The organism is Amycolatopsis sp. NPDC047767 (assembly GCF_040704195.1).
GTDB lineage: Bacteria > Actinomycetota > Actinomycetes > Mycobacteriales > Pseudonocardiaceae > Amycolatopsis.
In genome coordinates this window covers 1-55588 of record NZ_JBEYSJ010000022.1, presented here as the reverse complement: position 1 = coordinate 55588, position 55588 = coordinate 1, and the positions used below count along the sequence as shown (strand labels likewise).

The following is a 55588-nucleotide window of genomic DNA, read 5'->3' as shown; positions in this document are numbered from 1 at the left end:
CATGGCGCTGAAGCGGCGCTGGACGAAGCTCGGCCGCACCGGGAAGCCGAACCTGGTGATGGGCGTGAACGTGCAGGTGTGCTGGGACAAGTTCTGCGAGTACTGGGAGGTCGAGCCGCGCCTGGTGCCCATGGACGGCGACCGGTTGCACCTTTCCGCCGAGGAGGCGGTGAAGCACTGCGACGAGAACACCATCGGGGTTGTCGCGATCCTCGGGTCCACTTTCGACGGCAGCTACGAGCCCGTCGCGGAGATCGCCGCCGCGCTGGATGACCTGCAGGCCCGGACCGGCTGGGACATCCCCGTCCACGTCGACGGCGCGTCGGGCGCGATGATCGCGCCGTTCCTCGACGAGGACCTGGCGTGGGACTTCCGCCTGCCGCGTGTCGCGTCGATCAACACCTCGGGCCACAAGTACGGCCTCGTGTACCCCGGCGTCGGCTGGGTCGTCTGGCGCAACCGCGAGGCGCTGCCCTCGGAGCTGGTCTTCAACGTCAACTACCTCGGCGGCGACATGCCCACGTTCGCGCTGAACTTCTCCCGACCCGGCGCCGAAGTGGCCGCGCAGTACTACACCTTCGTCCGCCTCGGCCGCGAAGGCTTCCGCGCCGTGCAGCAAGCCTCGCGCGACGTGGCCCTCCACCTGTCCGCCGCCATCGCCGACCTGGGCCCGTTCCAGCTCCTGACCCGCGGCGACCAGCTCCCGGTCTTCGCCTTCACCACCAAGCCCGAGATCACCGCCTACGACGTCTTCGACGTCTCCCGCCGCCTCCGCGAACGCGGCTGGCTCGTCCCGGCCTACACCTTCCCGGAACACCGCACCGACCTGGCGGTGCTGCGCATCGTCGTCCGCAACGGCTTCACCCACGACCTGGCCGACCTCCTGATGGACGACCTCCGCCGCGCCCTGCCCGAGCTGGAACGCCAAACCAAGCCCCAGCACGACCCGGCGACGTCGACGGCGTTCCACCACTGACGAAAAGCGGAGGCAGGCCGAGGTACTGACGCGCCACACTTCGCGGGGTGATCACGATGCAGCCCGTTGTCGAGGTGCACGCGCGAGACGGTTTCGCGCTCTGGCCTGTCTCCGAGGCCCGAACGGACGGTTACCTCGCGCTGAGCGGCGAGCTCACGCCCCTCGAAGTCGGGACAGCGCTGATGTGCGTGGTCGGCTGCAACGACGTCGACCCCGGCGACGACGGCCGACCGCCGCGCCCCGCCAACGCGCTGGAGTCCTTCCTGCACGGCCTGCTCACGTTCGACAGCCTCTTCGCGGCGGGTGGTCTCAAGGTGACCGACGCCGCCACGGGGGTGGTGTCGTGGCCGGGCTGCTGCAGTGGTCTGGAGGAATGGCGCGACTGGAACCAGGTCTTCGCGTTCGGCGGCTCAGTCTGCCTCGGGCACGGTCCGTTGGCTGAACGCGACGGCGAGATCGTCCGGATCACCGCCGACGCGACGCCGACCGGCAGCCCGGTGATCGAGGTGCCGGCCGGCGAACTCCGGCACCTTCTGGCCGGTGTCGAGCGCGACCTCGCGGCCTTTCTCGCGCTCGCTGCCGACTGGGCCTACCGGCACCTGCCCCGTCACGCCCTCCCGGTCATCGCCGCCCTCATCCGGGTTCTCGACCTCCCGGGGCCTCGCGACATCCACGGCGGACAGCCGGCCAGGCTTCGACTCGAGCGCGGAAGCGCCTCGGCTTCGTGAGGTAGCGCCCAACGTCAGCGCCGCGGCTTCGCCCGCAAATACTGATCCGCCCACCGCACCTCGGCGCCCAGTGCGTGCGCCGCGCGTTGTGGCCAGTGCGGGTCGCGCAGGAGGGCGCGGGCGAGGAACACCGCGTCGGCCGAGCCGGTGGCGACGATTTGTTCCGCTTGTTCCGGTTCGGTGATCATGCCGACGGCGCCCGTGGGCACGGCGGTCTCGCGGCGGATGCGTTCGGCGAACGGCACCTGGTAGCCCGGGCCGATGGGGATGCGAGGGTGGGGCACGTTGCCGCCGGAGGAGACGTCGACGAGGTCGGTGCCGCGGTCGGCGAGCAGCTTCACGAGGTGCACGGAGTCGTCGGGCGACCAGCCGCCGTCGGCCCAGTCGCTGGCGGAGATGCGGGTGAGCAGGGGGACGTCGGGGCCGATCTCCGCACGCACGGCTTCGGTGAGCTCCAGCGCGAGCCGGGTGCGGCCCTCGAAGTCGCCTCCGTAGCGGTCGGTGCGGGAGTTGGACAGCGGCGACAGGAACTGGTGGCCGAGGTAGCCGTGCGCGAGGTGCAGCTCCACCAGGTCGAACCCGGCCTCGAGCGCGCGGCGGGCGCCGGCGGCGAAGTCGGCCGGGAGGTGGGCGACCTCGTCGGTGGTCAGCGGACGGGCGGGGGCGTAGTCGCCGAAGGGCTGGTCGTCCGCGCCGACGCTCTGCCAGCCGCCCTCGGACGCGGGCACGGTGCCGGTGCCCTCCCACGGCCGGCGCGTGGACGCCTTGCGCCCCGCGTGCGCGACCTGCATGCCGATCACCGCGCCCTGCGCGTGCACGAAGTCGGTGACACGGCGCCAGGCGGCGACCTGCTCGTCGTTCCAGATGCCGGTGTCCTGCGGGCTGATCCGGCCTTCCGGGGTGACGGCGCTGGCTTCGGTCAGGACGAGCCCGGCACCGCCGACGGCGAACTGGCCCAGGTGGACGAGGTGCCAGTCGTTGGGCACGCCGTCGGTGGCGGAGTACTGGCACATGGGCGAGACCCACGCTCGGTTCGGCAGCGTCAGGCCTCGCAGGGAGAGGGGTTCGAAGAGTCGGCTCACGATTCGATGAAACACCCAGTGGTGGTCGTCTCGTCCCGGCGCGGGGGTGTACTCGCGAGTAATGTCGTTGACATGGGTCTTGCCGCAGACGAACGCCAGGCGTTGAGCACTCTCTTCGACGAGGTCGGCCCCGACGCCCCGACCTTGTGCGAAGGCTGGGCGACGCGCGATCTCGCGGCCCACCTCATCGTGCGCGAACACCGCCTCGACGCGTCGCCGGGCATCATGGTGCCCGCGCTCGCCGGCTACACGAAGCGCGTGCAGGACGGCTACGCCGCCAAGCCGTGGCCCGCGCTCGTCGACCAGGTCCGCCGCGGCCCGGCGTGGTACTGGCCCATGGCCATCGGCCCCCTCAACGAGCTCACCAACGGCGCCGAGTTCCTCGTCCACCACGAAGACGTCCGCCGCGCTCAGCCCGGCTGGGAACCCCGCCCCGCCGACCCGTCTCGCGACGAAGCCGCGTGGCGCCTCGCCCGCCAGTCCGCGAAACTCAACCTGCGCAAGGCCCCCGTCGGCGTCGTCCTGCGCCACACCGACGGCCGCTCCGCCCAGGTCAAATCCGGCACCCCCGTCGTGACCGTCACGGGCGACCCCGTGGACCTCCTCCTCTTCGTCTTCGGCCGCGACGCCGTCCACGTCACTTTCGACGGCGACCCCACGGCAGTCGACCGCTTGCAGGCGCTGAGCCGCGGCATGTGAGCCGGGTTCGGCCGCTCATCCGTCGAGATGGCGGGTATCGCCGAGGCTGACGAGCTGGTGGTTGCGGAAGTAGTCGTCTTCCCGCAACGTGGTGATGCTTCCGGAGGGCGCCCGGAAGATCACGCGACCCAGCGACTCGACCGGCATCCCGATCCACCACGCGACGACGAACGTCAGCGTCCCGCCGTGCGTCACAATGACCTGGTGCTCACACCGGCTTAACAGGATCTCCTCCATGGCCGCATAAACGCGCCGCGCGAACGTCCTCGTGGTCTCGGCACCCCGCACACCCACGTCGTGCCCCATCCGGTCCCCACTCGCCGGCGGCGGGACGAACCGCCGGTCCAGCCACTCCTGCGGCCGTCCCTCCGCCTCGCCGTACGACCTCTCCCGCAACCGGCGCTCCTCGATGGGCTTCACACCGAACGCCCCCGCCACCTCGTCGGCCGTACGGCGCGCGCGCCGCAGATCCGACGAAACCACCTCGACTTCGGCTTCGTCCGGGACCCGCGCTCGCAACGCCGCCGCGATCGAAACCGCCGCTCGAACGCCGGCCGGTGTCAGCTGCGAGTCGTACCACCCACCCACCACTCTCTCGACGTGATGCGTGGCCTCCGGATGGGTGACGACGTAGATGCTCCGCACCGGCGAGCGCCCTTTCGTTGTTCGAACCTTTGTGCCCCAGCGCCTTTCCACTCCTGGCGCCGTCGCCCCGGTGCCTTACCCCCCGGTGCCTTGCCCCCGGCGCCTTACGGCCCCCAGCGCTTTACACCCCCCAGCGCCTTTCCGCCCCGGCGCCGCCCGGCCCCGTCCCGCCCCGCCCCGCCCCGCGAAGAGCCTTACCGCCCCAGCGTCGTTCCCCAAAGCGCTGTATCGCCCCCAGCGGCTTTCCGCCTCCCAGCGCCTTTGCGCCCCAGCGTCTTGCCCCCAGCGCCTTTGCGTCCGCAGCGTCTTGCTGCCTCCAGTGCCGTTTCGCCCCACAGCAGCCCGATTTCAGCCCCACCGCGCCTTTTCAGGCCACCGCGCCTTTTCATCCCCACGGTGGCTTGACGCCGTGCCCCACCCGCGCAACGGCCGTAAACCCACCCTCCCGGGGGCCGCCCATGATCCATTCTACCGGGGCACCCCGACAAAACCCGCTGCTCAGGCAGGTTGTCCACAGGCCGCCACAGTTGTGGACAACTGGCGCAACCATGCATGCGGAACGCGAGAACCGAACGCGCGCGACACCTCGCCCCGACGTCCATCCGCCCGGCTCAGCGGAGTTCTCCAACCGCCGACCGCAAAGCCGGCCGGCCGAGTCAACCCCCAACACCTACCCAGCCCGAAGCCGCGACGGCCACGCAAACTCCAACGGCTCCGCCTGCCGACTCCACACCTCAACCAGCCCCGCCAGTAACTCCACCGCCCCACGGATATCGGCGTCACCAAAGGGATACGGCTCCGCCCGGATCACGCCCCAGGCCTCCCGCGCGGCGGCAAACGGCGGGCGCCGGCGATGTTCCACCGCGCGATGCAGCACGCCAACCAGACTTTCCGCCACGGCGATGGACCCCGAAGCCGCCTTCAGCACCCGGCGGCTGCGGTCCCGGGCGTCGTGGCGGGGTTTCCCGTGCAGCACAGTCATGTTGTCGAACACTCCGCCCGCCGCGATGCTGCCGAAGATGCCGCCGGACAGGCCCAGCGAGCGTTCCACCGCGGCGTGCGCGAGGTCGTGCGGGACGCGGAACTTGCGCGAGTACGAAGGCAACCCGAGTACCACCCCGTCGCCACGGGTGATGCGCGTGAAGGTCTCGCCGCGGGGGTCGTGCTCGAACACCAGGTCCACAACACGAAGCATCGACCTCGGAAAGCCAGAAACCCAAGCGAATTTCCCCGGCCGGGACCCAAAAGGGACCCCGGCCAGGGAGAAATCACTGCAAAGCGCGCAAAGCGAAGTCCACCTCGATCGACGTCTGCTGGATCGTCTCGGCGATCACCAGGGAGCCGTGGCCGGCGTCGTAGCGGTAGAACTCGTGGGGCGCGTCGCGGGCGCCCAGGCGGTCGAGGTAGTTCTCGATCTGCCGGATGGGGCAGCGCGGGTCGTTGTCGCCCGCCAGGATGAGCACGGGCGCGGCGACGGCGTCCACGTAGGTAATCGGCGAACATTCCTTGTACACCGCGGGCACATCCGAGGGTGCGCCGCCGAACAAAGCGCGGTCGAAAGAGCGCAGCTGCTCCATCTCGTCCTCGTACGCGGCGACGTAGTCGGCCACCGGCACGCCCGCGACGCCCGCCGCCCAGCGCGTGGGCTGGGTGCCGAGCGCGAGCAGCGACAGGTAGCCGCCCCAGGAGGCGCCGTTGACGACGCACTTGTCCTTGTCGGACAGTCCACTTTCGACAGCCCAGTCGTGCACCGCCGCGACGTCTTCGAGTTCTGTCAGGCCCGGCCGGCCCTCGATGGCGTCGCGCCACGCGGAGCCGTAGCCCGTGGAGCCGCGGTAGTTGACCTCGACCACGGCGAAGCCGGCGTCGAGCCACGTGGCGCGGTAGGCGGAGAAGCGGTCCTCGTCGGCGGCGTGCGGGCCGCCGTGCAGGGAGAACACCGTGGGCAACGGGCCGTCGGGCGCATCTGCCGGACGCGATACCAGCGCGTGGATCTGCCCGCCGACGCCCTCCACGAACGCGTCGGTGACCGGCGACGAACCCGGCGCCTGTTCACCCGGCGGCGCCAGCAGCACGGCGTCGGTGCCGTCGGCCGCGCGGCGGCGCACCGCCGTCGGCTCCGCAGCGCTGGACCACGAGTACTCGATGCTGCCGTCCGGACGGACTCCCGCGCCGCCGATCCTGCCGGCCGGGGTGTCCACAGAGGACAGCGACTTGTCGTCGAGGTCGAACCGGTACAGCGAGCTGCGGCCCTGGTGGAAGTGCACCACCAGCAGCGCGCGGGCGTCGGGGTACCAGCCGGCCACGACCTCGCCGGGCAGGTCGATCTCGAGCTCCGTCTCGGTGTCCGCGCGGACGTCCCAGATCAGCAGCTCCTCCCGGCCGCGCCGCTCGTGCAGCACGAGCAGCCGCTGGTCGCCGGGCAGCGGCGAGAACTCCAGCGCCGAAAGGCCCTTGCCCTCGCCGTCGTACTTCTCCGCGACGGTCGTGAAGCCGTCGGTCGCCAGCACGCGCAGCGCGGGATGGCGTGAGTCGCCGTGTTCGGAATGTGAGATAACCACCAAACTCTCGTCACGCGAGAGCGACGAGATGCCGGCGTCGTCCGGGTGGCTGTAGAAGCGCTCGGTCTTGCCGCCGATCTTCGCGAACAGCTCGCTGCCGTCGTCGGTCGAAACGCCGACGGCGATCACCCGCGAGCCGAGCTCGAGGCCGGCCGGGTAGCCGTCGTGGACCTCGGGCAGCGGTTTGGTGGCGGCCGAGCTGTCACCGTCGAACGGCTGGCTCACCCAAGAGCCGAACTCGTCGCCGTCGGTGTCGTCGAACCACCAGACGGCCGAGCCGTCGGGGGCGGGGGTGGCGTGCAGGGTGCCATTGGGCCGGTCGGTGACGCGGCGGTGACTGTCGGTGGCGCGATCCCAGGTGTAGACCTCCCAGACGCCGCTGGCGTTGGAGACGTACACGTTGGCGTCGGGGGCGTCGCGGGCCCATTCGGGCACGGAGATGCGGGCCGCGTGGAAGCGGGCTCGCCAGCGGGACTCGGCGTCGGCGTCGGCGAACAGGCGGTCGGGGACCACCGCGGGCGGATATTTGTTGCCTGACTGCGTGCTCACCCCTCGATCCTGCCACCCTGGTGGCCGTACTGTGTGCCGGGTGCTGGAGGGATACACGCGGGACGCGGCGTCGAGGCGAGCGGCGCGCACGGCGGTGGAGCGGGCGGCCTTCGCCCAGACGCTCTTCACGCCGGGCATGCGGGTGGTCGACCTGGGCTGCGGGCGCGGCACGATCACGCTGGGTTTCGGCAGTGGCCAGTCCACAGTGGACTACATCGTGACCGACCCGCTCGACCTGCCGTTCCCCACGTCGTCGGCCGACGTCGCCTTCTCCCACGCCCTGCTGGAACGCCTGCCTGACCCCGCGGGCGTGCTCGCCGAGCTGCACCGCGTGCTCCGGCCGGGTGGCCGGCTGGCGCTGTCCACTTCGGACTGGGGCCGCGCGCGGCTGCGTCCGAAATCGGCCAACGTCGACGCGGCCCTGCGCGGCTACTACCTGCTGCTGCGGCGTTCCGGCGCCAACCCGTTCGCGGGCCGGACCATTGCCGACCAAGTGTCCGACAGTGGTTTCACCGAGGTCGTCGCGCGGACCCGGCACCGCTCCGACCTGGCCTACCGGGATCTGGCGACGTTCGTCGAGCAGGCACTGGCCACGGCGCTCGCGGATCTGGACCACCCGGACCGCGACCAGCTGACGTCGGCCGCGCGCTCGGCCTACTCCTGGACGCGCACCGCCGGCCCCGGCGACTTCCTCCAGTGCTGGACGGAACTCACCGCCACCCGGTGACCCACCGCCTTCGGGGGTCCAGGGGGCGAAGCCGCCCTGGCGGGGGTCTGGGGGTTCGACCCCCAGAGGACACACAAGAGAGGCCCTATGTCCGCGATTTCTGCGGACATAGGGCCTCCGGACTATCTTGTCGGGGTGGCGGGATTCGAACCCACGACCTCCTCGACCCGAACGAGGCACGCTACCAAGCTGCGCCACACCCCGAGGTACTGCTTAACGGGTCGTGGAGAAGTTTAGCCGACGGTCTTGGCGGGTTTCCTCGGGGTTGCCTTACGGCTTTCGGCGGCCCCAGATCCGCGCGGAACCAGCGTCAACAGGCTGGCCTCCGGCGGGCAGGCGAAGCGCGCGGGCGCGTACGGCGACGTGCCCAAGCCGGCCGAGACGTGCAGCCACATGTGGGCGCCCCAGCGGGAGGCGCCGCGGGCGCGGGTGCGGTCGAGCTCGCAGTTGGTCACGAGGGCGCCGTAGCCGGGCACGCGGAGCTGGCCGCCGTGAGTGTGGCCGGCGAGGACGAGGTCGTAACCGTCCGTGGCGAACGGGTCGAGCACGCGCGGCTCGGGCGAGTGCGTGACGCCGAGGCGCACGACGGCGCCCGCGTCGGCCGGCCCGGCGATCTCGCGGTAACGGTCGCGGTGCAGGTGCGGGTCGTCGAGGCCGGCGGCGAACACGGCCTGGCCCGCGACGTCGAGCGTGTGGCGCGAGTGGGTGAGGTCGGTCCAGCCGTGCTCGAGGAAGGCCGCGCGCAGGTCGCGCCACGGGAGCTTCGTGCCGTGGATGCGCTTCTTCTTGCCCTTCGGCATGAGGTAGCGGGCGGGGTTCTTCGGCTTGGGCGCGTAGTAGTCGTTGCTGCCGAAGACGAACACGCCCGGCCGGTCGAGCAGCGGGCCGAGCGCGCGCAGCACCGACGGCACGGCCGTGCGATGCGAGAGGTTGTCGCCGGTGTTCACGACGAGGTCGGGTTCGAGCCGGTCGAGCGCGGCCACCCACCGTTGCTTCGCGCGGTGCCCGGGAAGCATGTGCAGGTCGGAGACGTGCAGGATCGTGAACGGCTTCGAGCCGGGGGCCAGCACGGGCAGCTCGGCCGTGCGGAGGGTGAACCGCCGCCGTTCGACGCCCACGGCGTAACCGAGTGTCGCGGTCCCGAGCGCGAGGGTCCCCATGGCGAGCTTCTTGGCGGTGCTGGTGTTACTGAGCGTGCTCACAAGGCGAGGATACGTGGTCGGCGTGTTCCTGGGCTTGCGGGCAGCGTGAGGCTCCCGGACGCGGCTAGGTTGAGTCCGATGTCGACCGAAGCGGAGTTGCGCGTGGGCCTGGCGCGGCTCGTCGGGGCCCGCGTCACGGACGTCGGGCGCACCGTGACCATGATCGAGGTCGGGTTCGCGCTCGGAGAAGTCGAGACACGGCTGCACGCGCAGTGCCCGTTCCGTTTCATCGGCGGGGACAACGTGGTGATCGGCAGCGAAGACCTGGCGTACCCGGCCGCGCGCGCCGACGAGGCCGCGTACGCCGAGCGCCGCACGATGTATGACCGCAAGGCACGGTGGCTGACCGCGCGCCTCGCGGCCGGCGAGTATCGGGTGGAGTCGGCCGAGCTCGGCCGTGCGGGTGCTGTGACGCTGGTGGTCACCGGGTCCGCGGTGCTGGAGGTGTTCCCGGCGTGCTCGGGGCCGGTTGAGCAGTGGCGGCTGTTCGAGCGCGGGTCCGATGTGCACCACGTCTTTCCGGACAGCGCTGATCACTGAGCGTGCGTTTGGTATCCGATTGTGTGCTCAACAGTTGGGTGACGTCGGCCGGTTCGGGGGAACGGGCTGGTTAGCATCTGCGTCGGCCCGAGTACGGGTGACAAGCCGGGGGGCTTGGGGAGAACGATGGAACAGTTCGGGCCGTACCGGATCGAGGCGTTGCTGGGCCGCGGCGGGATGGGCGAGGTGCACCGCGCCTACGACACCGCGCACGACCGCGTTGTCGCGCTGAAGCGGCTTTCCGAGGCGTACGTGGCCGACGAGGCGTTCCGCGCGCGCTTCCGCCGCGAGTCGCAGGTGGTGGCGCGGCTGCGCGAGCCGCACGTCATCCCGATCCACGCGTACGGCGAGGTCGACGGCCGGCTCTACCTCGACATGCGCCTGGTCGAGGGGCAGGACCTCAAGGACCTGATCGCCGTGGGACCGTTGACCGCCACCCGCGCGGCCGGCCTGATCACGCAGGTCGCCAGCGCGCTCGACGCCGCCCACGCCGACGGCCTCGTCCACCGCGACGTGAAGCCCTCGAACATCCTCGTCACCGACGGTGATTTCGTGTACTTGGTCGACTTCGGCATCGCGCGCTCGATGTCGGGCGCCGTGACGTCGATCACGGGCACGGGCAACGTGATCGGCACCCTGGACTACATGGCGCCGGAGCGATTCGGCGACAAGCCGCTTGACGGATCTGTCGACGTGTACGCGCTGGCTTGCGTGTTCTACGAGTGCCTGACGGGGCATCGGCCGTTTCCCGTGGACGGTGCCGTGGCCCAGATGGGCGCTCACCTGACCGCTCCGCCGCCGGCTTTGTCCGCCGCGCGACGGGACCTGCCGCGCACCCTCGACGACGTGGTGTCCCGGGGCATGGCCAAGGACCCGGCCGCCCGCTACCCGACGGCGGGCGCCTTCGCGGCGGCGGTGAACGCGGCCCTGGCCGGCACGCCGGGTCCCACGGCGACGAGTGCCGAGACGAGTGCACCGGTGTGGCAGCGGGGGGAGCTCGGCGGGGCGGGGCATGGGTCCGCTGGGGTGCCCGGCTCAGGACCGGACGGCGCGGAATCGGGTCCTGGCTTCGCCGCAGGCCCGGCCGAGCCGGGCTTTGGCGTGGCTGCCGCGGATGGGATGCCCTGGGCGGGTGTTGGGTCAGGCTCGGCGGCGGGGTCCGAATCAGCTGGCGGTCCAGGCGGGCCTGGATCGGGTTCCGGCTCGGCCTCTGGGCAGGATTCAGGGTCGGCGGCTGGATTGGCTGGCGTGGCGCCCAACACGCCGCCGCCGGGTGTGGTCCTGCCGGGCACACTGGCCGGGCCGCCGAGCACTCCGCCGCCCGGGTTTCCGGCCGGGCCGGGCACGTGGGCCGGACCACCATCGGGGGTGTTCACCGGTGGGCACGTCTACCCGAACGGTCCCGCGACGTCCGGCGGCGGCCCGGCGACGTCGTTGAACACGCCGATCCCGCTGGCTTCCGGGGCGCCGTCGTGGCAGGGCACTCCGCCGCCGCAGACGCGGCCGGCTCCGGTGCCGCCGGGTAAGTCGCGCAAAGGGGCGGTGATCACGGCGGTGGTGGCGGTCGTCGTGGTGATCGCGGTCGTCGCGACGGTGCTGATCATCCGCGCCCAGGGCCAAGCCGAGGCAGGCGGCGGCACGTCGACCCCGCCGTCGACGCCGAGCGCTTCGAGCCCGTCCAGCACGGACAACGAGACCACCACCCCGAATAGCCCATCCAGTCCTCCGCCGTCGTCGAGTGGCGCGCCGAAGTCCGCGAGCGCCCCCAGCGGGAATGTGCCGGTGCCGGCCACCTACCAGGGCAGCGGTTGCACGTCGGCTCAGCCGGTGCAGGGCGCCACCGGCGCGGCGTACTGCACGAAGTCGCTCGCCGGCGATTTCCGGTCCGGAAACGTCACGCTCCACCAGCCGACTCAGGCGCACTTCAACCAGTTCCCCGACGAAGCCACGATGGCGGCCTTCTTCGAAGGCATGGTCCAAGCCCGCGACCTCATCCGCGACGACGACCACGGCGGCTGCGACCCCGTGAAACATCCCGGAATCTGGGGCTCCTACAACCGGTCCGGCGCTGGCGTCCCCCACGCCGGCGATTTCATCACCTGCTACGACGACACGTTCGTCTACACGGACGCTCGCACCCACACCCTCGGCGTCCTCGTTTTCGACGGCGTGTCGACGCCCCAGGAGCGCGACCAGATGTACCTCTGGTGGAACGAGGTCATCCTGCAAGACCTGCCGAAGTTCTGACGCCGCGTCAGCCGTTGAGCACGGACTTCATTTCGGCCGCACATTCCCGGGAGAACGCCCGAGCGCGATCAGGAAAAGGCGCACGACGGCGATCAGCGAGCCCGGCCCGAACGTGACGAGCCAGAGCAGCGGCGGCCAGTCGCGGGTCGCCCAGTCGGACAGGAGGAAAAAAGCCACCAGGCCGGCCGAACCGAGTGGGATCGCGATCAGCACCCAGACGTCGACGGGCCGGCAACAAGGAAGCACCGAAAGGAACAACGTCGTGCCGAACAAGAGGAGCAGAAAAGCGAACACGATAGGCATTTCACTCTCCGATCAGCCGCTCCGAGTTGCGAGCGACGGAGGGACCCGCCACCGCGCCGCGTGAAACCGCCGGCCTGCGACGACCATCGACGGCGCGACCAAGAACACGACCAGCCCCAGAACCAACTCCACGGCGGCCCCTTCCCCCGGAGACCTTCATTCTCCGGGGGAAGCGGACGATTCGTCTACGTGATGACGCGGACACCACCTCAGCCGTCGAGCGTGACGACTTCCGCGCACACGGCCCCCACCGGCCTCCGGCGGGCCGGCGCGCCCCTCGAGCCGAAGCGGCGCCACGCGCACGCCATCACTTGCAGCGACGCGGACAAGATGACCGTGCAGGCGAGAATCACCGCCACAACGGCCAGGATGATCGCTGATTTCATTTCGCCTCAGGCGTGATTTGTCTTGGCGTTCCGGCCGAGGCGAAGGTTCTTGGCCCAGCGAACGATGTCGACGATCAGGCGGCTCAGCGCGATGAGCATGCCCCACATCAGGAGCACGAACCACATTTGCCAGGGGCTTTCGAGTGTGGTGATCAGTACCCACGACGCGGCGACGTGGGCGGCCATGCCGGCCGCGCGCAGGAGAGGAGGCCGCAGAGGCAGGCATGCTGTGCCGATGGACACGACGAGTATTCCCAGCAATAGAGGCCAAACTGCTGCCGCTCCACCCACGTGACGATCTTAGTGCCGGAATTGCCGGGCGGGGCAGCGGCCATTCGGGGCAAGAACTGCGTCAGCGCGCGCACAAAAAAGCGTCGGCCGGGAGACCAAAGCTCCCGGCCGACGTCAACGCTCAGCGACCTGTGTACTTCGGATCCTCTGGTGGCAGCTGCGCGATCGGCTGGTCGGCCATGATGTTCTTCATCGCGCCGAACCAGGTCTGGGCGGGGGTCTTGCCGCCGAACATGTTGCCGGTGCCGCAGGTGGTGACGGTGCCGACGGAGCGGAAGCACAGGCCTCCGGTGCCGCCTTCGGGGCGGAAGACCATGGCGGCGCCGGCCATTTGCGGGGTGCCGGCGACGAAGGTCGCGGAGCCGTTGTTCTGGGTGGTGCCCGTCTTGCCGAGGATGGGGCGGTTCCAGCCCACGGCCGCGGCCGCCGCGGCCGAGGTGCCGCCCGGCTGGTCGTCCTTGCTCATGCCGACGACCATGGTGTTCGCGAGGCCCTCGGGGACGGCCTGCGCACAAGCCTCTTCCTTGTAAGGCACCGTTTTCCCGTTGCGGTCGGTGATGCCGGACAGCGGGGTGGGCGGGCACCAGACGCCGCCGCTCAGCAGCGTGGCTGCGACGTTCGCCATTTCGAGGCCGCTGGTCGGGCTGAAGCCCAGGGTGAACGCGCCGACGCCGGGGTAGTTGCCCTTGGGGCCGTAGGCCTTCGCCTGGGATTCGGCCTTGCTGGGGTCGTTCGGATCGACGGTACCGCCGCCGGTGTTGCTCGCCATGGTGTTCTTCATGCCGAGGCGGACCGCCATGTCGATGCCCGGCGCGGTGCTGCCGAGTTTGTCCTCGAGGGCCACGAAGGCGGTGTTCGGCGAGGTCGCCAACGCGCCCTGCAGGGTGTTCGAAGCGCCGTAGTGGCCGGCGTTACCGACGCAATACCAGTGCGTGTTCGGTGCGCCCGTGGGCGCGCACTGCGGCTGGCTGCCGGTGAAGACGTGCGACGTATAGCCGTCACCCACCGGGATATTGCTGTAGATCCCCGCAATCCCGCGGTCCAGCACAGCCGCTGTCGTGAAGATCTTGTAGCTCGACCCCGCCCCGCCCGTGTTGTACACACCGGACGGCAGCGCGAAAGTGGTCTGGCCCTGATCCGCGTCGATGCCGTAATCACGGTTCGCCGCCAGTGCCACCACTTCGTGGCGTGTCTTTCCCGGACGCACCAACGAAAGCGTGTTCGCCACGTTCTTCTGCGTCTTCTTGACCTGTGTCTCCGCCGAGACCTTCGCCTCGTGGTTGGCCTTTTCGTCCAGGGTGGTCTTGATCGTGTAGCCGCCCGTGTACAGGTCGTCCTTCGAGAAGCCGGCCTTCAGCAGGTAGTCCTCGACGTACTGGCAGAAGAAGCCGTTCTCCGGGCCGGCGCCGGTGCAGTTGGAGGCGGGCTTGGCGGGGGCGTCGGGGACCACGCCGAGCGGCGAGGCCTTGAAGCGTTCGGCGTCGGCCTTCGCCAGCTTTCGGTTGTCCACCATGCGGTCGAGCACGAGGTTGCGGCGCGTGGTGGCCTTGTCCGGGTGCTTCCACGGGTCGTTGTTGATCGGGTTGTTCACCAGGCCCGCGAGCAGCGCCGCCTGGGGCACCGTCAGGTTCTCGGGCGTGGTGTTGAAGTACGCGTGCGCGGCGGCGCCGATGCCGAAGATCTGGCGGGAGAACTCGACGATGTTGAGGTACCCGGCCAGGATCTGCTGCTTCGACAGCTTCGTCTCGAGCTGGATGGCAATGCGCGCTTCCTTGAGCTTGCGCGCGAGAGTCTGCTCCTGCGCCTTCTCCTGGCCGACCTTGTCGCCCCGATAGACGACGTTGATCAAGTAGTTCTTCACGTACTGCTGCGTGAGCGTCGAAGCACCCTGCGTGTCACCGCCGGTGCTGTTGGACACGGCCGCGCGCAGCGTGCCCTGCCAGTCGACGCCGTGGTGCTCGTAGAAGCGCTTGTCCTCCACCGACACCAGTGCCCACTGCATGGCCTCGTTGATCTGGTCGGCCGCCACCGGGATGCGGTACTGGTCGTACAGCGTCGCGATGGGCTTGCCGCCCGAGTCGGTGATCGTCGTCACCAGGGGCGGCGGGATGTCGGCGAGATCGGACGAGGTCTTCTCCACCGTCTCGCTCGCCTGGTTGGACGCCACGCCGGCGGCCCCCACCACGGGGAACAGGATTCCGGCGACGAGCACCCCCGCGAGCAGACAGAGGCCGATGAGCTTGAAGAGACCGTCCGTTTTGCGCACGAAGGCCAGGGTACTGAAGGCCTGTTGTGCTCCCGTTACCTCACACCCGTCAGGGGCCGACAGCAGTGACAAAACGGACCCCATGAGGTGACTTCCGGTAACGGAATGCATGCTAGGTCTTGGCGGGGGGAACCGAGGGCCCCTACAGTCCGTCAACGTCTCACGAAAGATTTGCCGACCGACGGCCCAGTGCGAGTGGGAGCTCCTCTGGACCGAACGGCGGCAGCGGCACCGGGGAGGTGCCGTCACCGACGTGAGAGCAGAGGGAGACACGCTCGCGGGGGTGGGAGCGGGAGCTTCACCTTCGCTGGTGTCGAACACCAGGGTAGGGAGCTGGGGGTATGGAGACCAACCAGTCGAGCTGGCGCATGAGTGCGTCGTGCCGGGATGCGGATCCCGACGGGCTCTTCGTGCGCGGCGCCGAGCAGAACCGGGCGAAAGCCGTGTGCATGGGGTGCCCGGTTCGCACGGAATGCCTCGCGGAGGCGCTCGACGGCCGGATCAACTTCGGTGTCTGGGGTGGCATGACCGAACGCGAGCGCCGCGCATTGCTGCGCCGTCGTTCCGACGTCACCAGCTGGACCGAGCTGCTCGAGGCGGCCAAGCGCGACGCGCTGGAAGGCGCGCAAGTCAGCTGACGCCTTCGTGAGTGGCCGGGCCCGAGATCAGGCCTGGCCACTCGCGAGCTTGGTCCCGATGTCGCGCAGACCTTCGAGGTCGTGCACGTCACCGGCCAACGCCGGAACTCGCACCAGCGGCACTTCCGGATGTGCTTTCGTGAACCGCGCCAGCAGCCGGTTCTCGCGCTCGGCCAGCGCCACGCGGTCGGCGTGCAGCCGCAGCACGGCCTCGGCCAGCGGTGCGTTCGTGCCGCCCTTCTGCAGCGACTCCGCGGCCGCGATGGCCTCCGACGCCGAAAGCGACGCGAGCACCGGGTGCGTCCGGTTCGCGACGAGCCCGCCGAGCGGCATCGACTCACCGGCGAGCCGCTCCACGAAGTACGAAGCCTCGCGCAGCGCGTCGGGCTCCGGCGCGGCGATCACGAGGAACGACGTGCCGCTGGAGCGCAGCAGCTCCGCCGTCTTGCGAGCGCGCTCGCGGAACCCACCGAACATGCTGTCGAAGGCCTGCATGAACGCCGACGCGTCGGCCAGCAGCTGCCCGCCGATGATCGTCGACACGGCCTTGGCGAACATCGAGAACCCCGCGCTGACCACCTTGCGCAGCCCCCAGCCGCCCGCCTTCGCGGGGCCGGTCAGCAGCCGGATCATGCGGCCGTCGAGCGCGCTGGACAAGCGCGTCGGCGCGTCCAGGAAGTCGAGTGCCGAGCGGCTCGGCGGCGTGTCGACCACGATCAGGTCCCACTCGTCCGTGGCGGCGAGCTGGCCCAGCTTCTCCATCGCCATGTACTCCTGCGTGCCGGAGAACGACGTGGAAATGGTCTGGTAGAAGGGGTTCTGCAGCAGCTGCTCGGCGCGCTCGGGGCCGGCGTGCACGCGCACCATGTCGTCGAACGTGCGGCGCATGTCGAGCATCATCGCCCACAGCTCGCCCTTGGGCTCGAACCCCGCCACCTGCACCTGACGCGGGTGGTTGCCCAGCTCACGCAGCCCCAGCGCCTGCGCCAGCCGCCGCGCCGGGTCGATGGTCAGCACCACCGTCTGCCGGCCGCGCTCGGCCGCGCGCAACGCGAGCGCCGCCGCGGTGGTCGTCTTGCCGACGCCGCCGGAGCCGCAGCACACGATCACGCGGCTCTCCGGGTCGTCGAGCAGGGCGTCGACGTCAATGGCGGTCATCAGCGCACCCCCTGGTCCAGCAACGCTTCCGCGAGGTCGTAGAGCGACGCGACGTCCACGCCGTCGGTGACCTCCGGCAGCTCCAGCGTCGGCAGATCGGCCTCGGCGAGCTGCTCGCGCGCCCGCTGCTCCGCGGCCACGCGCACGGCGTGCTCCACGGTCTCCTCCACCAATGCCTCGAGCGTGTCGTCCGGCAGCTTCAGCCCGGCCGACGCGAGGCCGGAGCGCACGCGGCCGGCGTCGACGCGACCGTCGGCCGCCGCCGTGACGGAACGCGCGGGCAGGCGTGGCGGGCGCACGCGGTTGACCAGCACGGCGCCCGGGCGCAGGTCGGCGCCGTCGAGCTCCGCCACGGCCTCCACGGTCTCGCGCACCGGCATCTCTTCCAGCAGCGTGGTGAGGTGGATGGCGGTCTCGCCCGAGTGCAGCAGCCGCACGACGCCGTCGGCCTGGCCGCGGATCGGGCCGGTCTTGGCGAGGTCGGTCAGGGCCTTGGTGACGTCGAGGAACTTGACCACGCGGCCGGTGGGCGGCGAGTCGACCACCACGGCGTCGTAGGTGTGGCGGCCGTCGGACTCCGTGCGGCCCACGCACTCCTTGATCTTCCCGGTGAGCAGGACGTCGCGCAGGCCCGGCGCGAGCGTGGTCGCGAACTCGATCGCGCCCATCCGCCGCAGCGTCCGGCCGGCGAAGCCCAGGTTGTAGAACATCTCGAAGTACTCGAGCAGCGCGGCCTCGACGTCGATGTGCAGCGCGCGCAGCTCGCCCCCGCCGGGGACGGACGCGATGCGCTGCTCCGCGTACGGCAGCGGCTCGGTGTCGAAGAGCTGGGCGATGCCCTGGCGGCCCTCGACCTCGATCAGCAGCACCCGGCGGCCCTCGCGCGCGAGGGCCAGGCCCAGCGCCGCGGCGAGGGTGGTCTTGCCGGTGCCGCCCTTGCCGGTGACGAAATGCAGCCGGGCCCGGGTGAGCTCGTCGGGCCAGCCGGCGGGGGGTGTGGTCACGCCGTCAACACTAAACCGGCGCTCAGCTGGCGAGCACCATGACGCCGACCGCAGCCGCGACCGCGGCGACGAGGATCCAGGTGAGGACGCCGGGCAGGACCGTGAGCGTGAGCACGGCCACCACGACCAGCGCCGTGAACGTGATCGCGCCGCCGATCGCGACCCGGGCCGAGCTGTTCACGTGGTCGCGCACCTTGGCCATCACCACGAGCACGAGCGGCAGCCCGGCCGCGGCGAGCAAGGCGGTCGCGACGATCCGCCACGTCTCCACACCCCCACGCTAGCGAGTGCCGAAGGTGTGAAGTGGACCACATTCGCAGACGGTCGGTGAGTCGTTCACCTGGACGGGTGCACCTGTGTTCCCCTGAGCGGCCCGGCCGTTGGACGGCGGTGGCCATGACCGCCCTTGCCCGCTTGGCTACGCTCCCCGGTCATGAGCGCCACCAAATGGGAGTACGCGACCGTCCCCCTGCTGATCCACGCGACGAAGCAGATCCTCGACCAGTGGGGCGAGGACGGCTGGGAGCTGGTCACCGTGCTCCCGAACCCGAGCGGCGAGCAGCACGTCGCGTACCTCAAGCGCCCGAAGAACTGAGGGGACCCGTCGTGACCTGGACTTCCCGGCTCGCCGAGCTCGGCATCGAACTGCCCGGCGTCGCCGCGCCGCTGGCCGCCTACGTGCCGGCCGTGCAGAGCGGCTCGCACGTCTACACCTCCGGCCAGCTGCCCTTCGTCGACGGCACGCTCGCCGCGACCGGCAAGGTCGGCGCGGAGGTCAGTCCCGAAGAGGCCAAGGGCCACGCCCGCACCTCCGTGCTCAACGCGCTGGCCGCCGTGCACGCGCTCGTGGGCATCGACTCGGTGACGCGGATCGTCAAGGTGGTCGGCTTCGTCGCGTCCGCGGAGGGCTTCACCGGCCAGCCCGCGGTGATCAACGGCGCGTCCGAGCTGCTCGGCGAGATCTTCGGCGACGCGGGCAAGCACGCCCGCTCGGCCGTCGGCGTCGCGGAGCTGCCGATCGGTGCGCCCGTGGAGGTCGAACTGATCGTGGAGGTGAAGTGATGGACCCCGACATCGAACAGTCCCTGCACGAGCTGCTGATCCGGCTCGCAGGCCGCACGCCCGACCAGCTCCTGTGGCGGTTCCGCGACTGGCTGGGCGAGGGCGCGATGGGCACGCTCGCGCGCACGCTGCCCAGGTCTTTGCTTAAGCACAGGATCGATCTGGACCAAACCGAGTACCGCCTGCTCGTCGCGGGTCTCATCCCGCACGGCGCCGACTGGCACCAGGTCAGTTCCACCCTGGGGGTAGACGACGTCACCGAGACCAGGTACACATTCACACCGAGTGCGCCCGAATGGGTGAACTCAGTCGACTCTGTGTCCGTCTTGCTCCACGCAACGTTGCGGGGACGCGCGGATGTGGGGGAAGTGCGGCAAAGCTGGCGACACCTCGGTGTGGTCGGTGAGGGTGGGGCCAAGCGAGTCCTGCTGGTGACGGCGACGTCCGGGCTGCCGAGGCTCACCGGCGAACTGCAGCGCGTGCTGCGGGTGCTGGGGGACGAGGAACCGAGCGTCGAGGTCATCCCACCGCGCTTCGACCTTCCCGGGTACCACCGGGCCGCGCTCGCCAATTCCGAGCTGGTCTGCGTCGGCGCCGCGGGTTCCGGTAATCGACTCGTCGCCGCTTAACGCTCGAGCCGCCAGGCGAGCTGGGAGGAGCAGAGCAATGGTGGAGGTTCACGAAGGCCCGCCCATGGACGGGTTCTCGGTGCCCCTGCGCCTGCACAACTTGTTGCTGGCCCTGGCGGGCCGCATCGACGACAGCGCGCTCACCGAAGCGCGTGAGCTGATCGCCCGCGCGCACATCGACGAAGCGGTCGAACTGACGACCGGCACGCTCATCGCGGGCCGCATCTCCGTCAGCTCGGCCGAGCAGCGCGAGCTGGCGCTGGTGCTCGAGATGAGCCGGTCGGACGCGACACTCGCCAACGACCTGCTGGTCGACGAGGCCGAGCAGGTCCACAGCCACCGCTTCACCGGCGACAACCAGCCGGAGTTCGGGCTGGCCGAGGCGCTCGACCGCACCCTGCAGGTGCTGCCGGACGTCCGCTCGGTGCACGCGGTGTGGCGCAACACCCCGGCGGGTTCCGTGCCGGGTGCGCTGCCGCAGCGCGTGGTGCTGGTGGAGCTGGGCCCGGAGGGCAACCCGCCCGCGGTCGCGTTCCGCGTCGACACGGCCCTGCGCCGCGCCGGCATCCGCTCCGTCGTCGAGGTCAGCGGCCCAGGTGTCGCGCGGTCCGCGTACCACCAGTCGGCCGCGTCCGTCGCCACGCCGGTGTGGGTCACCGGGGCCACGCACACGACGACGTCGGACTACCGGCCCGAGCCGGTCGTCACGCCGCCGGCTCCGGCACCCACGCCGGTGCCGGCGCCCGTCGTGGAGCCGGTCGTGATGGAGGCCCCGAGCCGGCACAGCATCCGGCAGGCGCCCGAAGCCGTCGCCCCCGTGGTGCCGATCGTGCAGAACGCGCCCACTCCGCAGGCGGACAACTCGCGCAAGTCGCGGTCGGAGACGCGCGCCGAGCGCACCGCCGACCTGACGCCGGCCGAGGTCGCCCAGCTGCGCCAGGCGCTCGCGGAGGACCCGGAGAAGGGCCGCGAAATCGCCGCGGGCAAGCCGAGCATGCACGAGGTCGTGGAGCTGCCCGCGCTGGACCTGGACGACCCGAGCCTGTCGGAGCGCGACCGCGCGCTGCTGCGGGAGCTGCACGAGGAGCTGGCCGAGCGCGAACGCGCTGAGGCGGCCCGGCTGCGGCTCAACGGTGCGTCCCGTTCGGGTGGCGACCGCTGGTCGTCGTCCTGAGGTTCTGACGTTGTGATCGCAGCCCCGGGCCTGTGTGGGTCCGGGGCTGCGGTGCGTCCGTGACATGTCACAACTTGTGGGCGTGAGGTCACGGGTGCGAGGTATGTTGCCTCGGTGGATCGGCCGCGTGAGTTCCTTTTCGACATCCCCGTGGGGGCCGGAGTCAGTACGAGGGCGAACGCCGACGGCCCGCCCGCGAAGCCCAAAGACGCCGCCACGGTGATCCTCACCCGCGACGGCGCGGACGGTCTCGAAGTCTTCCTGCAGCACCGCGTGAAGGGCATGCCCTTCGCCGGCGGCATGACCGTCTTCCCCGGCGGCGGGGTGGATCCGCGCGACGCCGACGCGTCCGTCGCGTGGGCCGGACCACCGCCGAGCTGGTGGGCCGGGCAGTTCACGTGCGACGAGAGCCTCGCCCGCGCGCTCGTGTGCGCCGCGGTGCGCGAGACGTTCGAGGAGTCCGGCGTGCTGCTGGCGGGCACGGAAGACGCGGTGGTCGCCGACGTCGCGCCATATGCAGAAGCCCGGAAAGCCTTGGAGAGCCGGGAAATCTCGCTCGCCGCGTTCCTGGCCGACGCCGGGCTCACGTTGCGCGCGGACCTGCTGCGGCCGTTCGCCCACTGGGTCACGCCACCGCAGGAGCCGCGCCGCTACGACACCCGCTTCTTCTCCGCGAAGCTGCCCGAGGGCCAGCGCGCGGACGGCGCAACGTCCGAGGCTCTCGCCACGGGCTGGCAGCGCCCGTCGGCCGCGGTCGGCGACGCGCGCGAAGGCCGCCGCATGCTGATGCCCCCGACGTGGCTCACGCTCGTCGAGATCGACGAGTTCGCCACGGCCGACGCGCTGCTGGCCGCGCCGCGCGAGATCGTGCGGACCATGCCGACGCTCATCAAGGAAGGCGACCGCTTCCGCGTCGTCCTCGACCCGACGGAGGTCTGACCGGTGACTGCTCCCGCGTACGGCGTGCTTCGCCGCGTCTCCGAGACCGTGCAGGTGCTGCTGGAGAACAACCCGTCGACGATGACGCTCGAGGGCACGAACAGCTGGGTCCTGCGTGGTCCCGACGCGCTGGCCGGCGTGGTCGTCGACCCCGGCTACCAGGACCTGGAGCACCTGGAGAAGCTCGCGGCCGTCGGCGCCGTGGAGCTCGTGGTGCTGACCCACCACCACGCCGACCACGCCGAGGGCGCGCCGTGGTTCGCCGAGCGCGTGGGCGCGCCGATCCGCGCGTTCGACGCTTCGCTGTGCGTCGGCGCGCCGGCCTTGGCCGACGGTGAGGTGTTGACCGCGGGTGGGCTCGAGTTCCGCGTGCTGCACACGCCCGGGCACACTGACGATTCCGTGTCCCTGCACGTCGCGGGGCAGATCCTGACCGGCGACACGATCCTCGGGCGCGGCACGACCGTGCTCAAGGACCTCGGCGACTACCTGCGGTCGCTGCGCAAGCTCATCGAGCTGCCCGAAGGTACCCCCGGCCTGCCCGGCCACGGCCCGGAGCTGGCCGATCTGCCCGCGACCGCGCGCGAATACCTGGCCCACCGGGAACAGCGGCTGGACCAGGTGCGTTCCGCTTTGAAGGTGCTCGGGGCCGACGCGTCGCCGCGACAGGTGGTCGAGGTGGTCTACGCGGACGTCGACCGGGCGCTGTGGGCGCCTGCCGAACAGAGCGTGCGGGCGCAGCTGGACTACCTACGTGCTTCGGAGGACGGGCGATGAGTGACGTCGAGGTCGAGTTCTACTGGCGGCCGGGCTGCGGCTTCTGCGCGGCGCTGCGGCGGCCGCTGATGGCGAGCGGCCTGAACGTCAAGGAGATCAACATCTGGGAGGAGCCGGGCGCGGCCGAGCGCGTGCGCGAGGTGGCCGACGGCAACGAGACCGTGCCGACGGTGATCGTCGGGTCGACCGCGATGGTGAACCCGTCGTTCGCCGAGGTCGAGGCGGCGGTGAAGGCGGCTTCGGCGGCCTGACGATTTGGGGAAGGGCCGCTCACCGGGCTGGTGAGCGGCCCTTTTTCGTCGTCAGAACGCGGTGAGCAGCGGGGTGTCGATCGTCGGGCGTTCGCCGTCGAGGAACTGCGCCCAGATCTGGCGCAGGTCGGCGATCTCGGGCAGGCCTTCGGGCGCGCCGGCGAGGCAGGCGGCACCTGGGGCGGCGTCGTGCGTGCCGAAGAGGAACGGGACGTCGATGCAGTGGCAGGCGCCGTACGGGTTGCCGGGAGCGCCCCAGTCGAAGCTGCTGGGACAGCTGCCGCGTACGCCGCGCGTGGTGTCCGTGACGGCGCACCGGTTGCTGCGCCGCTTCGCCGGTGGTCCGGCGGGCTGGCCGGGGCGGGCGAGTGCGTTGGACGCCGCTCAGGTCGCCGCGCTGACCCCCGTCTGGGAGCACAGCGGCGCGGCGCCGCGCCTGGAGCCCGGTGACGACGCCCTCTTCACCGCCCTGGCCCACGACGGCCGCGCCTCGCTGGCCACGCTCGCCGCTGCGTCGGGACGCTCCGAAACGACCGTCCGGCGCCGCCTCGAGCACCTGCGCTCCTCGGGCGCGCTCTACTTCGACGTCGAGGTGGATGCCGCCCTGCTCGGTGCGTCGCTGTCGGCCTTGTTGTGGCTCGGCGTCACTCCGTCCCGCCTCGACGCGGTCGCCCGCGAGGTCGCGACCTATCCGGAAGTCGCGCTCGTCGCGGCCACCACCGGCCCGACCAACCTGGCCCTCAGCGTCGGCTGTCGCGACGACGACGCCCTCTACGACTTCCTCGCCACCCGCCTCGGCGCTCTCCCCGGCATCCACCAGGTCGAGACGGCGCCGATGATCCGGACCATCAAACGCTCGGGCAGCTGGGTCGCGCCCTGATCCCGCCCGTCGCTGCGGAGTACCTGCGCAGCAGGGTCGACGGCGCCCTCGGGGACGGCTGACACGCATTCGTGCGCCCGGCCGCACAACGGCCGCGTCCCGTCAATCTCAGCGGGGCAGCATCGGCATCAGGTAGTACGTGAGGCTCACCTCCTGGGGCTCCGCCGCCGTCAGGACACACGCGCGCAGCCCCGGCTGGATCGACAGCCGCACGGTGGAGTCGGCGAAGGGCGCGAGGGCGTCGAGCAGGTAGCGCGCCTGGAACGACGGCGAGGTGCGGCCGCCGCAAACGTTTGCCTTCAGGGTTTCCTCGGCTTCGCCCGTGTCGGCGCGGGTGCTGGCGAGGCGGACGTGCGCGTCGCCCACTTCGAGGGTCAGGACGCGGCGGTCTTCGGCGTAGACGCCGACGCGACGGATGGCCGCGGCGAGGGCGTCGGCGGGCAGCTCGACCTCCGTGTCGACGTCGCCGCTCGGAATCGCGTCGGCCGACAGGAACCCCGCGTCGAGGACGGCGGTGGTGACGGTGCCACCGGCCCAGGCCAGGCCGAAGTGGCCGGAGTCGGCGTGGAGGGTGAGGGTGCCCGTGGCGTGGCGCGTGGCCTCGGTCAGCAGGCGCGCGGGCACGAGCACGTCGAGCGGCCCCCACGCCGCTCGCAACGGCACGCGCGCCACGGCCATGCGGTAGCGGTCCGAGGCGGTGAGCACGAGCGTGTCACCGGAGCTCTGCACGCGCACGCCCGTGAAGACCGGCAGCGGATCGTCCTTCGCCGCCGTGCCTGCGACCGTGCGGACCGCGGCCGCCAGCAGCTCCCCGTCCACTTCGGACAACCGCGGCGGTTGCGCGGGCTCCACGCGCGCACCCCGGTCCAGCAGCGGCAAGGCGAAGCGCGCCCCTTCCACGCGCACCGCCAGCCGGCTGCCTTCGACGACCAGGCGCACCTGGTCGACGTCCAGCATCTTCAGCGTCTCGGCCAGCGGCTCCGCCGGCACGAGCACCTCCCCGTCGGTGTGCGACGTCGCCGGGCACGCCAACCGCACGGACAGGTCACGGTCGCTGCCAGCGACCTCGAGCCCGTCCGCGTCGGCGCGCAGCCGCAGCGCGGCCTGCCTCGGCAGCAGGCGCGCGGCGGCGTTCACGGCTGTGGACAGCGGCCGTGCCGGTGACGTCAGATCCATGCCCGCGAAGCTAGCGCGGACCACCGACAGAAAACGGCCACGGCCCTGCTGAACTGCGGAGACGTCAGTTTCTCGCGCCCACGAGCTCACCCGAGCCGGTCGGCTCCGACGCCGGCGCGCGCACGGTGCCGCGCATCAGCCACACCACGATCGCCAGCGCCACCCCGGCCCCGCCGGCGGCCAGGAACGACGCGCTCGGGCTCGAGTGCTCGACCAGGTAACCGCTCACCGACTGGCCCGCGGCCAGCCCCAGCGTCACGGCAGTGAGGACCCAGCCGAAGGCCTCCGCGGCCGTACCGCGCGGCGCGACGGTCTCGATCGCCGTCGAGTGCGTGGTCGACTGCGGGGTGATCAGAGCGCCCGCCAGCAGCATCAGCAGCGCCAGCGCCCACAGCGACGAAGGCAGCGCCAGCAGCGCCACCAGTGCGCCGAACCCGCCCAGCAACGCGGGCAGGCGCAGGCCCAGCCGGCGCGGCCACGGGTGCAGGCTGTAGGCCACGCCGAACGCCACCGACGTCAGCGACCACGCCGAAAGCAGCAGCCCGCTCAACGCCGCGTGCCCGGACTCCGTCGCGGCGGCCGGCACGGCCACCTCGACGAACCCGATCACCACACCGAAGCCCAACGCGGCCACGGCGAGCGTCCGCATGCCCGGGCTCGCCAGCGCACCCAGCAGCTTCGACTTCGCGCGCGGAGCAGGGCCCCAGGCGCGCACGGCGGGGCTCAGCGCGAACACCGTCGCGCCGGTGACCATCGCCGCGGCGCCCGCGACCATGCCCGTGCCGGCCCACGGCGCCGTGATCAGCAGACCCGCGATGCCCGGGCCGAGGATGAAGAACACCTCCATGCTGATCGCTTCGTACGAGAAGGCCGCGTTGCGCGCCGGGCCTTCCGGAAGCAGCTTCGTCCACAACGCACGTGAGGCCGACCCGATCATCGGCTCCGACAGACCCGTGGCGGCGGCCAGCGCGACCAGGAGGACCGTCGGCGCGTGCGCCTCGATCGCCAGGGCCAGCGCGACCATCGACAGCGCGAACAGTCCCACCGTGGCCAGCAGCGGCCGCGTGGGCCCGTAGCGGTCGATGAGGCGCCCCTGCACCACCGCGCCCACGGACACGCCGGCGAGCGAGCTGGCGGAAACCAGCCCGGCTGCGGCGAACGAACCGGTCTCGCGCTGCACGTAGAGCAGCGCCGAGATGCCGATCATCGCGATCGGCAAGCGGGCGAGCACCGACGCGACGACCGGGCGGCGAGAGCCAGGGGCCCTCAGCGCGGCACGGTAGTCGGCGAGTGTGGTGCGGCCTTCGGAGCGAGCAGAGTGGGACACGCGTACCAGTATGCCTGAGAGTGGTACGGAAGTACCAGTTGTTTTGCGGTCAGGTGCGTCACCTCCATCGAACGGCGTCGGTTACGCCGCAGAGGTCTCGATCCCGTAACGCTCTATGGATTCTCGGTGAACTCGTGCAACGAAACGGCCGAAGCGGCGTCCTTGAGAGTGAATGGCCTTGAATTCGTGGGTAGTGGCCATGATGGTTGAGAAACAGCACATCCCAACTCCCTCCGGCATACGGGTCGGGGCCTGAACCGGAGGGCGGGGAGCGCGGGTCGTCGGGGGATGGTCCGCGCGAGGCAAGGAGCCGGTGCGCCACGTCGGGGGTGGCGCCCGGCTCTTTGTCGTTTGTGGCGGCTCCGCTCCCGCCGGGTGGTCCACTTAGTTTCCCTGCGGTGGAGGAAAAACGCGCCGCGACACGGCATGGTCGGCTGGATGCCGCTCGTGTGGGGGACGCCCACAAAGGCTGAATCCCCGCTCCAGTCCCAAAAGCCCCAAAAACGACGAAGGCCACCCGACGCCGTGTGGCGAGGGGTGGCCTTCAGTCCAAAGCAGTTACCGCGCGCGGCGGGCCAGGCGTTCGGGGTCCAGGATCAGGACGCTCTTGCCTTCCAGCCGCAGCCAGCCGCGGTGGGCGAAGTCGGCGAGGGCCTTGTTGACGGTCTCGCGGGAGGCGCCGACGTACTGAGCGATCTCCTCCTGCGTGAGGTCGTGGGTCACGCGCAGGAGGCCGGCCTCCTGGCTGCCGAAGCGCTGCGCGAGCTGCAGGAGCGCGCGGGCCACTCGGCCGGGCACGTCGGTGAAGATCAGCTCGGCGACCATGTTGTTCGTCCGGCGCAGCCTGCGGGCCACGACGCGCAGCAGCTGCTCCGCGATCTCCGGGCGCGTCGAGATCCACTGGCGCAGGGCCGGGCGGTCCATCGTGACGGCGCGGACCTCGGTGACCGTCGTCGCACTCGACGTGCGCGGGCCCGGGTCGAAGATGGACAGCTCGCCGAACATGTCCGACGGGCCGAAGATGCCCAGCAGGTTCTCGCGGCCGTCGGGCGACTTGCGGCCGATCTTCACCTTGCCGGACTGGATGATGTACAGCTTGTCGCCCGGCTCACCCTCGCTGAAGATGACATGGCCGCGGGGGAACTCCACGGATTCCAAGGTCTGGGCCAGAGCCTCAGCGGCTGCCGGCTCAACACCCTGGAAAATGCCCGCACGGGCCAGGGTTTCGTCCACCTCGGGTGCCTCCTCGTCGAGAAACGATCACTTCCTTCGCAGGTCGAAGGCCGTGTCGCCGATCACTTTCGCGTCAGTCTAGGGCGTGTCGGCGAGATCGCCCGTCGGCTCGCCGCGCGGGGCGCGGCAGCCGGAGACGATCTCGCACGAACAGGGAGCCTAACTCCGCACGCGTCGCGCGCGTAGCCTGGCTGCCCGTCCGCCCAGCCTGCGCAGCCGGAACAGCTCCAGAGCGCGGCCGATTCCGTGGCCGTACAGGGCCCTGACCTCGTTGGGTTGGGCCTGCTCCAGGAACTCCTCGACCTCGTTCTCCTGGACCGCGACGTGCTTGAGGCGGCTTTCCACCCGCTCCATGAAGAGAGCGAAGAACATGATCACCAGTGGGACCAGAATCACGAACCACGCGGTCATGACGCACATCCACTACGGAAAGTAAGCATCGACTCCAGATCCTCGCTCCTCGCGGCACACGGTGCGCCGAGGTGGTGCTCTGGCGTGTCGGCCGTCCACCGGCGGGTGCTCCCGCCCGGCTCGTCCGACGCGCCCGTAGGCTATCGGGGTGCCACCTGCCGTCACGAACGCCCCCCGCGAGGGCGCCGGTGAAAGCCGGCTCGCCTTGGTGAGACGCGCCCGGCGTATGAAGCGTTGCCTCGACGAGGTGTATCCCGACGCGAAAGCCGAGCTGGACTTCACGAATCCGCTGGAACTCCTGGTCGCGGTGGTGCTTTCCGCCCAGACCACCGACGTGCGGGTGAACCTGGTCACGCCCGCGTTGTTCAAGCGCTATCCCACGGCGGCCGCCTACGCGGGCGCCGATCGCACCGAACTCGAGGAGTTCCTGAGGCCCACCGGGTTTTTCAGGGCCAAGGCCAACTCGGTGATGGGCCTCGGCGCGGCGCTCGTGGAGCGCTTCGACGGCGAGGTGCCCAAGAAGCTCGACGACCTCGTCACACTCCCCGGTGTGGGGCGCAAAACGGCCAACGTCGTGCTCGGCAACGCGTTCGGCGTGCCGGGAATCACTGTGGACACCCACTTCGGCCGCCTCGTGCGCCGCTGGGGCTGGACCGCCGAGGAAGACCCGGTGAAGGTCGAGCACGCGGTGGGGGAGCTGATCCCCCGCAAGGAGTGGACGATGCTCTCGCACCGCGTGATCTTCCACGGCCGCCGCGTGTGCCACGCGCGCAAGCCGGCGTGCGGCGCGTGCCCGCTGAAGAAGGACTGCCCGTCCTACGGACTGGGACCCACGGAGTTCGAGGTCGCCGCGAAGCTCGTCAAGGGCGAGGAGCGTGAGCACATCCTCGAGCTGGCGGCGCGAGGGTGACAACGGTCACCAAGTGGGCACTCGGCGTCGCGGTCCTGGTGGTCGCGGTGCTGGTCGCCGTGCTCACCACGCGCGGCGGCTCGAAGGACGCGCCCGCCGCGACGGGTGATCTCACCGCCGCCCGCGCGCAGGCCGCGTTGAACGCGTGCCCGCCACCGGCCGCTACGGAGGTCGCGCAGCTGTCCGGCATCCAGGCCGACTGCCTCGGCGACGGCTCGCGCGTCGACGTCGGCAAGGTCCTCGCCGGCGGCCCGACGCTGGTGAACGTGTGGGCGTCGTGGTGCACACCGTGCCGCACCGAGCTGCCGGTGCTGCAGAAGTACGCCACCGAACCCGGCGCCGTGCGCGTGGTCGGGGTGCAGGTGGCCAGCCCCGCGGCCGACGGGCTCGGCCTGCTGCGGACCCTCGGCGTGCACCTGCCCTCGGTCTACGACGGCGGCGGCTCGACCGGACCGATCCGCACCGCCCTCAAGGTGCCCTCGAACTTGCCCGCGTCCTACCTCGTGACCCCCGACGGTCAGGTGCGCTTCATCTCCAATCCCCGCTTGTTCGACAGCACCGACCAGGTGCGCGCAGCCGTGAAGGACTTCTCATGACCGGTCCCCTCGTCGAGCCCGAAGCCGTGCCGGAGTGGCTGCGGCCGCTGGTGAAGGTGTCCGGGGAGGTCGACAGCCGCGCGTTCAGCCGCTTCACCGTCGACGACTCGCTCACACGCTCGGCCGCCGTGCTGATCCTCTTCGGCGAACGCGCCGACGGTCCCGACGTGCTGCTGCAGCGCCGCGCCGACACGCTCGGCTCCCACGCGGGCCAGGTCGCGTTCCCGGGCGGCGGCGCGGAGGACGGCGACGGCGGGCCCGTCGGCACGGCCCTGCGCGAGGCCGAGGAGGAGACGGGCGTGGACCCGTCGGGGATCCTGCCCGTCGCGATCCTGCCGGAGCTGCCCGTGCCGGTGTCGCGCTTCGCCGTGACGCCCGTGCTCGCGTACTGGCACACGCCCTCGCCCGTGCACGCCGTGGATCCCGGCGAGACGGCCGCCGTCGCGCGCGTCGCGCTCGCGGACCTCGCCGATCCGGCCAACCGCTTCCGCGTGCGGATGCGCGGCCGCTCGTGGACGGGCCCGGCGTTCGACGTCGAGGGTCTGTTCGTGTGGGGCTTCACCGCGGGGCTGCTGTCGGCGCTGCTTTCACTCGGTGGCTGGGAGCGCGAGTGGGACACCGGCGACGTGCGCGACCTTGACGTAGCGTTGGCCGAACACCGGGCCCGGAACGCGGCGCGGGGAGAGGCGAACGAGGAGTGACGGCGTGAACTGGGTCGATGTCCTCGTGCTGGTGCTGGCGGTGCTGGCGGCTGTCTCGGGGGCGTTCCAGGGCGTGATCGTCGCGCTGCCCGCGCTGATCGGCGTCGCCATCGGGGCGGTGCTCGGCGTGAAGCTGGCGCCGTTCGTGATCGAGCTGTTCGACAGTCCCGTCGCGAAGGTGGCCTTCGCGCTCGCCGTGGTCGTGTTCCTCGTGGTGCTCGGCGAGACGCTCGGGGTGTGGATCGGGCGCAAGCTGCGCCAGAAGATCAACCCGGACAAGCTGTCCGGAGTGGACAAGACGCTGGGCGCGATCGTCCAGGCCGCAGCGGTTTTCGTGGTGGCCTGGCTGGTGGCGAACCCGCTCACCACCGTGTCGGCCATCCCGGGGCTCGCGAAGTCGATCAACTCGTCGGTGGTGCTGGGCGAGGTCAACGACCTGATGCCGGCCGAGGCCCAGGGCCTGCCGAGCGACCTGCGCAAGCTGCTCGACGCCTCGGGCTTCCCGTCGGCGCTCTCGCCGTTCGAGAAGGCGCCGGCCGCCGACGCCGCGCCGCCGGACACGTCGATGAACATCACCGCGGTCGCGCGGCGGGTGCACCCGAGCGTGGTGAAGATCCGCGGCAACGCGCCGTCGTGCTCGAAATCGCTGGAGGGCAGTGGTTTCGTGATCGCGCCGCAGCGCGTGATGACCAACGCGCACGTGGTCGCGGGCACCGACGAGGTCGGCATCGAGTCCACGCGCGGCGACTACCGGGCGCGCGTCGTGTACTTCAACCCCGAGGTCGACATCGCCGTGCTGGCGGTGCCGGGCCTGTCCGCGCCCGCGCTGCCGTTCGCCCAGGAAACCGCGCGCGCCGGCGACAACGCCATCGTGCTCGGCTACCCGCTCGACGGCCCGTACACCTCCACCGCCGCCCGCGTGCGCGGCCGCATCAACCTGCGCGGCCCGGACATCTACGACGCCAACACCGTGCAGCGCGACGTCTTCACCATCCGCGCCGGCATCCGCAGCGGCAACTCCGGCGGCCCCATGATCACCCCCGACGGCGACGTCATCGGCGTCGTCTTCGGCGCGGCGGTGGAAGACCCGGACACCGGCTTCACCCTGACCGCGGAACAGGTCCGCGCCGAGGTCGCCGCGGCGCCGTCCCAGACGACGAACGTGAGCACGGGCGCCTGCGCGAGCTGAGCCAGCTCACGAAGTCTGAACAAACCGTGGGCAGTTGACACCTGACACGAGGTGGGAACGGGCATCATCGACGACTTGACTTCCGAGCCGCTGGAGCTGCCGCAGCCGGTGGTCGACCGGACGCGCGCGATGGCGCCCCGGTCCTCGGTGCCGGCGGCGAGCCTTCCCTGGGAACGCGTGCTCGACGAGTCCGAGGCGCGCCTGGTGGTCCTGCGCTCGGAGCAGGTGTGGCGGGAGCACCTGCCCCTTGAGATCACCGCCTTCACCGCGGGTGCGTCGGAGGAGTTCCGGTTCTTTCCGGACCGGTTTTCGGACCACGATGACCGAGGCTTGGTGTCGTGTTCCACGACGGCCGCCTCGCCGCCACTGTGCGGCCGCCGGGGTATCCGCGACGGCGCGATCGTGGCCTGTCGGCGCGGTTCCCGGTGGCGACCCCGATCGGCGGCGGCAGTAGCGGGGCGCGCGGGAAATGGCGCAGTTCGCAGCTCGTAGACGAGTGGCCGTTGCCCGCCGGATCCGCGGTCACCGTGATCTTCGACTGGCCCGCTCGAAACACCAGCGAACGCCGAGCGTCCTACGATCTCGAAGAGCTCAGGTCGGCGCAGCGCCGCGTGGTTGACCTGTTCCCGGCGAACTGAGCCAGCTCACGAAATCCGCTCAGCTCACGAAGTCCACAACGGACTTCGTGACGCGGTCCGGCTCCTCCAGGTGCGGGAAGTGCCCGACGCCGGGCCAGACGCGAGGCTCGCCGTGGGGTCCGGCCCAGTGCACGGAAGCGCGCGCGGTTTCCGGGACGATGCAGGTGTCGACGGCGCCGTGCAGTTGCAGGACGGGGGCGGTGACGCGTTTGCCCACGGCGTCGGTGAAGCGGCGGCCCTCGCCGCGGAACTGGGCGCGGAAGGCCCAGCGGTAGTACTCCAGCGCGGAGTGCGCGACGCCCGGGATCAGCATCGCCTGGCGGAAGTGGTCGACGGTGCCGGTGAAGTCCGAAGAGGACCGCCAGACCGGGCCGGACCAGCTGTGGAACAACGACTCCACGTTCGCAGCGCCGTCGCGTACCAGCCACTTCTCCGGCGCCATCGGCACCTGGAAGCGGAACAGGTGCCCGACCGCGCGGGCTTGGCGGCGGGGCGAACGCAGCACGGCGGACTTCAGTGCGAGCGGGTGCGCGGCGCCGACGGCCGTCACGGAGGACACGAGCCGGGGGTGCAGGGAGGCGACCGTCCAGGCGAGCATGCCGCCCCAGGCGTGGCCGACGAGGTGCGCGCGGCGGGCGCCGAGGGCCTTGACCAGGCCGCCGACGTCGCCGGCGAGCGTCCACGCGTCGTAGCCGCGCGGGGGTTTGTCGGAGTCGCCATAGCCGCGCAGGTCGACGGCGACGGCGCGGAAACCGGCGTCCGCGAGGCCGCGCAGCTGGTGGTGCCACGTCCACCAGAACTCGCCGAAGCCGTGCAGCAGCAGGACCAGTGGTCCGTCGCCGAGCTCGGCGACGTGCAGGCGGATGCCGTTGGCCGAGACGTCGCGGTGCGTCCACGGACCGTCGATCCGGACGATCGACGGGTCGGGCGTGAGCTGCACTGCGGGCTCCGCTTCAGCCGGTACTGTGCCGATCGTTACCAATCCAACCACAGCCACGGCCGAATGACTTCGTAGCAACGGTTACGGGCCGGCGTGCTTTCGGCCGGATTGGTAACTCAGCCTGGGCGCGGTCCCGCGTCAGGGACGCGTCGCGGGCAGGTCGTCTTCGGCGGCGCGACGCGGCTTGAGGGCCGCGGCCGTCTCCTTGACGCTGTCGATCGTGCGCTCCGGCGCCTTCAGCTTCTTCACCTTGCGCCAGCCGAGGAACGCCGTGACGGCGGTGGTCAGCAGCATCAGGCCGAACACGGTGAGGAACGCCGGCCAGCGGACGCCCCACCAGTCCGACAGGATCTCCGCGATGAACAGGAACAGGAAGTACGAGCTGTAGAGCCCCACGGCGAGCGCGATGAGGAAGTAAACGGCTCCCTTGAGCCCCTTCTTCATCTCGCCGACCAGCTCCGACTTCGCCAGCTCGACCTCGGCCCTGACCAGCGTCGACAGGTGCTGGGTGGCGTCGCCGACGAGTTTGCCGATGGACTGTTCCGCCGCCGCGGCCTCCTCGTCGCTCGACAGGGGCAGGTAGGGCACGGCCCCCACGCCGTCGGGGCCGGTGCGTTCGTGTTTGGGGCTGGTCACCGGGTCATCGTGCCACGTACCCGTTCCCTGGGCGCGGCGGACCGTCGGGAGTGTCGGGATCGGATCCGCGAGCGTGCGCCCGGCTGCGCCGCAACAGCAGCGCGGCGGACGCCAGCGAGGCGATGGCCGAGGCGATCAGCACCGCCGCTTTCGCGAGGTCGCTCGCCGCGCCGTCGAGCGCGAGGTCGGAGATCAGCAGGCTCACCGTGAAGCCGACACCGCCGAGCAGCGCCAGCGCCGAGAGATCACGCCAGCCCGTGCCGGTGGGTTTTTCCGCGACGCCCAGCTTAACCGCCAGCACGCTCGCGCCGAGGATGCCGACGAACTTGCCCACGACCAGTCCCAACAGGACAGCCAGCGGCAACGCGGTGGTGAAGACCTGGCTCAACGCGTGCCCGCTCACCGAGATCCCCGCGGCGAACAGTGCGAACACCGGCACCGCGACCGCCGCCGACCACGGCTGCAGCCGGTGCTCCAGCCGCAGCGCCGGCGCCTCGTCCTCGCCTTCGTCGGGCTTCACGCGCGTGGCCAGCCCGAGCGCGACGCCGGCGATGGTCGCGTGGATGCCCGTCGTGTGCACCGCGACCCAGGTGACCACCGCGAGTGGCACGTACAACCAGGCTGTGCGCACGCGTTTGTGCTGCAGGAACCAGTACAGCGCCAGCGCCACCACGGCGACGGCCGCGGCCACGAGGTCGAACCCGGTGGTGAAGACGATCGCGATCACGAGGATCGCGCCGAGGTCGTCGACCACCGCGAGCGAAAGCAGGAAGACCCGCGCGCTGCTCGGCAGGTTCGACGCCGTCAGCGCGAGCACGCCGAGCGCGAACGCGATGTCCGTGGCCACCGGGATCGCCCACGCGCGGTCGATCCCCGGCGTACCCCAGGCGACCGCCAGCGCGACCAGCGCCGGTACGACCATCCCGCCGACGGCCGCGATCACCGGCAGCACCGCCTGCTTGAACCGCGACAGCTCACCCACCACGAGCTCGCGCTTGAGCTCCAGCCCGGCGACGAAGAAGAACAACGCGAGCAGCCCGTCTTTCGCCCAGTCGCCGATCGACAGGTTCAGGTGCAGGAACTCGGGGCCGATGTGGAAGTCGCGCACGGCCCGGTAGACGTCACCTGCCGGCGAGTTGGCCCAGATCAGCGCGACGGCCGTGGCGCCCAGCAGGATGATCCCGCCGGTCGTCTCCGTACGCAGGTAGCGGGCGAACTCGGCGGCGGCGCGGGCCGGGCGGGAAGCGGTCACGGGCAGAACCCTCCAGGGGTCGGCAACGAACACAGACTCTTGCCGACCAGGCTTCCCGGCGCACCTTTGATCTCATCTTAATGAACGCGAAGCGCTCGTGAGGGCCCTCGATGACGCTTCCCACACCCACTCCGGTGTTCGTTTCACCCATTTGCCTTCTAGCATGCGAATCGGAAACGACAACGTTGTCTAGGACAAGGACGAGACAGTTGTGAGTACCTCTACCGAGGCCCAGCACGACACGAGGTTCTTCGGGCACCCACGAGGGCTGGCGAACCTCTTCGGCGTGGAGATGTGGGAGCGGTTCTCCTACTACGGGATGCTCGGCATCCTCGCCATCTACCTGTACTACAAGGCCGACCAGGGCGGACTCGGCATCGACCAGGGCGACGCGCTCGGCGTGGTCGGCGCGTACGGCGGCACGGTCTACCTCGCCACCGTGATCGGCGCGTGGGTGGCCGACCGCCTGCTCGGCTCCGAGCGCACGCTGTTCTACAGCGCCGTGCTGGTGATGATCGGCCACATCGCGCTGGCGCTGCTGCCGGGCCTGACCGGTATCGGCGTGGGCCTCGCGTGCGTCGCGATCGGCTCCGGCGGCCTCAAGGCCAACGCCACTGCCGTGGTCGGCACGCTCTACGCCGAGGGTGACGAGCGCCGCGACGCCGGCTTCACGATCTTCTACATGGGCATCAACCTGGGCGGCTTCATCGGCCCGCTGCTCACCGGGCTGGCGCAGTCGGAGGTCGGCTTCCACCTGGGCTTCGGCCTCGCCGCGATCGGCATGGCGCTCGGCCTGATCCAGTACACGCTCGGCCGCAAGAACCTGGGCGCGAAGGCGTCGGAGATCCCGAACCCGCTGCTGCCTTCGCAGCGCTGGATGGCGATCGGTGTCGCCGTGGTGATCGTGGTGGCGGTGGCTGCGCTGATCATGTCCGGGGTGGTCGGGCCGTCGAACCTGGCCGACGTGGTCGTGTACGTGGTCGTCGCGATCTCGGTGGTGTACTTCGTGGTCATCCTGACGAGCAAGAAGATCACGTCCGACGAGCGCAGCCGCGTGTTCTCGTTCATCCCGATGTACATCGCGAGCGCCGCGTTCTTCTCGCTGTACCAGCAGCAGTCCACGGTCGTCTCGGTCTACAGCGACCAGCGCCTGGACCGGAGCCTGTTCGGCTGGGACATGCCGGTGTCGTGGGTCAACTCGATCAACCCGGTGTTCATCATCATCTTCGCGCCGATCGTCGCCGCGATCTGGACGAAGCTCGGGCCGAGGCAGCCGTCGACGCCGATGAAGTTCGTGCTCGGCACGGTGCTCATGGGCCTGGCGTTCCTGCTGTTCCTGCCGATGACCGGCACCGGCGTGAACGGCAGCCCGCTGATCGCCTTGGCCGGCATCCTGCTGGTGTTCACGATCGCGGAGCTGATGCTGTCGCCGGTCGGGCTGTCGCTGTCGACGAAGCTCGCGCCGAAGGCGTTCCGCACGCAGATGGTGGCGCTGAACTTCCTGTCGGTCTCGCTGGGCACCGCGATGTCGGGCAAGCTCGCCGAGTCCTACGACGTGCACGACGAGACGCCGTACTTCAGCATCATCGGCGGCGTGGCCATCGCGATCGGCCTCATCCTGCTGGCCCTGATCCCGTTCATCCGGCGGCTGATGAAGGGCGTGCACTAGCCCTTAGGCGATGGTGGTGCCGAACAGCACTCCCACGAAATAGGTGACGAGCATGGTGAGGGCGCCGACGCCCACGTTGCGCGCGATCGCGCGCCCCACCTGCGCGTTGCCCAGGCGGGCGCTCACGAAGCCGGTGAGGGTGAGGCCCACGACCACGGCCAGCGCGCACGCCCACACGCGCACCGAGACGGCCGTCCAGGCGATGGCCAGCAGCGGCAGCAGCGCGCCGACGGAAAACGCGATCAGCGAAGCCCAGGCCGCCTGCCAGGGGTTGGTGAGGTTGTCCGGGTCGATGCCCAGCTCGGCCTCCGCGTGGGCGTGGAACGCGTCCTTGCGGGTCAGCTCGCGCGCGACCTGCGCGGCGAGCTCTTGGGAGAGGCCCTTGCCCTCGTAGATCTCGGCCAGCTCGCGTTCCTCGGCCTCGGGCATCGTTTTCAGCTCTTGCTTCTCGAGCTGCAGCAACGCGCGTTCGGTGTCGCGCTGCGTGCTCACGCTCACGTATTCCCCGCCGGCCATCGAAAACGCGCCGGCCACCAGTCCGGCAATTCCGGCGGTGAGGATCGCGGTGCTGTTCGTGGTCGCGCCCGCGACGCCCACCACGATGCCCGCGACGGACACGATCCCGTCGTTGGCCCCGAGAACCCCGGCGCGCAGCCAGTTCAGCTTGCCGCCGACGTCCTCGTGGGGCTCGTGGGAGTGGGAATCAGTCGCGTCCACTGTTTCGGTCACGGGAATAGTGAAACACGGAATTGGGGTGAGCGCCTCTGTCTTGTCGGCGACATTAAGGAAGGGTTTCCTTATTTAATTGTGCCTAGCCTTTGACTGTCAACCGATCGGCGTCGGCAGCTGCTCCGTGTTCTTGGTCCAGGTGACGCCGTGCACCTCCCGCGGCCTTGCGCCCGGCTGTGCATACATGAGGTATATCTACTCAATGAGTACAGACTTCACCACGGCCGCGTCCGTCGGCCGCCGATCGTCGCGCCGCGTGTTCGCGGCCGGCCTGTCCCCGGAGCCGCACTTCTTCGGCGATGGTTCGGCGGGTTCGGCCCGAATCGCAATCCGTCGGCCGGTCACGTTCGCAGTTGTCCTGTGGCCGGCCTTCGCGGCCGCGGACACTGTCGCTGTTTCGCCGTACCTCGCGGGGTGGCCGAGTTCAGTGCGACTGCTGCCGTTGCGACACCATCCACCCAGCGATCGCGGTCACCGACGCCTCCGGCCCGGACGACCACACCTCGCAGCCCCAGCGCGCACACGACCTCGACCGGCCGGCACACAGCCCCCGCCCTCCCGAGGGGGGCGTCCCCAAGTCCATTCTACCGGCCGCCCCCGACAGAATCCGTTGAATGCGCTGGTAGGGGCTCAGTTGTCCACAACTCGGTCTGGGTGTGGACAACTTCGATGTTTGCCGCCCGGGGCTGTGCGCGGCCCGACCGTGTGGCGCCGGCCGGATCGGCCGGGCGCCGGCGGGGGGTGTCGGTGTCGAACGGCACCTGGCTCGCCGTGGCGGCGTGCCTCGCGGTGGCGGCTGTGGTCAGCTTTGTCGGTGTGACATGGCCTTGGAAGGCGGCGGAATGAACGAGTGGCTCGAAGTGTCCACTGTGGAAGGACAACGGCTCACCGGCGGCACCGCCTTCGTCCGCGAGCGAGAGCGCGCGACGCACGGGCTGGTGTACGAGATCCGCTACGCCGCCGGTGTCGGGTCGCCGGTGCACAGCCACGACCACGACAGCGTCATCTACGTGCTGGAAGGACGGCTGACCGGTGTGGTCGAGGGGACCACCGCCGAACTCGGCCCTGGCGACACCGCCGTCCACCCCCGCGGAGTCGAGCACCAGGTGACGGCCATTGTGGACAGTCGCTGGCTCGAGTTCAAAGCGCCGCTGCCGGAAAACCCGCCGCTGGCGTGAAAAAGCCCGGCACCCCTGGGATGCCGGGCTTCCTCGGGAAAAGGCTCAGGCGTCGAGCTCCGCCAGGGCCGCCTTGGCGGCTTCCAGCTCGGCCTCGAGCTGCGCGACCTTCGCGGCCTGCGCCTCGCGGGCCTGGTTGATGACCTCGTCGATCGGGCCCGACAGGTCGGCGTGCAGCTCCTTCGCCGCGCGCGAGACGGCGGCGGCCGGGATCTCGAGGCCCTTCGCGACCCACTTGCTGCCGTTCTTCAGCTCGGCCTGCCACTCGCCGTCGGCCGTGCCGGTGACGGTGAGGATGAGTTCCACCGTGCGGGTCTTCTTCGCGGTGGACGCCGCCGCGGCCTTCGGGCGGCCGCGCTTCGGCTTCGGCGCCTCTTCGGCGGCCGGGGCGGCCGCGTCCGAACCGGAAGGCGACGCAGGTGAGGCAGTGGTCTCGGTGGGCTCGGTGACCTCCGGGGCGTCGGCGGCCTGGGCCGAGGCGGTGGTTGCCTCAGTCGTCGCCGCTTCGGCCGCGGTGTCCTCGTCGTGCGTCAAGGCTTCCACGGTCATTCGTGTCGTCTCCTTGCCCGGATCTGGGGTGGGTACAGCGGCACATCTTAGAACATGCGTTCGATGTCCGCCATTCGGGGTAGTCACGCAGGAAGGGGCCCTCCCTTGGCCGGGAGAGCCCCTTCCTGCGCAGCTGCGGACTCTACTCTTCCTTGCCCGACTGCAGACCGGAGGAGATCAGGTCCATCACCGACGAGTCGGCGAGCGTCGTGACGTCACCGATCGCCCGGTTCTCCGCGACGTCGCGCAGCAGGCGGCGCATGATCTTGCCCGAGCGCGTCTTCGGCAGCTCCGGCACGACCATGATCTGGCGCGGCTTCGCGATCGGGCCGATCTCCTTCGCGACGTGGTTGCGCAGCTCCTGCACGGCCTCGTCACCACCGTCGACCGCGTTGCCCCGCAGGATCACGAACGCCACGATGCCCTGCCCGGTCGTCGGGTCGGACGCGCCGACCACGGCCGCCTCGGCCACCGTCGGGTGCGAGACCAGCGCCGACTCGACCTCGGTGGTCGAGATGCGGTGGCCCGACACGTTCATCACGTCGTCGACGCGGCCGAGCAGCCAGATGTCACCGTCGGCGTCGTACTTGGCGCCGTCGCCGGCGAAGTAGAAGCCCTGGTCGGCGAAGCGCGACCAGTACGTCTCGCGGAAGCGCTCCTCGTCACCCCACACGCCGCGCAGCATGCCCGGCCACGGCTTGTCGAGCACGAGGTAGCCGCCGCCACCGTGCGGAACCTCGTTGCCCTGGTCGTCCACGACCTTCGCCGAGATGCCCGGCAGCGCGCGCTGCGCCGAACCCGGCTTGGTCGACGTGACGCCCGGCAGCGGCGAGATCATGATCCCGCCGGTCTCGGTCTGCCACCAGGTGTCGACGATCGGCGCCTTGCTCGCGCCGATGGTCTCGCGGTACCAGATCCACGCCTCGGGGTTGATCGGCTCGCCGACGCTGCCGAGTACGCGCAGCGACGTGAGGTCGTACTTCGCCGGGATCTCCGCGCCCCACTTCATGAACGTGCGGATCAGCGTCGGCGCGGTGTAGTAGATGGAGACCTTGTACTTCTGCACGATCTCCCAGTGCCGGCCCTCGTGCGGGGTGTTCGGCGTGCCTTCGTACACGACCTGCGTGACGCGGTTGGCCAGCGGCCCGTAGACGATGTAGCTGTGGCCGGTGATCCAGCCGATGTCGGCCGTGCACCAGTACACGTCCTCGCCCGGCTTGTGGTCGAACACGTTGTGGTGCGTGTACGCGGCCTGCGTGAGGTAGCCGCCGGAGGTGTGCAGGATGCCCTTCGGCTTCCCGGTGGTGCCGGAGGTGTAGAGGATGAACAGCGGGTGCTCGCTGTCGAACGCCTCGGGCGTGTGCTCGGCCGGCTGACCGTCGACGAGCTCGTGCCACCACAGGTCGCGCCCGTCGGTCCACGGCACCTCGGCCGCGAGGTCGCTGCCGGTGCGGCGGACCACGATGACCTTCTCCACGGTCTCGGCGCCCTCGAGCGCCTCGTCCACATTGGCCTTCATCGCGGCGGCCTTGCCGCGGCGGTACTGGCCGTCGGAGGTGATCACGATCTTCGCCGCCGCGTCGTCTACGCGGGCGCGCAGCGCGTGCGGCGAGAAGCCGCCGAAGACCACGCTGTGCAGCGCGCCGATGCGGGCGCACGCGAGCATGGCGAAGATCGCTTCGGGCACCATCTGCAGCTGGATCGCCACGACGTCGCCGGCGGTCACGCCGAGCGAGGTCAGCGCGTTGGCGGCCTTGGAGACCTCGTCCTTCAGCTGCGCGTAGGTGATGTCACGGGTGTCGCCGGGCTCGCCGACCCAGTGGATGGCGACCTGGTCGCCGTGGCCGGACTCGACGTGCCGGTCGACGCAGTTGTAGGCGACGTTCAGCTTGCCGCCGACGAACCACTTCGCGAACGGCGCATTGGTCCAGTCCAGTACCTGGGTCCACTTCGTGTCCCAGCTCAGGCGCTCGGCCTGCTCGGCCCAGAACTGCTCCCGGTCCGCGTCCGCCTTCTCGTACGTGTCGGCCTTGGCGTTGGCCTGAGCGGCGAACTCGTCGCTCGGTGGGAAGGTGCGGCTCTCGGTGAGCAGGTTGTCCAGCGCTGGGGACTGCTCGGTCATGGTGCAAGGCCTCCTGTAGTGCGAACCCGCGGCTCACGGCACGCTAGCGACGTTAGTCCGCCCAGGACAAGGATGCAGCCGTGTGGGCGCGCCCTCAGGTGAGGCGGGCCAGCAGCCGGGCGCGTGCGCCGGGCCATTCAGCTTCCGTCATCGAGTACACCACCGTGTCGCGCGAGCTGCCGTCCGGACGGATCCGGTGGGCCCGCAGAACGCCCTCGCGCAGCGCGCCGAGCCGCTCGATGGCGCGTTGTGAACGCAGGTTGCGGCTGTCGGTCTCCCACGCCACGCGCTGGGCTCCGAGCACCTCGAACGCGTTGCGCAGCAACAGGAACTTGGCCTCGGTGTTGAGCCCGGTGCGCTGCCAGCGTGGGCTGATCCAGGTGTGCCCGATCGAGAGGATCCGGTGCTTCGCCGCAATCTGGTAGTACGACGTGGTGCCGGCGACCAGCCCCGTGGCGACGTCGATCTGCGCCCACGCGCGGCGATCGGGATCGGCCGTGGCGGCCTCGACGAAACGCTCGGCGTCGGCCGGCGTCTCGAACCGCCGGACGCTCAACCAGGCCCAGATCGCGGGATCCTGCCCGGCCTCGAAGAGGCCCTTCACGTGGTCCGGGCCGAGGGGCTCGAGGCGCACGTGGGTGCCGGACAGGGTCGGGTGATCGTTCCAGTCGCTCACGAACCCCAAGCTACGACGCCAAGTGGTCGTGCCCGATAGCCAGTTCCCGATCATTTCTCCAGTCCACTTCCCGGTTGCTTATGCTCGCTGGAACACCGAGGAGAGGCATGGGCATGGCTGAAGACGGCGCGGCGCGGGAAGAGCTCACCTGGGAGTTGTTCGGCACCGCCAGCAGGGAGCTCGCCGAGCAGGTCGCCGGCGACGGCTTCGCGCCCGACCTCATCCTCTCCATCGCCCGCGGCGGGCTCTTCGTCGCCGGCGCGCTGGGCTACGCGCTGGACGTGAAGAACCTGCACGTGATGAACGTGGAGTTCTACACCGGCGTCGACCAGCGCCTCGACCTGCCGGTGATGCTGCCGCCGGTGCCCAACGTCGTGGACCTGAGCAACAAGAAGGTGCTCGTCGCCGACGACGTGGCCGACACCGGCGCCACCCTCAAGCTCGTGCGCGACTTCTGCGCCGACCACGTGGCCGACGTGCGCTGCGCCGTGATCTACGAGAAGCCGCATTCCACGGTGACCAGCGAGTACGTGTGGCGCCGCACCGATCGCTGGATCAACTTCCCGTGGTCGGTCCTGCCGCCGGTCGTCAAGCGCGCCGGGCAGGTGCTCGACGCATGAGCGACCCGCTCAAGCCGCTGCTGGAGCTCGACGGCGTCGCCGCCGCGGCCAAGGCGGCGCAGGACGCGGTGTTCGCCGTGCACCGCCTGCCCGCCAACCTGCGCGGCGGCGCGGAGACGGCCGCCGAGGCCTCGGTGCGCGCGGCCCGGGCGTCCGCCGGCATCGACGGCGCGAACCCCGAACTGCCTGCCGACGGCGCGGTCGCCGACCCGCTGCTCGCCGGCGCCCTGCGCGTGGCCGAGTCGCTGGAACCGCTCCTGCCCACCTGGCGGCGCGCGCCGTTGCAGGCGCTGGCCCGCCTCCACGTCCTGGCCGCGGCCGACATCGTCGAGGATCCCGACGCACTCGGCCGGCCCCTCGCCGGTGGCGAACGCCTGGAGCTGCTGGCCCAGCTCGTCACGGGGGCGACGTCCGTGCCCGGGCCGGTCCTCACGGCCGTCGTGCACGGCGAGCTCCTGGCCCTGCGCCCGTTCGGCTCGGCCGACGGTGTCGTCGCCCGCGCGGCGGCGCGCCTGTCGATGATCGCGACGGGCCTGGACCCGAAAGCCCTGACCGTGCCGGAGGTGGCGTTCTTCCGGCGCGTGCCGAAGTACGTCGAGCTGGCTGCGGGCTTCGCCGCCGGATCCGTCGACGGGGTCCGGGAGTGGCTGCTGTTCTGCTGTGAGGCGTTCGAATCGGGCGCGCGGGAGGCGCGCAGCATTTCGTCTGCCGCCGGATAGGGGTGTGGTCCGGCCACACTGGATCTTGCCGCGCTGTGGTGGCCGGACACATGGTCGGCGAGGTGGGCGAGACCTAACCTCGTAGCCCATGACCAGTGGGGTACGTCACAGCTCGCCCGGCACGCTCGATGGCCGCGTTGCCCTGGTGACCGGCGGCGCCAGCGGAATCGGGCTCGCCTGTGCCCGGGCGTTGGCCGCTGCCGGCGCGAAGGTGCACGTCGCCGACCTCGACGCGCGCGGTGCCGAAGCCGCCGCGGCGGAGATCGGCGGCTGGGCGCACGTCGGTGACCTCACCGATCCCGCGGTGATCGACGCGTTGCCGGACGAGCTGGACGTGCTCGTGAACAACGCCGGGTTCCAGCACGTGGCCGCGCTGCCCGAGTTCCCGCCCGAGCAGTTCGCGCGGATCCAGGCGCTGATGGTGACGGCGCCGTTCCTGCTGATCCGCCGGTCGCTGCCGGCGATGTACGCGCGTGGCTGGGGCCGGATCGTCAACGTCTCCAGCGTCCACGGCCTGCGCGCCAGCCCGTTCAAAGCCGCGTACGTCACGGCGAAACACGCGCTCGAGGGACTGTCCAAAGTGGCCGCTCTCGAAGGTGCCGAGCACGGCGTGACGTCCAACTGCGTCAATCCCGGCTACGTCCGCACGCCGCTCGTCACCGGCCAGATCGACGCGCAGGCCGCCGAGCACGGCCTCGACGCCGACGAGGTCGTGGAGCAGGTGCTGCTGCGGCGCGCGGCCATCAAACGGCTCATCGAACCGGCGGACGTCGCCGACCTCGTGGTGTGGCTGTGCGGCGAGCACGCCGGGCACGTCACGGGCGCGTCGCTGCCCCTCGACGGCGGCTGGTCGGCCGCCTGAAACCCCGTCCCCACAACGAAGTGGAGTCTGCAGTGACAACACCAACCCGGGCCGGCCTGCTGCGCGTGGTCGGCGCGAGCCTGATCGGCACCACCGTGGAGTGGTACGACTTCTTCCTCTACACCTCGGCCGCTGCGCTCGTGTTCAACAAGCTGTTCTTCCCGAACGCCGACCCGCTCACCGGCACCCTGCTCGCGCTGCTGACCTACGCGGTCGGGTTCCTCGCCCGGCCCATCGGCGGGCTGGTGTTCGGCCACTTCGGCGACCGCATCGGGCGCAAGCGCCTGCTCGTGGTGAGCCTGGTGATGATGGGCGGCTCGACGTTCCTGATGGGCGTGCTGCCCACGTACGGCGCGGTCGGCGTCCTCGCCCCGATCCTGCTGACGCTGCTGCGGCTCGTGCAGGGTTTCGCGCTCGGCGGCGAGTGGGGCGGCGCGGTGCTGCTCGTGTCCGAGCACGGCGACGACCGGCGGCGCGGCTTCTGGGCATCGTGGCCGCAGACCGGCGTGCCGGCCGGGAACCTGCTGGCCACGGCCGTGCTGGCGATCCTCGCGGCGGTGCAGTCCGACGCGGCGTTCAACGCGTGGGGCTGGCGGATCCCGTTCCTGCTGTCCGGCGTGCTCGTGGCGATCGGGCTGTGGGTGCGGCTGGCGGTCGCGGAGTCGCCGGTGTTCCTGGCCGCGAAGGCCGCGGCGGGGGAGGAGGAAGCCACGCCGATCGTCGACGTGTTCCGCGGGCACCTGCGCGGGCTCGTCGTGACGTTCGGGGCGCGGCTGGCGGAGAACGTGTCGTACTACGTGATCACGGCGTTCATCCTCGTCTACGTGACGACCGGCCTCGGTCTGCCGAAGGCGACCGGGCTCACGGCCGTGCTGGTCGCGTCGGCCGTGCACTTCGTGACGATTCCCTTGTGGGGCTTGCTTTCCGACAAGATCGGGCGCAAGCCGGTGTACTTCTTCGGCGTGGTCGGGATGGCCGCGTGGGCGTTCGGGTTCTTCTGGCTGATGGACCTGCGCACAACGGGCGCGGTGATCGGCGCGGCGACCATCGGGCTCGTCGTGCACGGCGCGATGTACGGGCCCCAGGCCGCGTTCTTCGCCGAGCAGTTCCCGACGCGCGTGCGCTACACCGGTCTTTCGGTGGGTGGGCAGCTGTCGTCCATCGCGGCGGGCGCGATCGCGCCGATCATCGCCGTGGCGCTGTTCCAGGCGTACCACTCGACGGTGCCGGTTTCGGTCTACGTCGCCGCGATGTGCGTGCTGTCGGTGCTGGCCCTGCTCGGGGCGCGCGAGACGCGCGGCGAGTCGCTGGAGGAGGCTCCCGCCGAACGGCGCTCAGTGACAGCATGACCTGTGTGGATCCCTACCGCCGGTTGCTCGAGCTGCTCGCCGCCGGGGCGAGCAGCGAGCAGCTGGCGCACGCCGCGCGCGAGTCCGGCGCTGATGCGACCGAGCTGGCGCTGCGCGTCCGCGAGACCCTCACCGAGCACCAGCGGCGCGAAGCCGAGCTCACGGCGTTGTTCGACACCGCGAGCGACCTCGCGCGGCTGCGGGACCCGGACGCGGTGCTGCGCTCGATCGTGCGGCGGGCGCGGACCCTGCTCGGCGTCGACGTGTCGTACCTGAGCCTCAACGACGAGGCCGCGGGCAAGACCTACATCCGCGTCACGGACGGCTCGGTTTCCGCGTTGTTCCAGCAGATCGTGCTCGGGATGGGCGAGGGGCTGGGCGGGCTCGTGGCCCAGACCGCGCGGCCGTACGCGACGGCGGACTACTTCGCCGACGCCCGCTTCCGCCACACCTCGCCGATCGACACCGGCGTGCTGGAGGAGGGCCTCACGGCGATCCTCGGCGTGCCGCTGGCCATCGGCGGCAAGGTGCTCGGCGTGCTCTACGCGTCGGACCGCGCGCCGCGGGAGTTCTCGACGGCGGAGGTCGCGCTCCTGTCGTCGCTGGCCAACCACGCGGCGATCGCCCTGGACAACGCGCACCTGCTCGACGAGACGCGCCGCTCGGCCGCCGAGCTCAACGCCGTGAACGCGACCATGCGCCGCGCCGACGAAGCCCACGATCGCCTGATGGACCTCGTGCTCCGCGGCGGTGACCTGCCGGAAGTCGCCGCGGAGGTGGCCGGCGTGCTGCGGGGCGAGATCGCCGTCCACGACGCTTCCGGCGACTTGCTGGCAGGCTCCGCGCTGTCGTTCGACGCGCCGGCGGTGACTTCTTCGCGCGGCAGCGGGCGTGCCGAGTCCACATCGGACACTTGGGTGTGCGCGGTGCGGGCCGGCCAGGAGCTGCTGGGCAGTCTCACGCTGGCGGGCCGGCCTGAGCTGGCCGGCGCGGACCGGCGGTTGTTCGAGCGCGCGGCCGTGGTGACGGCGTTGCTGCTGATGCTGCGCCGGTCCGTGGCGCAGGCCGAGGACGAGGTGCGCGGCGAGCTGCTCACGGACCTGCTGACGGCGCCCGCGCGCAACCCGGCCTCGTTGACGGCTCGCGCGCGCCGGCTCGGTGTCGACTTGTCGGCGCCACACGTGGTGCTCGTCGCACACGCGCCGGGGATCTCCCGGCGTGGCCTCGCGTCGGCGTGCGCGCGGTACGGCGACCTGGTCGGTGTGCACGCGGAGCAGGTGGTCGCCCTCGCGCCCGACGGCGTCGGGGCGGCGAAGGTGGCGCGGGAGCTCCAGTCCGTTGTGGACTGTCCGGTGACGGTCGGTGCCGCCGGCCCCGCGAAGGGTCCCGCCGCGCTCGCGTCGGCCTATGCCGAGGCGGTCCGCTGCGTGAGCACGCTGCTCGCACTGGGCCGCGAAGGCGACGGCGCGGCGATGGCCGAGCTGGGCTTCCTCGGCGTGCTGCTGGGCCGCCACGCCGACCTGCCCGCCTACGTCACGGCCACGCTCGGCCCGGTCCTCGATTACGACGCCCGCCGCGGCACCGACCTCGTCGGCACGCTGCGTGCGTACTTCGCGGCCGGCGGAAACCTCGCGCGCGCCAAGGACGAGCTGCACGTCCACGTGAACACCGTGGTGCAGCGGCTCGACCGCGTCTCCGCGCTGCTGGGCGACGACTGGCGCGAGCCGGAACGCGCGCTGGAGATCCAGCTCGCGCTGCGCGTCGACCGGCTCAGTGATCGGTGAGGCGCGCCGACCACTTCTCCTCGATGCGCCCGAACCGCCACACCGCGAGCGCGACCAGCCACGTGACGATGAACAGCCCGACGATCGCGAACCCGACGTAGTCGAGGTCCACGTCGGCGATCGCGGCGAGCGGGCCGTGGGTGATGTCGAGCTTCTCGGCGAGGATCGACACCAGCTCGATCGTGCCGATGACCAGAGCGACGGCCACGGACAGCGCCGTGACGGTGATGTTGTAGTAGATCTTGCGGATGGGCCGCGAAAACGCCCAGCCGTAGGCGAAGTTCATGAACACGCCGTCGGCGGCGTCGAACAGGCTCATGCCCGCGGCGAAGAGCACGGGCAGCACGAGAATCGCGTACCAGGGCAGCGCGAACGCCGCCGCGCCGGCCGCGAGCACCAGCAGGCCGATCTCCGTGGCGGTGTCGAAGCCGAGTCCGAAGAGGACACCCACGGGGTAGATGTGCCACGGCTTGCGCACGGCCTTCGTCGCGCCGCGCAGCAGACGGTTCATGAAGCCGCGCTTGTCGAGCTGACGTTCCAGTGCGGCTTCGTCCAGCTCGCCACGGCGCATCTGCGCGAAGACCCGGATGATCCCGACGAGCGCGACGAGGTTGATGATCGCGATGAGGTAGAGGAATACGCCCGAGACGGACGTTCCGATGAGCCCGGTTGTCTCGTGCAGCGCCGACCCGTCGTCTTCGAGCTGGCCGGCGATCGCGCGAACGCCGAACGACAGCAGCAAACACAGGCCGAACACGATCGTCGAGTGCCCCAGCGAGAACCAGAACCCGACCGACAGCGGCCGCCGGCCCTCGGACATCAGCTTGCGCGTGGTGTTGTCGATCGCCGCGATGTGGTCGGCGTCGAACGCGTGGCGCATGCCCAGCGTGAACGCCGTGACCCCCAGCCCGATCCCGAACACACCCGACGCGCCCAGGTCGTAGTGGTGCGGCGCGATGAACAGCACCAGCACACCCCAGCCCACGAGGTTCAGCAGCAGGATCACCGCCGCCATCCCGGAGAGCGACCCCCACTCCCGCCTCGACAACGGCTGCCTCGCGCGGGTCGGTTCCTTCACCCCGGTCATCGAGAACCTGCCCCTTCGCTCGCAGACAACACCTGAGAGGTTAGGCAGGTGAACAGATGAACCGCAATAGTGTCTGCGTCGGCTCCGCCGCCGCGCGCGAGATCGCCTCGAGCCGGCGCGATCTCGCGGTCGTGGCCGGGTTTGCCGCCGGGCACGACGAAGAGCCCCACCGTTTTGGTGGGGCTCCTTGCCTCTGTATTCAGCCTGCGCGCAGGTGGAGCGAGTCGAGTGCCTTCCGCACGTGGCCACCGCTGGCCGTCAGCGCCGCCGCGGCGTGTTCGACGTCGGAGCCCGACAGCAGGTGCACGAGGGCCGTCTTGAGGTCGCCGCCGGCCTCGGTGAGGGCGTCGGAGCAGTCGGCCATGGTCAGGCCTGTGGCTTCCTGCAGGATGCGGATCGTGCGGCCGCGCAGCTTCGCGTTCGTGGCCCGCATGCTGACCATCAGGTTCGAGTAGGTCTTCCCCAGCTTGATCATCGTGGCCGTGGAGAACGCCGTGAGGATCAGCTTCTGAGCCGTGCCCGCCTTCATGCGGGTCGAGCCGGCGATCACCTCCGGGCCGGTGGCCACGGCGATGAGCACGTCGACGCCGTCCGGCTTCGCCGCCCGCGGGTTGGCCGAGACCAGCCCCGTGTGCGCGCCGAGCCGGCTCGACGCCTCGAGCGCGCCGAGCACGAACGGCGTGCGCCCGGAGGCGGCGAGGCCGAGCACGAAGTCGCCCGGCTGCACCACAGCAGCGAGCTCGGCCGCGCCGGCCTCGTCGTCGTCCTCGGCGTTCTCGACCGCCTGCCGCAGGGCCTTCTCACCGCCCGCGTGGTGCGCGACGAACAGGTCCGGCGGCACGTTGAACGTCGGCACCAGCTCGGCCGCGTCCAGCGTCGCCAGGCGGCCCGACGTGCCCGCCCCGACGTAGTGCACGCGGCCGCCGCCCCGCAGCGCTTCCACGGCGTAGTCGACCGCGCGCGCCAGCTGCGGCAGCACCGCGGCCACCGCGTCCGGCACCCGGCGGTCCTCGGCGTTGATGGCGCTGAGGATCCCCATGGTGGACATCAGGTCGATGTCCACCGTGCGGGGGTTTCGCTGCTCGGTCGGCGAATCGACGTGCACCGCCTGGGTGGGGACGGTCATCATGCGCCTCGTTTCTGAGTTCACTTACCGGTTTCCCGCGGACGGCGGCGACCGTCGGGCCTGACCCCGAGCCGGTGCGAGCCGACCGCGTCCCTCGTCGCGTCCAGCGCGTTGACGGAGGCGTCCATGTGCCGCTGTGCGACCCCGATGAACAGGCAGTCGATCACGGTGAGCTGCGCGATGCGGCTCGCCGTGGCTCCGGAACGGAAGGTGGTTTCCCGTGCGGCCGTGGTGAGCACGTGGTCGGCGACCTCCGTGATCGGCGAACGCGGGAAGTTCGTGACGGCGACGGTGACCGCGCCGTGCTCGCGGGCGACGCGCAGCGCCTCCACGGTGTCGGTGGTCGCGCCCGTGTGGGAGACGCCGATGGCGACGTCGCCGGGGCTGAGCACCGCGGCCGAGGTGAGCATGATGTGCGTGTCGGACCACGAGAAGCTCACGCGGCCGATGCGGTGCAGCTTCTGCTGCAGGTCGGCGGCCACGAACGCGCTCGCGCCCACGCCGTAGACGTCCACGCGGCCGGCGTCGGCCAAGAGGTCGATCACGCGCTGCATCGTCGCGACGTCGAGCTGGTCGGCCGTCTCCTCGACGGCGCGCGCGTCGGCGAAGCTGACCTTGCCGATCACGGCCGCGAGGTCGTCCTCCGGGCTGATCTCGCCACCGAGGTTGCGCGTGGTTCTGGCTTCGGTGCGCGCGGTGTCCGCGGCCAGCGCGATGCGCAGCTGCGGGTACCCGCCGACGCCGACGGCCTTGCAGAACCGCGTGACCGTGGTCTCGCTGGTGCTGGCGGCGAGGGCGACCTCGGTGATGCTCCGGCGCGCGACCGACGCGGGGTCTTCGAGCACGACCTTCGCCACCCGCTGCTCGGCGCGGGCGAGCCCGGGCAGCAGCGAGCGGATGCGGACCAGCGGGCTCGCATCGGCGTCACGCACAGTGGTCTGAGCTGGGGTTTGCTCGGACGGTGCCGGGATGGTTACGGAATCGGCATCGTCCACCGTCGGAAAGTTACTAACCGTTGGCATTTGCGACAAGGCTACCCACATCCTTCGGCAGGATCGCAACCCGTCCGTGTCTGCGGACTTCGTTTTGCGATTAATCGTTGACCAGAAAGTCGCTAACCAGGTCGACCTTGTTAACGAGGTCAAGCTAACGACTTGGCAACTTAGTGTCGCCCCGCAAAAGGCTTCGGATCGCTGAGTGGGAGGGCCAGTTCGGCGTTGTGCGACAGGCCGGTCACCGAGCGCTCAAAAACCACCCGGTAGCGGTGAGTGCCGACGGATTCCGCTCACCATCGAGAACTGCCCGGCCGCGTTCGGTGACTTTCACACCGTCGACAGAAACTCCGCGTCCGGTGTAACTCGCGTCTGTGTTGTAACGCCAGCGCAGGGTCGTAACGCTCGAGGCCGGTACTTCTGCCGTCACGCGCCACCAGGCACGGTGTCCGTGGCCTGAGAGCGACGTCACCTGTCCGGGGGGTGCGCCTGGTCCGTTCGCATGAACCGCGACTGGTTGCCAATTGACGCCGTCCGAGGACGATTCCAGCTGAAGTGGATCAGTCGGACCTTCCGTATCCACGAAGGCGTAGAAGGAGACCTGCAACGGGCCGCCGGATCGCGGTGTCAAGGGCTGCGTACTCAGCGTAGCCGTCGACTTGTCGCCGAGGCCGGCGAACCACGCGTCGTGGCCCTCCGCGGGCTTCACAGCCATGGCTTGGGCGAGCGAAGTGGCCCAGACCTGGCGGGCCGTGTTGATGGAACCCCAGTTGCGGCTGGGGTGCACTCGGTTGGTCAGCAACAACGCGAACGATCGCGATTCCGGGTCGATGACCAGCGTCGTGCCGGTGAATCCGGTGTGGCCCGCCGTCACCGGTGAGGAAAGCGCACCCATGTACCAGGGCTGGTCGAGCTCGAACCCGAGGCCGTGGGCGTCGTCGGGGAAGCGCTCGTTGTAGTTGGTCAGCATCGTCTCGACGGTGTCGGGACGCAGGATGCGCTTGCCCCGGTAGGTGCCGCCGTTGAGGATCGTCTGGCAGAGGATCGCCAGGTCGCTCGCGGTGGAGAACACGCCGGCGTGCCCGGCGACGCCGCCGAGCGACCAGGCGTTCTCGTCGTGCACCTGGCCGCGCACGAGCCCGCGCGGCGGGTTCGTCTCGAACTCCGTGGCCGCGACGCGGTCCAGTTTCGACGCGGGCGGGTTGTACCCGGTGTCGACCATGCCCAGCGGCGCGGTGATGCGGTCGTGCACCACCTTGTCCAGCGCCTGCCCGGTGAGCTTCTCGATGACGAAGCCGAGGGTGAGCATGTTGAGGTCGGAGTAGAGGTAGGTCGTGCCCGGCGCGTTCTTCAGCGGGCTGTCGAGCACGGCCTTGCGGCGCGACGGGATGTCCGGGTAGCCCTGCCACAGCGACGGCACGGGGTCGGCGTCGAAGCCCGACGTGTGCGTGAGCAGCTGCTCGATCGTCACGGCTTCCTTGCCGTTCACGCCGAACTCGGGCAGGTAGCGCACCACCGGCGCGTTGACGTCGAGTTTGCCCTGCTCCACCAGCTGCAGCGCGGCGATCGAGGTGAACAGCTTCGAGACCGACGCCATGTCGAAGATCGTGTCGTCGCGCATCGGCACCTGCTGGTCTTTCGGCAGCTCGGTGCCCGCGGCGTCGGCGTACCTCAGCGCGCCGCCGACGGCGTAGCGGTCGACGACCACGCCGTCGTGGGCGAGCAGGCCGACGGCACCGGAGAAGTGCGGGTGGCCCGATGCGTCGGGCTGGGTCCAGCTCGCCAGGAACTGCTCGGCGGACTTGATGGGGCCGGCGTCGAGCCCGACGTCGGACGGCTTGCCTTCGCGCAGCGTCGTCGACGGAGCCGCGAAGCCGTGCCGCACCACGTCGAATCGCCCGGCGTGCGGGTCGTGCTGCGTCGTGGTGGCGATGGCGGCGGCTCCTGCGATCGACGTGACGGCGAGCAGCACGGCCATCGCCGTGCTCGTCGCGGCGAGCACCTTCCTAGCACGCATGACCGCTCTCCTCAGCGATAGATCAGGTAGGGGCGGCGTTTACGGTCGAAGGCCGCGAGCTCGGCGCGCCAGGCGCCGGTGACCTCGTCGACCCCGGCGCCGGCGTCGATCATGGTGCGCTGCCGGTCGGAACCGGACAGCAAGTCGATGGCGTGGTCGGGCCGCCAGCCGAACGTTTGCGGCGCGACCTGCTTTGCCGTGACGAGCATCGAGACGGCGGTGGTGATCGCGTCGAACGCCTGCGGATCGGTCACGGTGAGCTGCACGCCGCCGCAGGTCTCGTTCACGAACTTGCTGAACGTGGGCACGAAGTACGTCTCGCGGAAGCGCGCGCCCGGCAGGTCGAGCGCTTCGAGCTTGTCGCGCCAGTGCCAGTCGACACCCGGCGCGCCGATGATCTCGAACGGCCGCGTCGTACCGCGGCCCTCCGCGAAGAGCGTGCCTTCGAACAAGCAGGTGCCGGGGTAGACGATCGCGGTGTCGGGCGTCGGCATGTTCGGGCTCGGCATGACCCAGTCGAGACCGGTTTCGACGAAGAGCATGTCCCGCCGCCAGCCACGGACCTCGATCACCTGCAGTTCGACGGGCTGCACGCCTTCGCCGGGCAGGAACTCGGAGTTGAACAGCCGCGCCAGCTCGCCGACGGTCATCCCGTGCTGCTGCGCGATCGGCTTGCGGCCGACGCCGGAGGCGAACTTCGGGTCGAGCACCGGGCCGGCGAGGCGGCCGCCGATCGGGTTGGGGCGGTCGAGCACCACGAAGGCCGCGCCGACCTTCGCCGCCGCGACCATCGCCGTGTAGAGCGACCAGATGTAGGTGTAGAAGCGGGCGCCGACGTCGGCGATGTCGAACACGACGGTGTCGAGACCGGCCTTGGTGAACAGCGTCGCGAGCTTCGCCGCGTCGGCGCCGTACGCGTCGTACACGGGGATGCCGGTGCGTGGGTCTGTGTAGTCGCCTTCGGAACCACCGGCCTGGGCGCTGCCGCGGAACCCGTGTTCGGGGCCGAAGGCGGCCACCGGCTTGACGCCGGCGGCGACCATGTCGTCGACGATGTGGTCGCCGCTCGCGAGCACGCCCGTCGGGTTGGACAGCACGCCGAGCTTGCGTCCGGCGAGCGGACGCCAGTGCTGGGCGGCGAGTTGTTCGGCGCCGGTGAGCACTCGTCGTTTCGCTTGGCTTGGCGTGGCTTGCGCGACGGCCGAACCGCCCGCGAGCACCGGTACGGCGAGGGCGGGGACGGCGAGGAACTTCCTGCGGTTGAGGTTCACCAGCTCAGTCCGTGTCCGAAGGGGTACTTGACGGTGTTCACGTCGGCGCCCGCGGGGACGTCGACGGGAAGCTTGCCGCTCGGCTTCGTCTCGCCTAGCACGACCTTCGCCAGCGCCTCGAGGGACGGCGTGATGTAACCGTAGGTGGCGAGCCACGTGGGCACGGGGTTGGCGTACCCGGCGTCGTACGGGATCTGCGCGGCGACGGCGACCACGGGCTTGCCGGTGTCCATCAGCGCCTGCAAAAGCTTGTTCTGCAAGGGAAATCCGCCGAGGTTGTTCGTGAGGACCACGACGAGGTCGGTCTTCGCGGCGGCCGCGGCGGCCTGCGCGATGAGATCGTCGGACGGGGTCTGCCCGGTCTGCAACGCGGTCGCCTTGGTGCCGTGGGCGGTGAGGCGGTCGGCGAGCGTCTGCGTGCTGGCCACGCCCCAGCCGGTGACGAGCGCGGTGGCGGGCTTCTGTTTGAGCGGCAGCACGCCGGCGTCGTTGGCGATGGCGGTGATCGAGCGGTCGGCGATGCCCTGCGCGGTGGCGAGGTGCGCCGGCGTGCCGACCTTCTTCGCGACGAGCGCCGGGTTGTCGAACGGCGAGGTGAGGATGCCGCGCTTGAGCTTCAGCTTGAGCACCCGCAGCACGCTCTGGTCGATCCGCTGCATCGGCAGGTCGCCGGACTTCACGGCGGAGATCACGGAGTTGATCGCGAGGTCGAGGTGCACCGGCATGAGGAGCTGGTCGATACCGGCTTTCAGTGCCAGCACAGGGATTTCGGCGTCGCTGTGGAGCTCGCGCACGCCCTGCATCTCCAGCGCGTCGGTGATCACCACGCCGTCGTAACCCAGCTCGTCGCGCAGCTTTCCGGTGATGATCGGCTTCGACAGCGTGGCCGGCTCACCCGACGGGTCGAGGCTCGGGAACTGGATGTGGGCGCTCATGATCGAGTCGATGCCCGCGGCAATGGCGGCCTTGAACGGCGGCACGTCGATCTTGCGCCACTCGTCCTCGGTGCGGTCGATGCGCGGCAACCCGGTGTGGCTGTCGGTGGCGGCGTCGCCGTGGCCGGGGAAGTGTTTTGCCGTGGAGGAAACGGTTTCGAAGGCCGGCCCGGAGTTCTGGTAGCCCTTGACCTCGGCCGTCACGAACTGGCTCGCGAGCCCCGGCTGGCCGGCGAACGAGCGCACGCCGATCACGGGGTTGGCCGGGTTGGAGTTCACGTCGGAGTCGGGCGCGAAGTCCTGGTTGATGCCCACGGCGCGCAGCTCGTGGCCGATGATCGTGGCGGCCTGCGTCGCGCTGTCGGTGCTGCGGCCGGCGGCGATGGCCATGGAATTGGGGAACTCCGTGGCGGGAGCGCCCATCCGGGTGACGGTGCCGCCCTCCTGGTCGGTGCCGATCTGCAACGGGATGTGGGCGCCGCTGGAGATCGCGGCCTGCTGCAGGCCGTTGGAGAGCTTCGCGACCTGCGTCGGGGTGTCGAAGTTGTCGCGGGTGTCGTTGTTGAAGTAGATGACGCCGCCGAGGTGGTACTTGCGGACGACCTCGGCGGGCGTGTCGACGCCGAAGTCCGTCTGGTTCTTGGGGTTGACCTCATCGGCGGACTTGCCGTTCACCCACGTGACGAACAGCTGCCCGACTTTTTCCTCGAGGCTGAGGCCGTGGAGCGCCTGCTGGGCGGCGGCGTCGAGGGAGGTCATCGCTTTCGCGTCCGGTGTGCTGCCTGAAGCGGTCGCGCCGATTCCGGCGCCGACTCCGGTGATGGCGAGGAGCCCCGCGAGGGGGACGGCGAGCGCATGGATCCTCCGCGGGCGCGTGCGCGCGAGTCGGGTCGTCACGAAAGGGCCTCCCAGTGTCGTGCGCCGCCGGTGGTGAGAAGTCCACCTGGCGGCGCCGGTATCGGGAAGCTACTCACCGGATTGGGCGTTGTCCATCGGCCGAGCGCAGCAACATGGGGGTTGTGCTGGGATTTTCGTGGGGACAACCCTGGAAACACTGGCGGCGCCCGTCGGCCGAAGCCGGCGGGTGCACCCGACCACCACGCTCGCCGGCCGGCTCGGGGAGTTCGCCGCCGGCGTCCGGTTCGAAGACCTGCCCGCCGCCGTCGTCGAGCAGGCGCGC

At 70.6% G+C, this 55588-nt stretch carries 56 protein-coding genes and 1 tRNA gene (1 of these 57 cut by a window edge); 27 read left to right on the top strand and 30 right to left on the bottom strand.

Features of this window, described 5'->3' with window-relative positions; all coding sequences use genetic code 11:
* A protein-coding gene (locus tag AB0878_RS32415; RefSeq protein ID WP_366584009.1) for a glutamate decarboxylase crosses the window boundary here: on the top strand, positions 1–976 show its 3' portion. Its footprint begins 416 nt before the window's first position; the window shows 976 of its 1392 coding nt (coding positions 417–1392); its start codon lies off the left edge, out of view; it ends in the stop codon at positions 974–976.
* Positions 977–1032: 56 nt separating this feature from the next.
* Positions 1033–1704 carry a hypothetical protein gene (locus AB0878_RS32410; protein ID WP_366584094.1) on the top strand — a complete coding sequence of 224 codons (672 nt, stop codon included), beginning with the start codon at positions 1033–1035 and terminating at the stop codon, positions 1702–1704.
* A 14-nt stretch (positions 1705–1718) separates the two neighbouring features.
* Here the strand turns inward: AB0878_RS32410 and AB0878_RS32405 are convergent, their stop codons facing one another.
* Positions 1719–2786 (bottom strand): NADH:flavin oxidoreductase/NADH oxidase, encoded by a 1068-nt coding sequence (locus AB0878_RS32405; protein ID WP_366584008.1) that lies wholly within the window; start codon positions 2784–2786, stop codon positions 1719–1721.
* 72 nt (positions 2787–2858) lie between these two features.
* Between AB0878_RS32405 and AB0878_RS32400 the strand changes: the two genes are divergently transcribed.
* Positions 2859–3485 carry a TIGR03085 family metal-binding protein gene (locus AB0878_RS32400; protein ID WP_366584007.1) on the top strand — a complete coding sequence of 209 codons (627 nt, stop codon included), beginning with the start codon at positions 2859–2861 and terminating at the stop codon, positions 3483–3485.
* 15 nt (positions 3486–3500) lie between these two features.
* On the opposite strand, the gene AB0878_RS32395 is transcribed toward AB0878_RS32400, so the two are convergent.
* The 3 genes from AB0878_RS32395 to AB0878_RS32385 form a co-directional block, all read right to left on the bottom strand.
* Positions 3501–4130 carry a histidine phosphatase family protein gene (locus AB0878_RS32395; RefSeq protein WP_366584006.1) on the bottom strand — a complete coding sequence of 210 codons (630 nt, stop codon included), beginning with the start codon at positions 4128–4130 and terminating at the stop codon, positions 3501–3503.
* A gap of 670 nt (positions 4131–4800) precedes the next feature.
* Complete coding sequence (locus tag AB0878_RS32390; RefSeq protein ID WP_366584005.1) at positions 4801–5313, bottom strand: hypothetical protein; 513 nt, start codon at positions 5311–5313, stop codon at positions 4801–4803.
* An 85-nt stretch (positions 5314–5398) separates the two neighbouring features.
* Complete coding sequence (locus AB0878_RS32385) at positions 5399–7240, bottom strand: prolyl oligopeptidase family serine peptidase (protein ID WP_366584004.1); 1842 nt, start codon at positions 7238–7240, stop codon at positions 5399–5401.
* Positions 7241–7280: 40 nt separating this feature from the next.
* Here AB0878_RS32385 and AB0878_RS32380 point away from each other — a divergent pair, with 40 nt between their 5' ends.
* Positions 7281–7967 carry a methyltransferase domain-containing protein gene (locus AB0878_RS32380; protein WP_366584003.1) on the top strand — a complete coding sequence of 229 codons (687 nt, stop codon included), beginning with the start codon at positions 7281–7283 and terminating at the stop codon, positions 7965–7967.
* Positions 7968–8097: 130 nt separating this feature from the next.
* Here the strand turns inward: AB0878_RS32380 and AB0878_RS32375 are convergent.
* Both AB0878_RS32375 and AB0878_RS32370 read right to left on the bottom strand, forming a co-directional pair.
* A tRNA-Pro gene (locus AB0878_RS32375) sits at positions 8098–8171 on the bottom strand.
* Between the two features lie 29 nt (positions 8172–8200).
* On the bottom strand, positions 8201–9127 hold the full coding sequence (locus AB0878_RS32370) for a metallophosphoesterase (protein WP_366584093.1): 927 nt from the start codon (positions 9125–9127) through the stop codon (positions 8201–8203).
* Between the two features lie 120 nt (positions 9128–9247).
* Between AB0878_RS32370 and AB0878_RS32365 the strand changes: the two genes are divergently transcribed.
* Positions 9248–9709 carry a hypothetical protein gene (locus AB0878_RS32365; RefSeq protein WP_366584002.1) on the top strand — a complete coding sequence of 154 codons (462 nt, stop codon included), beginning with the start codon at positions 9248–9250 and terminating at the stop codon, positions 9707–9709.
* A gap of 126 nt (positions 9710–9835) precedes the next feature.
* Positions 9836–11956 (top strand): protein kinase, encoded by a 2121-nt coding sequence (locus AB0878_RS32360; protein WP_366584001.1) that lies wholly within the window; start codon positions 9836–9838, stop codon positions 11954–11956.
* Between the two features lie 27 nt (positions 11957–11983).
* Here AB0878_RS32360 and AB0878_RS32355 read toward each other — a convergent pair whose 3' ends face one another.
* The 4 genes from AB0878_RS32355 to AB0878_RS32340 all read right to left on the bottom strand — a co-directional run bounded on the left by AB0878_RS32355 (position 11984) and on the right by AB0878_RS32340 (position 15202).
* Entirely contained in the window at positions 11984–12259 is a 276-nt protein-coding gene (locus AB0878_RS32355) for a hypothetical protein (protein ID WP_366584000.1), read from the bottom strand.
* 209 nt (positions 12260–12468) lie between these two features.
* Complete coding sequence (locus AB0878_RS32350; RefSeq protein ID WP_366583999.1) at positions 12469–12645, bottom strand: hypothetical protein; 177 nt, start codon at positions 12643–12645, stop codon at positions 12469–12471.
* Positions 12646–12651: 6 nt separating this feature from the next.
* Positions 12652–12888, bottom strand: coding sequence for a hypothetical protein (locus AB0878_RS32345; RefSeq protein WP_366583998.1), 237 nt, complete (start codon positions 12886–12888; stop codon positions 12652–12654).
* Between the two features lie 169 nt (positions 12889–13057).
* Complete coding sequence (locus AB0878_RS32340; RefSeq protein ID WP_366583997.1) at positions 13058–15202, bottom strand: transglycosylase domain-containing protein; 2145 nt, start codon at positions 15200–15202, stop codon at positions 13058–13060.
* Between the two features lie 341 nt (positions 15203–15543).
* Here AB0878_RS32340 and AB0878_RS32335 point away from each other — a divergent pair, with 341 nt between their 5' ends.
* On the top strand, positions 15544–15840 hold the full coding sequence (locus AB0878_RS32335; RefSeq protein ID WP_364051249.1) for a WhiB family transcriptional regulator: 297 nt from the start codon (positions 15544–15546) through the stop codon (positions 15838–15840).
* Between the two features lie 27 nt (positions 15841–15867).
* Here AB0878_RS32335 and AB0878_RS32330 read toward each other — a convergent pair whose 3' ends face one another.
* From AB0878_RS32330 to AB0878_RS32320, 3 genes are read right to left on the bottom strand one after another with little or no spacing between them, the layout of a single operon-like run.
* On the bottom strand, positions 15868–17001 hold the full coding sequence (locus AB0878_RS32330) for an ArsA family ATPase (protein WP_366584092.1): 1134 nt from the start codon (positions 16999–17001) through the stop codon (positions 15868–15870).
* On the bottom strand, positions 16998–18002 hold the full coding sequence (locus tag AB0878_RS32325) for an ArsA-related P-loop ATPase (RefSeq protein WP_366583996.1): 1005 nt from the start codon (positions 18000–18002) through the stop codon (positions 16998–17000). Before AB0878_RS32325 ends, AB0878_RS32330 begins: the two co-directional genes overlap by 4 nt.
* Positions 18003–18024: 22 nt before the next feature.
* Positions 18025–18273 carry a hypothetical protein gene (locus AB0878_RS32320; protein WP_366583995.1) on the bottom strand — a complete coding sequence of 83 codons (249 nt, stop codon included), beginning with the start codon at positions 18271–18273 and terminating at the stop codon, positions 18025–18027.
* A 162-nt stretch (positions 18274–18435) separates the two neighbouring features.
* Here AB0878_RS32320 and AB0878_RS32315 point away from each other — a divergent pair, with 162 nt between their 5' ends.
* The 8 genes from AB0878_RS32315 to AB0878_RS32280 all read left to right on the top strand — a co-directional run bounded on the left by AB0878_RS32315 (position 18436) and on the right by AB0878_RS32280 (position 23714).
* Positions 18436–18597, top strand: coding sequence for a DUF4177 domain-containing protein (locus AB0878_RS32315; protein WP_006238837.1), 162 nt, complete (start codon positions 18436–18438; stop codon positions 18595–18597).
* An 11-nt stretch (positions 18598–18608) separates the two neighbouring features.
* Entirely contained in the window at positions 18609–19064 is a 456-nt protein-coding gene (locus AB0878_RS32310; RefSeq protein ID WP_220244881.1) for a RidA family protein, read from the top strand.
* Positions 19064–19693: a hypothetical protein gene (locus AB0878_RS32305; RefSeq protein ID WP_220244880.1), complete on the top strand. Its 630-nt coding sequence runs from the start codon at positions 19064–19066 to the stop codon at positions 19691–19693. Before AB0878_RS32310 ends, AB0878_RS32305 begins: the two co-directional genes overlap by 1 nt.
* A 37-nt stretch (positions 19694–19730) precedes the next feature.
* A complete protein-coding gene (locus AB0878_RS32300) occupies positions 19731–20867 on the top strand; it encodes a hypothetical protein (RefSeq protein ID WP_366583994.1) in 1137 nt (378 codons plus the stop codon).
* 114 nt (positions 20868–20981) lie between these two features.
* Entirely contained in the window at positions 20982–21806 is an 825-nt protein-coding gene (locus AB0878_RS32295) for an NUDIX hydrolase (RefSeq protein ID WP_366583993.1), read from the top strand.
* Positions 21807–21809: 3 nt separating this feature from the next.
* Positions 21810–22583 (top strand): MBL fold metallo-hydrolase, encoded by a 774-nt coding sequence (locus AB0878_RS32290; protein WP_366583992.1) that lies wholly within the window; start codon positions 21810–21812, stop codon positions 22581–22583.
* Positions 22580–22834: a glutaredoxin domain-containing protein gene (locus AB0878_RS32285; RefSeq protein ID WP_366583991.1), complete on the top strand. Its 255-nt coding sequence runs from the start codon at positions 22580–22582 to the stop codon at positions 22832–22834. Before AB0878_RS32290 ends, AB0878_RS32285 begins: the two co-directional genes overlap by 4 nt.
* Before the next feature lie 217 nt (positions 22835–23051).
* Positions 23052–23714 (top strand): Lrp/AsnC ligand binding domain-containing protein, encoded by a 663-nt coding sequence (locus AB0878_RS32280; RefSeq protein WP_366583990.1) that lies wholly within the window; start codon positions 23052–23054, stop codon positions 23712–23714.
* 108 nt (positions 23715–23822) lie between these two features.
* On the opposite strand, the gene AB0878_RS32275 is transcribed toward AB0878_RS32280, so the two are convergent.
* The 4 genes from AB0878_RS32275 to AB0878_RS32260 all read right to left on the bottom strand — a co-directional run bounded on the left by AB0878_RS32275 (position 23823) and on the right by AB0878_RS32260 (position 27861).
* Positions 23823–24890 (bottom strand): DNA polymerase III subunit beta, encoded by a 1068-nt coding sequence (locus AB0878_RS32275; protein WP_366583989.1) that lies wholly within the window; start codon positions 24888–24890, stop codon positions 23823–23825.
* Between the two features lie 64 nt (positions 24891–24954).
* Positions 24955–26217: an MFS transporter gene (locus AB0878_RS32270; RefSeq protein WP_366583988.1), complete on the bottom strand. Its 1263-nt coding sequence runs from the start codon at positions 26215–26217 to the stop codon at positions 24955–24957.
* A 558-nt stretch (positions 26218–26775) separates the two neighbouring features.
* Positions 26776–27450 (bottom strand): Crp/Fnr family transcriptional regulator, encoded by a 675-nt coding sequence (locus tag AB0878_RS32265; protein WP_204092840.1) that lies wholly within the window; start codon positions 27448–27450, stop codon positions 26776–26778.
* A gap of 159 nt (positions 27451–27609) precedes the next feature.
* Positions 27610–27861 (bottom strand): hypothetical protein, encoded by a 252-nt coding sequence (locus tag AB0878_RS32260; protein WP_204092841.1) that lies wholly within the window; start codon positions 27859–27861, stop codon positions 27610–27612.
* A gap of 226 nt (positions 27862–28087) precedes the next feature.
* On the opposite strand from AB0878_RS32260, the gene nth reads away from it, so the two are divergent.
* The 5 genes from nth to AB0878_RS32235 all read left to right on the top strand — a co-directional run bounded on the left by nth (position 28088) and on the right by AB0878_RS32235 (position 31895).
* Positions 28088–28771 carry an endonuclease III gene (gene nth, locus AB0878_RS32255; protein ID WP_366583987.1) on the top strand — a complete coding sequence of 228 codons (684 nt, stop codon included), beginning with the start codon at positions 28088–28090 and terminating at the stop codon, positions 28769–28771.
* A complete protein-coding gene (locus tag AB0878_RS32250) occupies positions 28768–29367 on the top strand; it encodes a TlpA disulfide reductase family protein (protein ID WP_366583986.1) in 600 nt (199 codons plus the stop codon). The genes nth and AB0878_RS32250 overlap by 4 nt, the downstream gene beginning before the upstream one ends.
* Positions 29364–30068, top strand: a complete 705-nt coding sequence (locus AB0878_RS32245; RefSeq protein ID WP_366583985.1) for a CoA pyrophosphatase — start codon at positions 29364–29366, stop codon at positions 30066–30068. The genes AB0878_RS32250 and AB0878_RS32245 overlap by 4 nt, the downstream gene beginning before the upstream one ends.
* 4 nt (positions 30069–30072) lie before the next feature.
* A complete protein-coding gene (locus tag AB0878_RS32240) occupies positions 30073–31257 on the top strand; it encodes a MarP family serine protease (RefSeq protein WP_366583984.1) in 1185 nt (394 codons plus the stop codon).
* Positions 31258–31595: 338 nt separating this feature from the next.
* Positions 31596–31895, top strand: a complete 300-nt coding sequence (locus AB0878_RS32235) for a hypothetical protein (RefSeq protein ID WP_366583983.1) — start codon at positions 31596–31598, stop codon at positions 31893–31895.
* A 19-nt stretch (positions 31896–31914) separates the two neighbouring features.
* On the opposite strand, the gene AB0878_RS32230 is transcribed toward AB0878_RS32235, so the two are convergent.
* The 3 genes from AB0878_RS32230 to nhaA all read right to left on the bottom strand — a co-directional run bounded on the left by AB0878_RS32230 (position 31915) and on the right by nhaA (position 34723).
* The gene (locus AB0878_RS32230) at positions 31915–32835 is read right to left on the bottom strand and encodes an alpha/beta hydrolase (RefSeq protein WP_366583982.1); all 921 of its coding nucleotides are present in this window, start codon (positions 32833–32835) and stop codon (positions 31915–31917) included.
* Positions 32836–32973: 138 nt separating this feature from the next.
* Positions 32974–33471, bottom strand: a complete 498-nt coding sequence (locus tag AB0878_RS32225; RefSeq protein ID WP_366583981.1) for a phage holin family protein — start codon at positions 33469–33471, stop codon at positions 32974–32976.
* 4 nt (positions 33472–33475) lie between these two features.
* Positions 33476–34723 carry a Na+/H+ antiporter NhaA gene (nhaA, locus tag AB0878_RS32220; protein WP_366583980.1) on the bottom strand — a complete coding sequence of 416 codons (1248 nt, stop codon included), beginning with the start codon at positions 34721–34723 and terminating at the stop codon, positions 33476–33478.
* A 211-nt stretch (positions 34724–34934) separates the two neighbouring features.
* Here nhaA and AB0878_RS32215 point away from each other — a divergent pair, with 211 nt between their 5' ends.
* Complete coding sequence (locus tag AB0878_RS32215; protein ID WP_366583979.1) at positions 34935–36392, top strand: peptide MFS transporter; 1458 nt, start codon at positions 34935–34937, stop codon at positions 36390–36392.
* Between the two features lie 3 nt (positions 36393–36395).
* Here the strand turns inward: AB0878_RS32215 and AB0878_RS32210 are convergent, their stop codons facing one another.
* The gene (locus AB0878_RS32210; RefSeq protein WP_366583978.1) at positions 36396–37121 is read right to left on the bottom strand and encodes a VIT family protein; all 726 of its coding nucleotides are present in this window, start codon (positions 37119–37121) and stop codon (positions 36396–36398) included.
* 842 nt (positions 37122–37963) lie between these two features.
* On the opposite strand from AB0878_RS32210, the gene AB0878_RS32205 reads away from it, so the two are divergent.
* On the top strand, positions 37964–38299 hold the full coding sequence (locus AB0878_RS32205) for a cupin domain-containing protein (protein ID WP_366583977.1): 336 nt from the start codon (positions 37964–37966) through the stop codon (positions 38297–38299).
* Between the two features lie 45 nt (positions 38300–38344).
* On the opposite strand, the gene AB0878_RS32200 is transcribed toward AB0878_RS32205, so the two are convergent.
* From AB0878_RS32200 to AB0878_RS32190, 3 genes are all read right to left on the bottom strand, one after another.
* Positions 38345–38848 (bottom strand): DUF6319 family protein, encoded by a 504-nt coding sequence (locus tag AB0878_RS32200; RefSeq protein ID WP_366583976.1) that lies wholly within the window; start codon positions 38846–38848, stop codon positions 38345–38347.
* 142 nt (positions 38849–38990) lie between these two features.
* Entirely contained in the window at positions 38991–40970 is a 1980-nt protein-coding gene (gene acs, locus AB0878_RS32195) for an acetate--CoA ligase (protein WP_366583975.1), read from the bottom strand.
* A gap of 94 nt (positions 40971–41064) precedes the next feature.
* Positions 41065–41646 carry a GNAT family protein gene (locus tag AB0878_RS32190; RefSeq protein ID WP_366583974.1) on the bottom strand — a complete coding sequence of 194 codons (582 nt, stop codon included), beginning with the start codon at positions 41644–41646 and terminating at the stop codon, positions 41065–41067.
* 113 nt (positions 41647–41759) lie between these two features.
* Here AB0878_RS32190 and AB0878_RS32185 point away from each other — a divergent pair, with 113 nt between their 5' ends.
* The 5 genes from AB0878_RS32185 to AB0878_RS32165 all read left to right on the top strand — a co-directional run bounded on the left by AB0878_RS32185 (position 41760) and on the right by AB0878_RS32165 (position 46980).
* Entirely contained in the window at positions 41760–42266 is a 507-nt protein-coding gene (locus AB0878_RS32185; protein ID WP_366583973.1) for a phosphoribosyltransferase, read from the top strand.
* Positions 42263–42985: an oxidoreductase gene (locus tag AB0878_RS32180; RefSeq protein WP_366583972.1), complete on the top strand. Its 723-nt coding sequence runs from the start codon at positions 42263–42265 to the stop codon at positions 42983–42985. The genes AB0878_RS32185 and AB0878_RS32180 overlap by 4 nt, the downstream gene beginning before the upstream one ends.
* A gap of 88 nt (positions 42986–43073) precedes the next feature.
* Entirely contained in the window at positions 43074–43847 is a 774-nt protein-coding gene (locus AB0878_RS32175) for a 3-hydroxybutyrate dehydrogenase (RefSeq protein WP_366583971.1), read from the top strand.
* 32 nt (positions 43848–43879) lie between these two features.
* Positions 43880–45196, top strand: coding sequence for an MFS transporter (locus AB0878_RS32170; RefSeq protein WP_366583970.1), 1317 nt, complete (start codon positions 43880–43882; stop codon positions 45194–45196).
* Positions 45193–46980 carry a GAF domain-containing protein gene (locus AB0878_RS32165; protein WP_366583969.1) on the top strand — a complete coding sequence of 596 codons (1788 nt, stop codon included), beginning with the start codon at positions 45193–45195 and terminating at the stop codon, positions 46978–46980. Before AB0878_RS32170 ends, AB0878_RS32165 begins: the two co-directional genes overlap by 4 nt.
* Here the strand turns inward: AB0878_RS32165 and AB0878_RS32160 are convergent.
* From AB0878_RS32160 to AB0878_RS32135, 6 genes are all read right to left on the bottom strand, one after another.
* Entirely contained in the window at positions 46967–48067 is a 1101-nt protein-coding gene (locus tag AB0878_RS32160; RefSeq protein ID WP_366583968.1) for a HoxN/HupN/NixA family nickel/cobalt transporter, read from the bottom strand. The two genes, AB0878_RS32165 and AB0878_RS32160, sit on opposite strands and share 14 nt — an antisense overlap.
* 199 nt (positions 48068–48266) lie before the next feature.
* The gene (murQ, locus tag AB0878_RS32155) at positions 48267–49196 is read right to left on the bottom strand and encodes an N-acetylmuramic acid 6-phosphate etherase (RefSeq protein ID WP_366583967.1); all 930 of its coding nucleotides are present in this window, start codon (positions 49194–49196) and stop codon (positions 48267–48269) included.
* A gap of 17 nt (positions 49197–49213) precedes the next feature.
* A complete protein-coding gene (locus AB0878_RS32150; RefSeq protein ID WP_366583966.1) occupies positions 49214–50215 on the bottom strand; it encodes a MurR/RpiR family transcriptional regulator in 1002 nt (333 codons plus the stop codon).
* Positions 50216–50426: 211 nt separating this feature from the next.
* Complete coding sequence (locus AB0878_RS32145; RefSeq protein ID WP_366583965.1) at positions 50427–52202, bottom strand: serine hydrolase; 1776 nt, start codon at positions 52200–52202, stop codon at positions 50427–50429.
* Between the two features lie 11 nt (positions 52203–52213).
* Positions 52214–53473, bottom strand: a complete 1260-nt coding sequence (locus AB0878_RS32140) for a DUF1343 domain-containing protein (RefSeq protein ID WP_366583964.1) — start codon at positions 53471–53473, stop codon at positions 52214–52216.
* Entirely contained in the window at positions 53470–55305 is a 1836-nt protein-coding gene (locus AB0878_RS32135; RefSeq protein ID WP_366583963.1) for a glycoside hydrolase family 3 N-terminal domain-containing protein, read from the bottom strand. Before AB0878_RS32135 ends, AB0878_RS32140 begins: the two co-directional genes overlap by 4 nt.
* Positions 55306–55588 lie beyond the last annotated feature (283 nt).

What these genes read in the sequence shown, in the direction of transcription:
- nth (WP_366583987.1), top strand. Translation starts at nt 28,088, where the DNA reads ATGAAGCGTTGCCTCGACGAGGTGTATCCCGACGCGAAAGCCGAGCTG.
- AB0878_RS32260 (WP_204092841.1), bottom strand. Translation starts at nt 27,861, where the DNA reads ATGACCGCGTGGTTCGTGATTCTGGTCCCACTGGTGATCATGTTCTTC.
- AB0878_RS32315 (WP_006238837.1), top strand. Translation starts at nt 18,436, where the DNA reads ATGAGCGCCACCAAATGGGAGTACGCGACCGTCCCCCTGCTGATCCAC.
- AB0878_RS32185 (WP_366583973.1), top strand. Translation starts at nt 41,760, where the DNA reads ATGGCTGAAGACGGCGCGGCGCGGGAAGAGCTCACCTGGGAGTTGTTC.
- AB0878_RS32285 (WP_366583991.1), top strand. Translation starts at nt 22,580, where the DNA reads ATGAGTGACGTCGAGGTCGAGTTCTACTGGCGGCCGGGCTGCGGCTTC.
- AB0878_RS32350 (WP_366583999.1), bottom strand. Translation starts at nt 12,645, where the DNA reads ATGAAATCAGCGATCATCCTGGCCGTTGTGGCGGTGATTCTCGCCTGC.
- AB0878_RS32275 (WP_366583989.1), bottom strand. Translation starts at nt 24,890, where the DNA reads ATGGATCTGACGTCACCGGCACGGCCGCTGTCCACAGCCGTGAACGCC.
- AB0878_RS32335 (WP_364051249.1), top strand. Translation starts at nt 15,544, where the DNA reads ATGGAGACCAACCAGTCGAGCTGGCGCATGAGTGCGTCGTGCCGGGAT.
- AB0878_RS32400 (WP_366584007.1), top strand. Translation starts at nt 2,859, where the DNA reads ATGGGTCTTGCCGCAGACGAACGCCAGGCGTTGAGCACTCTCTTCGAC.
- AB0878_RS32300 (WP_366583994.1), top strand. Translation starts at nt 19,731, where the DNA reads ATGGTGGAGGTTCACGAAGGCCCGCCCATGGACGGGTTCTCGGTGCCC.
- AB0878_RS32365 (WP_366584002.1), top strand. Translation starts at nt 9,248, where the DNA reads ATGTCGACCGAAGCGGAGTTGCGCGTGGGCCTGGCGCGGCTCGTCGGG.
- AB0878_RS32150 (WP_366583966.1), bottom strand. Translation starts at nt 50,215, where the DNA reads ATGCCAACGGTTAGTAACTTTCCGACGGTGGACGATGCCGATTCCGTA.
- AB0878_RS32305 (WP_220244880.1), top strand. Translation starts at nt 19,064, where the DNA reads ATGGACCCCGACATCGAACAGTCCCTGCACGAGCTGCTGATCCGGCTC.
- AB0878_RS32280 (WP_366583990.1), top strand. Translation starts at nt 23,052, where the DNA reads ATGCAGTGGCAGGCGCCGTACGGGTTGCCGGGAGCGCCCCAGTCGAAG.
- AB0878_RS32410 (WP_366584094.1), top strand. Translation starts at nt 1,033, where the DNA reads ATGCAGCCCGTTGTCGAGGTGCACGCGCGAGACGGTTTCGCGCTCTGG.
- murQ (WP_366583967.1), bottom strand. Translation starts at nt 49,196, where the DNA reads ATGATGACCGTCCCCACCCAGGCGGTGCACGTCGATTCGCCGACCGAG.
- acs (WP_366583975.1), bottom strand. Translation starts at nt 40,970, where the DNA reads ATGACCGAGCAGTCCCCAGCGCTGGACAACCTGCTCACCGAGAGCCGC.
- AB0878_RS32145 (WP_366583965.1), bottom strand. Translation starts at nt 52,202, where the DNA reads ATGCGTGCTAGGAAGGTGCTCGCCGCGACGAGCACGGCGATGGCCGTG.
- AB0878_RS32160 (WP_366583968.1), bottom strand. Translation starts at nt 48,067, where the DNA reads ATGACCGGGGTGAAGGAACCGACCCGCGCGAGGCAGCCGTTGTCGAGG.
- AB0878_RS32370 (WP_366584093.1), bottom strand. Translation starts at nt 9,127, where the DNA reads ATGGGGACCCTCGCGCTCGGGACCGCGACACTCGGTTACGCCGTGGGC.
- AB0878_RS32205 (WP_366583977.1), top strand. Translation starts at nt 37,964, where the DNA reads ATGAACGAGTGGCTCGAAGTGTCCACTGTGGAAGGACAACGGCTCACC.
- AB0878_RS32245 (WP_366583985.1), top strand. Translation starts at nt 29,364, where the DNA reads ATGACCGGTCCCCTCGTCGAGCCCGAAGCCGTGCCGGAGTGGCTGCGG.
- AB0878_RS32360 (WP_366584001.1), top strand. Translation starts at nt 9,836, where the DNA reads ATGGAACAGTTCGGGCCGTACCGGATCGAGGCGTTGCTGGGCCGCGGC.
- AB0878_RS32175 (WP_366583971.1), top strand. Translation starts at nt 43,074, where the DNA reads ATGACCAGTGGGGTACGTCACAGCTCGCCCGGCACGCTCGATGGCCGC.
- AB0878_RS32355 (WP_366584000.1), bottom strand. Translation starts at nt 12,259, where the DNA reads ATGCCTATCGTGTTCGCTTTTCTGCTCCTCTTGTTCGGCACGACGTTG.
- AB0878_RS32165 (WP_366583969.1), top strand. Translation starts at nt 45,193, where the DNA reads ATGACCTGTGTGGATCCCTACCGCCGGTTGCTCGAGCTGCTCGCCGCC.
- AB0878_RS32180 (WP_366583972.1), top strand. Translation starts at nt 42,263, where the DNA reads ATGAGCGACCCGCTCAAGCCGCTGCTGGAGCTCGACGGCGTCGCCGCC.
- AB0878_RS32200 (WP_366583976.1), bottom strand. Translation starts at nt 38,848, where the DNA reads ATGACCGTGGAAGCCTTGACGCACGACGAGGACACCGCGGCCGAAGCG.